41 protein-coding genes (1 of these 41 running past the window's edge) are annotated in these 57,671 nt (G+C 41.6%); 27 read left to right on the top strand and 14 right to left on the bottom strand.

Annotated features, from left to right (window positions below; all coding sequences use genetic code 11):
- The 3 genes from PSE72_RS17165 to PSE72_RS17175 all read right to left on the bottom strand — a co-directional run.
- The coding region (locus PSE72_RS17165; protein WP_272691038.1) for an invasin domain 3-containing protein at positions 1-7,731 on the bottom strand (7,731 nt) is incomplete at its 3' end.
- 426 nt (positions 7,732-8,157) lie between these two features.
- The gene (locus PSE72_RS17170) at positions 8,158-10,326 is read right to left on the bottom strand and encodes an inverse autotransporter beta domain-containing protein (RefSeq protein ID WP_217007877.1); all 2,169 of its coding nucleotides are present in this window, start codon (positions 10,324-10,326) and stop codon (positions 8,158-8,160) included.
- Between the two features lie 194 nt (positions 10,327-10,520).
- Positions 10,521-12,803: an inverse autotransporter beta domain-containing protein gene (locus PSE72_RS17175; protein ID WP_115166501.1), complete on the bottom strand. Its 2,283-nt coding sequence runs from the start codon at positions 12,801-12,803 to the stop codon at positions 10,521-10,523.
- A gap of 235 nt (positions 12,804-13,038) precedes the next feature.
- Here PSE72_RS17175 and rnz point away from each other — a divergent pair, with 235 nt between their 5' ends.
- Positions 13,039-13,953, top strand: a complete 915-nt coding sequence (gene rnz, locus PSE72_RS17180; protein ID WP_115166502.1) for a ribonuclease Z — start codon at positions 13,039-13,041, stop codon at positions 13,951-13,953.
- A 42-nt stretch (positions 13,954-13,995) separates the two neighbouring features.
- Here rnz and deoR read toward each other — a convergent pair whose 3' ends face one another.
- A complete protein-coding gene (deoR, locus tag PSE72_RS17185; protein WP_198641994.1) occupies positions 13,996-14,775 on the bottom strand; it encodes a DNA-binding transcriptional repressor DeoR in 780 nt (259 codons plus the stop codon).
- A 55-nt stretch (positions 14,776-14,830) separates the two neighbouring features.
- Positions 14,831-15,499: a deoxyribose-phosphate aldolase gene (deoC, locus tag PSE72_RS17190; RefSeq protein WP_109912599.1), complete on the bottom strand. Its 669-nt coding sequence runs from the start codon at positions 15,497-15,499 to the stop codon at positions 14,831-14,833.
- Positions 15,500-15,667: 168 nt separating this feature from the next.
- Here deoC and rbsK point away from each other — a divergent pair, with 168 nt between their 5' ends.
- From rbsK to PSE72_RS17205, 3 genes are all read left to right on the top strand, one after another.
- Complete coding sequence (gene rbsK / locus PSE72_RS17195) at positions 15,668-16,597, top strand: ribokinase (RefSeq protein WP_004915011.1); 930 nt, start codon at positions 15,668-15,670, stop codon at positions 16,595-16,597.
- A gap of 108 nt (positions 16,598-16,705) precedes the next feature.
- Positions 16,706-18,013 (top strand): L-fucose:H+ symporter permease, encoded by a 1,308-nt coding sequence (fucP, locus tag PSE72_RS17200; protein ID WP_198641995.1) that lies wholly within the window; start codon positions 16,706-16,708, stop codon positions 18,011-18,013.
- 64 nt (positions 18,014-18,077) lie between these two features.
- The gene (locus tag PSE72_RS17205; RefSeq protein WP_198641996.1) at positions 18,078-19,094 is read left to right on the top strand and encodes an aldose 1-epimerase family protein; all 1,017 of its coding nucleotides are present in this window, start codon (positions 18,078-18,080) and stop codon (positions 19,092-19,094) included.
- A gap of 35 nt (positions 19,095-19,129) precedes the next feature.
- On the opposite strand, the gene PSE72_RS17210 is transcribed toward PSE72_RS17205, so the two are convergent.
- Positions 19,130-19,537: a DUF2750 domain-containing protein gene (locus tag PSE72_RS17210; RefSeq protein WP_115166504.1), complete on the bottom strand. Its 408-nt coding sequence runs from the start codon at positions 19,535-19,537 to the stop codon at positions 19,130-19,132.
- Between the two features lie 143 nt (positions 19,538-19,680).
- Between PSE72_RS17210 and PSE72_RS17215 the strand changes: the two genes are divergently transcribed.
- From PSE72_RS17215 to dusA, 7 genes are all read left to right on the top strand, one after another.
- Positions 19,681-20,700 carry a mechanosensitive ion channel family protein gene (locus PSE72_RS17215; RefSeq protein WP_115166505.1) on the top strand — a complete coding sequence of 340 codons (1,020 nt, stop codon included), beginning with the start codon at positions 19,681-19,683 and terminating at the stop codon, positions 20,698-20,700.
- Between the two features lie 272 nt (positions 20,701-20,972).
- Entirely contained in the window at positions 20,973-23,132 is a 2,160-nt protein-coding gene (locus PSE72_RS17220) for an ornithine decarboxylase (protein ID WP_115166506.1), read from the top strand.
- 98 nt (positions 23,133-23,230) lie between these two features.
- The gene (uriH, locus tag PSE72_RS17225; protein ID WP_115166507.1) at positions 23,231-24,166 is read left to right on the top strand and encodes a uridine-preferring nucleoside hydrolase UriH; all 936 of its coding nucleotides are present in this window, start codon (positions 23,231-23,233) and stop codon (positions 24,164-24,166) included.
- Positions 24,167-24,169: 3 nt separating this feature from the next.
- On the top strand, positions 24,170-24,643 hold the full coding sequence (locus tag PSE72_RS17230) for a DUF6882 domain-containing protein (protein ID WP_115166508.1): 474 nt from the start codon (positions 24,170-24,172) through the stop codon (positions 24,641-24,643).
- Between the two features lie 362 nt (positions 24,644-25,005).
- Entirely contained in the window at positions 25,006-25,215 is a 210-nt protein-coding gene (locus PSE72_RS17235) for a YdgH/BhsA/McbA-like domain containing protein (protein WP_109912594.1), read from the top strand.
- A 137-nt stretch (positions 25,216-25,352) separates the two neighbouring features.
- Positions 25,353-25,979 (top strand): isochorismate family cysteine hydrolase YcaC, encoded by a 627-nt coding sequence (gene ycaC / locus PSE72_RS17240; protein WP_004914979.1) that lies wholly within the window; start codon positions 25,353-25,355, stop codon positions 25,977-25,979.
- Positions 25,980-26,191: 212 nt separating this feature from the next.
- Positions 26,192-27,193 carry a tRNA dihydrouridine(20/20a) synthase DusA gene (gene dusA, locus PSE72_RS17245; protein WP_109912593.1) on the top strand — a complete coding sequence of 334 codons (1,002 nt, stop codon included), beginning with the start codon at positions 26,192-26,194 and terminating at the stop codon, positions 27,191-27,193.
- A 55-nt stretch (positions 27,194-27,248) separates the two neighbouring features.
- On the opposite strand, the gene PSE72_RS17250 is transcribed toward dusA, so the two are convergent.
- On the bottom strand, positions 27,249-28,232 hold the full coding sequence (locus PSE72_RS17250) for a quinone oxidoreductase (protein ID WP_115166558.1): 984 nt from the start codon (positions 28,230-28,232) through the stop codon (positions 27,249-27,251).
- A gap of 212 nt (positions 28,233-28,444) precedes the next feature.
- Between PSE72_RS17250 and dnaB the strand changes: the two genes are divergently transcribed.
- The 3 genes from dnaB to PSE72_RS17265 all read left to right on the top strand — a co-directional run bounded on the left by dnaB (position 28,445) and on the right by PSE72_RS17265 (position 32,493).
- Entirely contained in the window at positions 28,445-29,857 is a 1,413-nt protein-coding gene (gene dnaB, locus PSE72_RS17255; RefSeq protein ID WP_004260904.1) for a replicative DNA helicase, read from the top strand.
- Between the two features lie 252 nt (positions 29,858-30,109).
- Entirely contained in the window at positions 30,110-31,192 is a 1,083-nt protein-coding gene (gene alr / locus PSE72_RS17260) for an alanine racemase (protein WP_115166559.1), read from the top strand.
- Positions 31,193-31,296: 104 nt separating this feature from the next.
- Positions 31,297-32,493, top strand: coding sequence for an amino acid aminotransferase (locus PSE72_RS17265; protein ID WP_115166560.1), 1,197 nt, complete (start codon positions 31,297-31,299; stop codon positions 32,491-32,493).
- 79 nt (positions 32,494-32,572) lie between these two features.
- Here the strand turns inward: PSE72_RS17265 and uvrA are convergent, their stop codons facing one another.
- Entirely contained in the window at positions 32,573-35,407 is a 2,835-nt protein-coding gene (uvrA, locus tag PSE72_RS17270) for an excinuclease ABC subunit UvrA (protein WP_109912590.1), read from the bottom strand.
- Between the two features lie 592 nt (positions 35,408-35,999).
- On the opposite strand from uvrA, the gene PSE72_RS17275 reads away from it, so the two are divergent.
- Positions 36,000-36,521, top strand: a complete 522-nt coding sequence (locus PSE72_RS17275) for a single-stranded DNA-binding protein (RefSeq protein WP_109912589.1) — start codon at positions 36,000-36,002, stop codon at positions 36,519-36,521.
- A gap of 275 nt (positions 36,522-36,796) precedes the next feature.
- Here PSE72_RS17275 and PSE72_RS17280 read toward each other — a convergent pair whose 3' ends face one another.
- Both PSE72_RS17280 and PSE72_RS17285 read right to left on the bottom strand, forming a co-directional pair.
- Positions 36,797-37,204: a helix-turn-helix domain-containing protein gene (locus tag PSE72_RS17280; protein WP_117163030.1), complete on the bottom strand. Its 408-nt coding sequence runs from the start codon at positions 37,202-37,204 to the stop codon at positions 36,797-36,799.
- Between the two features lie 239 nt (positions 37,205-37,443).
- Positions 37,444-38,616: an MFS transporter gene (locus PSE72_RS17285; RefSeq protein ID WP_217007886.1), complete on the bottom strand. Its 1,173-nt coding sequence runs from the start codon at positions 38,614-38,616 to the stop codon at positions 37,444-37,446.
- A gap of 333 nt (positions 38,617-38,949) precedes the next feature.
- On the opposite strand from PSE72_RS17285, the gene ivbL reads away from it, so the two are divergent.
- The 4 genes from ivbL to PSE72_RS17305 all read left to right on the top strand — a co-directional run bounded on the left by ivbL (position 38,950) and on the right by PSE72_RS17305 (position 41,983).
- Positions 38,950-39,039, top strand: a complete 90-nt coding sequence (ivbL, locus tag PSE72_RS17290; protein WP_109912586.1) for an ilvB operon leader peptide IvbL — start codon at positions 38,950-38,952, stop codon at positions 39,037-39,039.
- Positions 39,040-39,142: 103 nt separating this feature from the next.
- The gene (gene ilvB, locus PSE72_RS17295; protein WP_198642012.1) at positions 39,143-40,840 is read left to right on the top strand and encodes an acetolactate synthase large subunit; all 1,698 of its coding nucleotides are present in this window, start codon (positions 39,143-39,145) and stop codon (positions 40,838-40,840) included.
- A 2-nt stretch (positions 40,841-40,842) separates the two neighbouring features.
- Entirely contained in the window at positions 40,843-41,127 is a 285-nt protein-coding gene (gene ilvN, locus PSE72_RS17300) for an acetolactate synthase small subunit (protein WP_004914949.1), read from the top strand.
- Positions 41,128-41,320: 193 nt separating this feature from the next.
- The gene (locus PSE72_RS17305) at positions 41,321-41,983 is read left to right on the top strand and encodes a hypothetical protein (protein WP_115166561.1); all 663 of its coding nucleotides are present in this window, start codon (positions 41,321-41,323) and stop codon (positions 41,981-41,983) included.
- Here the strand turns inward: PSE72_RS17305 and PSE72_RS17310 are convergent.
- Positions 41,980-42,537, bottom strand: a complete 558-nt coding sequence (locus tag PSE72_RS17310) for a helix-turn-helix domain-containing protein (RefSeq protein ID WP_115166562.1) — start codon at positions 42,535-42,537, stop codon at positions 41,980-41,982. The two genes, PSE72_RS17305 and PSE72_RS17310, sit on opposite strands and share 4 nt — an antisense overlap.
- A gap of 211 nt (positions 42,538-42,748) precedes the next feature.
- On the opposite strand from PSE72_RS17310, the gene PSE72_RS17315 reads away from it, so the two are divergent.
- Both PSE72_RS17315 and PSE72_RS17320 read left to right on the top strand, forming a co-directional pair.
- Positions 42,749-43,501 (top strand): sulfite exporter TauE/SafE family protein, encoded by a 753-nt coding sequence (locus PSE72_RS17315; RefSeq protein WP_115166563.1) that lies wholly within the window; start codon positions 42,749-42,751, stop codon positions 43,499-43,501.
- Between the two features lie 94 nt (positions 43,502-43,595).
- Positions 43,596-44,879, top strand: coding sequence for an MFS transporter (locus PSE72_RS17320; protein ID WP_115168245.1), 1,284 nt, complete (start codon positions 43,596-43,598; stop codon positions 44,877-44,879).
- A 47-nt stretch (positions 44,880-44,926) separates the two neighbouring features.
- Here PSE72_RS17320 and PSE72_RS17325 read toward each other — a convergent pair whose 3' ends face one another.
- Positions 44,927-46,615 (bottom strand): hypothetical protein, encoded by a 1,689-nt coding sequence (locus PSE72_RS17325; RefSeq protein ID WP_115166564.1) that lies wholly within the window; start codon positions 46,613-46,615, stop codon positions 44,927-44,929.
- A gap of 617 nt (positions 46,616-47,232) precedes the next feature.
- On the opposite strand from PSE72_RS17325, the gene PSE72_RS17330 reads away from it, so the two are divergent.
- The 3 genes from PSE72_RS17330 to PSE72_RS17340 all read left to right on the top strand — a co-directional run bounded on the left by PSE72_RS17330 (position 47,233) and on the right by PSE72_RS17340 (position 51,449).
- Positions 47,233-48,579: an NCS2 family permease gene (locus tag PSE72_RS17330; RefSeq protein ID WP_115166565.1), complete on the top strand. Its 1,347-nt coding sequence runs from the start codon at positions 47,233-47,235 to the stop codon at positions 48,577-48,579.
- A gap of 263 nt (positions 48,580-48,842) precedes the next feature.
- Positions 48,843-50,492, top strand: coding sequence for a Na+/H+ antiporter (locus tag PSE72_RS17335; protein WP_004914931.1), 1,650 nt, complete (start codon positions 48,843-48,845; stop codon positions 50,490-50,492).
- A gap of 57 nt (positions 50,493-50,549) precedes the next feature.
- Positions 50,550-51,449: a carboxylate/amino acid/amine transporter gene (locus tag PSE72_RS17340; protein ID WP_117163035.1), complete on the top strand. Its 900-nt coding sequence runs from the start codon at positions 50,550-50,552 to the stop codon at positions 51,447-51,449.
- Here the strand turns inward: PSE72_RS17340 and metR are convergent.
- Positions 51,334-52,290 carry an HTH-type transcriptional regulator MetR gene (metR, locus tag PSE72_RS17345; RefSeq protein WP_109912580.1) on the bottom strand — a complete coding sequence of 319 codons (957 nt, stop codon included), beginning with the start codon at positions 52,288-52,290 and terminating at the stop codon, positions 51,334-51,336. The two genes, PSE72_RS17340 and metR, sit on opposite strands and share 116 nt — an antisense overlap.
- A gap of 108 nt (positions 52,291-52,398) precedes the next feature.
- Here metR and metE point away from each other — a divergent pair, with 108 nt between their 5' ends.
- Complete coding sequence (metE, locus tag PSE72_RS17350) at positions 52,399-54,672, top strand: 5-methyltetrahydropteroyltriglutamate--homocysteine S-methyltransferase (RefSeq protein ID WP_109912579.1); 2,274 nt, start codon at positions 52,399-52,401, stop codon at positions 54,670-54,672.
- 214 nt (positions 54,673-54,886) lie between these two features.
- Here the strand turns inward: metE and PSE72_RS17355 are convergent, their stop codons facing one another.
- Positions 54,887-55,276, bottom strand: coding sequence for a YidB family protein (locus PSE72_RS17355; protein WP_004914918.1), 390 nt, complete (start codon positions 55,274-55,276; stop codon positions 54,887-54,889).
- 382 nt (positions 55,277-55,658) lie between these two features.
- On the opposite strand from PSE72_RS17355, the gene ltnD reads away from it, so the two are divergent.
- Together ltnD and otnK are read left to right on the top strand one after the other, a co-directional pair.
- Complete coding sequence (ltnD, locus tag PSE72_RS17360) at positions 55,659-56,567, top strand: L-threonate dehydrogenase (protein ID WP_004914916.1); 909 nt, start codon at positions 55,659-55,661, stop codon at positions 56,565-56,567.
- A protein-coding gene (gene otnK, locus PSE72_RS17365) for a 3-oxo-tetronate kinase (RefSeq protein WP_115166566.1) crosses the window boundary here: on the top strand, positions 56,564-57,671 show its 5' portion. 170 nt of this gene lie beyond the right edge of the window; the window shows 1,108 of its 1,278 coding nt (coding positions 1-1,108); its start codon is at positions 56,564-56,566; the stop codon falls past the right edge of the window. The genes ltnD and otnK overlap by 4 nt, the downstream gene beginning before the upstream one ends.

Below are 57,671 nucleotides of genomic sequence, written 5' to 3' on the forward strand. Positions count from 1 at the left end.
ATTAATGCCTGATTGTGGTTTGACATAAATGGTATCGGTTAGGCTCGATGTTTTATTTACCGTGATAAATAATTGATCTTTGCCCACTTGCGTTAAGACTAAGTTAGCTGTATGGGTTCCATCTTGTTGTGCGACCCAGCTGACATTTCCTTTTTGGTTATGAGTAAGGGATTGGGCTAAATCGACGCCAGTTAGTGAGTTTTCAAAGGCATCTTTTAACGTAGCGATTAGTTGTAAGGTGTCACCTGACTTTAACTCTTTGATGGGGGAAACAGTCAGTGTCGCGCGATCAATTACACCGCGAGAACCTGATTTACCACCATGATTAATCGCAATAGGCATTGGAGCATCCACGGTTAAGGTTGATCCTGTGGACTTAACGCCACCAATAGTGACGATGACTTCATGGTCTCCTGATTTTTGGCCCGAAAGGGTAGCGGTATACGTTCCTTTGTTGTTGGTTTCAGTGATCTTAAGCAACTGTTCAGCGCCATCGATAGAGACGACTGCGTTATTATCTATCCCTATAATAGGTTGGTTATTGGCATCAGTGAGTGCCAGTGTGATGGTACTTGTTTCACCAGCCGCAGGTTTAGTGATGCTTTTGATTTCAACCTGTTTAACTTGAGTCGTCCCTGTGGCATTGCCGACTTTAATGTTAAGTGGTGAGCTTGGATGGCGATTAATGGTAGCGACTAAGCTATCTTCTCCAATGTTAGTTAGTGGTAAAACAGCAGTATAGCGGCCATTTCGGTTGTCTGACCAACTGATGGTGTTAGCTTGCTTATTTTTTAATTGAATATGTGAAGCATTGATGCCTTCAAGGTAGTTACCAAAAGCATCTTTTAGCGTCACGGTTAATTGTAATGAATCACCGGATTTTAAATCGTTGGTTGATGATGAACTTAATTCAACGGTTTTTACTACTCCACGTTGATTTTCGCTACCACTGCCATCGTTATTTTTTGCAGTAATAATCGCCGGTTTTTTCACTTGCCAAGTTCGTGATGCGACTTGCTTGTTAGCACTGACTTCAACGGTATAATCTCCCATTTTTTCAGCGGGTAATGTGGCGGTGTAGACCCCTATGTTGGATACTGAATCTGTAAACTGTATTTTTTTAGGCTGGTTATTAACTTTAACACTAATGTGGTCGCCAATTGCGGTGACGGGGTGCTGATATTGATCAGTCACTTTCACCGTCATTGTTTGAGCTTCCCCCGCCTCACTTGCATAAATAGGTTCAAGTACTACACTAGCAATTTGTGTACTTTCTGATGTGTTACCAACGCTAATGTTTACATCTTGAGATTGCCCATTGATGCTCACTTTTACAGTATCGCTAGCGAGTTGGGTAAGCAATAAATTAGCGGTATAACTGCCATTTTGATTATCTTTCCACGTCACCTTGGTTTTTTGGGTGTGTGTCAGGGTAATATTGCTCGTATCAATTCCTTTTAAGCTATTCCCAAACGCATCTTTAGCGGTAACGGTGAGTTGCAAAATGTCACCAGATTTAAGCGCAGAAAGAGTTGAGGTTGTGAGGCTGATATTATTAACAACACCCCGTGTTCCCGCTTGGCCAACTGGGACTACAGTAATGGTGCTGGTTGTATTGACAACCCAACTCATTGATGCCGATTGCTTGCCTACTTTAGCTTCGACGGTATATTTTCCTGATAGCATCGCAGGAAGTGTACTTGTGTAGGTGCCTTTTACGTTTTTGTGCTCGGTAAAACGAATAGGAATGTCTTTACTGTCGATTTTGACTGTAATGGCATCAGCAATATTGGTAATGGCGTATTTACGTGAGCCAAAGCCATAGGCTTTTACGGTAATAGTTTGTTCAGTACCTGCACTCGTACTCGGAATTGCCTCTAGCTCGACTGCGGTCACATGTGCCACCTGCTCACTATTTGCGACATCAATGATAATCTCATCACTTGTTATTTTTTTATTAGCCTTAGCGACTAATTTATCCTTTCCGAGAGTATCGAGTATGAGATTTGAATGATAGGTGCCATCTAAATTATCTTTCCATGGTGCGTTTCCATTCTGACCAGAAGGTAAATCAATTAATGTTGTATCCATTCCCTTTAGCGTATTGCCAAATGCATCTTTCAACGTGGCGATTAGGGTCAAGGTATCGCCAACCTTCAGGCTGTGGCGTGGTGAGGTTTGAAATTCAATGCGATCAACGCTTCCTCGCTCATTGGGTTGTCCAGTCGGATTGGCGGTAATGGTAGATGCTTTACTTACATACCAGATCCTTGACTCAATTTTTTGGTTAACTGAAGCCTTAACAGTATAGGTGCCAGAGAGTCTCCCTGGTAAAATAGCGGTGTAGATCCCCGGGCCTTTTGTGGATTTCGTCAGTTGGAAAACCTCTTTTTGGCCTTCAATGATGAGATGGATTTCATTGGCTATTTCAGCTACTGGATGATGATTTGCATCCGTGATTTTTAGTGTAATAGTCTGAGTTTCACCGGCTTCGCTGGTGCTGATAGGGTCAAAGATAATATTGGCCGCTTTAGTGCTACTTGTCGCGTTATGTACTTGAATCTGTGCCTTAGGTGTTTTCTTACCACTAATAGAGGCAATTAAGTCATGGGCACCTGTTTGAGTTAAAGCCAACATCGTAGAGTAAGAACCGTCTCCGTTATCCTTCCGGACGAGTGTATCTGTTTTGTAACCGCTCAGGACGAGATTGCTGCTGTCTATCCCTGTTAATGTATTACCAAAGATATCGCTTAGCGTCACCGTTACGTCGAGGCTGTCCCCTGAGTGCAAGTTAGCCGTATTTGCCAAAGTCATATCAATTTTATCGATAACACCTCGTTCCCCTTGCAGGCCGCTGCCACTCAGGTTTATCGCTTTAATAGGCTTAGGCTTTTCGACAACCAAGACTTTCTTTTGGGATTCAAACTTATTTACCACTGCGATAATTTCGTAGTGACCTTGTTGCTGTGCAGGAAGGGTGATTTCATAAATTCCAGAAGTGACTTCTTTTGTTTGAAGGATGTGCTCTTTACCTGCAATTTTAATGGTGATATTCGTTTCACCGACGACAGGGTTAGCATGTTTATCCGTTAACGCGACAGTCAATGTGCTACGTGAACCCGCATCCGCGGTTTCTATTTTGGTGATCTTAACGTTATTGACATTATTTTTACCCGACGCATTACTGACTTGGATCGTTGTTGTCGGCGTTTTATGGCTGTTAATTGACGCGGTTAAATCTTTCGAGCCAATTTCCGTTAATGTGATGGTAGCCGTGTAAGAGCCATCGCGGTTATCCGTCCAAACTGGTTTGCCGTTAACTCCGTTGAGGGTGATAGCATTTAGCCCGATCAAGCCGTTATTAAAGGCATCGGTGATGGTCACAGTGATTTCAAGTGGATCGCCAGACTGTAAGTTGCTGGTATTGCCTGTTGTCATGGCAATACTATTAACCACGCCTTTTTCTCCCGGCTTACCTGTGTTATTGGGTTTAATTGGCGTTGGTGGGGTAACCACTAAAGTTGTATCAGTTGAGCCCTTACCATTCACACTCGCGCTAATGTTGTGATTTCCTGCTTGTAGTGCGGGTAGTGTCACTTCGTAAATACCGGGGTTACCTTCTTTGGCAGGACGTTTATGGGTTTGCCCATCAATATTGAGGGTAATTTCTGTTGCGCCAATCACGGGGTTGCCATGTTTATCGGTTAACGCGATAGTGACGGTACTGTTTGTGCCTGCTGCCGGTTTTTCTGTTTTGATGATGTTGACTTTATCAACATGGGATGCCCCTGTGGCATTATTGACCTGAACTTCGGTGTGTGGGCTGCGGCTACCATTGACGGAGGCAGTTAAATCATTGCTACCAACGTCGGTTAAGGTCAACGTGGTGGTGTAAGAGCCATCGCCATTATCTACCCAGTTTAAGGTATTCCCTTTGTGTTTACCGATATCGATATTATCGGTATTTAAACCCGCCAAACCGTTACCAAAGGCATCCGTTACTGTTACCGTGATTTCAAGAGGATTATCGGATTCAAAACGGTGAGTGTGATCAAGTGTGATCGTCACCTTATCAATAACACCTTTCTCACCTTGCTGGCCTGTGCCGTTTGAGTTATTCGGGGAAATCGGTTTTGGCTGCTCAACTAGTAAGCTTTCTTTGATTGATACAGTATTATTTACACTCGCATGGATATTATGTTTGCCCGCTTGCAGTGCTGGCAGCGTGATTTCATAGATACCCGGTTTCCCTTCTTTCGCGGGTAAAGTGTGTGGGTTGTTATCAATATTAACGATAATTTCAGTTTCACCGACTACTGGGTTGCCGTTGCTATCGGTTAATTGCACAGTCAGAGTGCTGTTTGAGCCTGCAGCAGGTTGCTCTGTTTTGATAATGGCAACTTTGCTGACTTTATCTTTCCCTGCGGCATTGCTAACTTGAATTTGTTTTTGTGGACTTGCAGTGCCATTGATGGAAACAGTGAGGTCATTATTACCGACTTCGGTGAGTGGCAAGGTGGTAGTGTAAGAGCCATCACCGTTGTCAACCCATGCCAACGTATCGCCTTCATGTTTACCAATGTCGATATTATTGGTGTTCAAGCCTGATAAGCCGTTATTAAAGGCATCGGTGACTGTGACGGTGATCTCGAGCTTATCGCCAGATTGCAGGCCGACTGTGTTACCTGTTTTGATCTCGATTTTATCGACAACGCCTTGTTCACCTTTTTGCCCTGTACCGTTTGGATTTTGGGGTTTAACAGGTTGTGGCTGCTCAACAATTAGCAACTCATTTGGTGATTCTTTCCCGTTAACAATAGCGGAAATATCATGGTTGCCCGTGAGTTGTCCAGCAATAATAGCTTCATAAATACCCGGAGAGATTTCTGTTACTGGCAAAGTGTGTGGCTGATCATTTATATTGACAGTAACTTCAGTTTCACCAACCACTGGGTTGCCATGTTTGTCGGTTAATTCGAGGGTAATGGTGCTATCTATACCTGCCGCTGGTTTTTCTGTTTTGATGATTTTGACTTTATCAACGTGAACAGTTCCGTTGGCGTTACTGACGAGAACGTCAGTTTTTGGGCTAATGGTGCCATTAATAGAAGCAGTTAAATTATTGGTACCCGTTTCCGTTAATGGCAAGGTCGTGGTGTAAGATCCATCGCCATTATCCTTCCATGTTAGCGTGTCGCCTTTGTGTTTGCCTATATCGATATTATTGGTATTTAATCCGGATAACCCATTGCCAAAGGTATCGGTGATGGTCACTGTAACATCAAGGGTATCCCCTGATTGTAAACCATGGGTTTTGTTTGGGGTGGCGACGATACTATCAATAACGCCTTTTTCCCCTTTTTGGCCTGTACCGTCCGTATTGTTTGGTGAAATGGTTTTTGGTTGCTCAACAATCAACGTCTCAGGGGGAGAGGTTTGCCCATCAACAGTGACGGTGATATTTGGTGTACCGCTATGCTGCCCTGGTAATTTCCCAGTATAAACTCCGCTACCAGGAAAGGTTTCACTAATTATTATTGGGGTAGGTTTACCATCGATATTGACTATTACAGTACCGTCAGCTCCCGATACGGCATTGCCATGTGTATCAGTTAATGAAATTTTGATGTTGCTGTCTGCGCCAGCAGCTGCTGGCGCAAGCTCCAATATAGTCACATGAGCTAATTGACCAAACACAAAATGAGTTTCTACCGTTACACTTTGTTCATTCAGTGTCGCTGTTATTTTAATAGGCCCTGCGACTTGGCTTTTTACCTCAACTTCAGTATTGCCTTGTTCATCGGTCGGGCTCAATTGTGTGGCATTGGCATTTATCGCGTCAAGTTGCAACATGGTACCTTGAATTGGGTGTGAGTGGTTGTCGGTGATATGGAATTGAATTTTATTTTTAGATTTTCCATCGGCAACCGCATTATCACTAAGAACATTGAAATGATTAATATGTGCTTGTTGCGTATCGGCAATAAAGAAAAAAGCGGTTTCAATTGGTATGCCGCCATTTGCAACGGCTTGAACTCGGTGTTCACCCGTGGTCAAAGAGGTGAATTGAACCGAAGCTTCTCCTTTTATATTGGTGATAACTTTATATTTTTGTTTATCCGTTGATTTAGCGGCCTGCATTTTTTTATACAGGTTCTTGAAAGCCATACTTGAAGATGTGGCTTTTTGAGTGACCAGCTTTAGTTCAGCTGGTAAGGTGAAGGTCACTGTTGAATCCGGTGCTACATTGCCTAAAACATCTCTGGCAGTAACTGTTAATGCATTGATATCTTGTCCATTAGCGAGAAAATTTCCTTTTTTAATGACCTCATTATGCTTAATCGATAGTACCCCTGAGTTGGTCACTTCAACGAAGGTTGAGGCTTGTGGTGTGATATTTCCCTTGCTATCAGATGCCGTTACCGTGAATCGGTAAAGGTTGTTTTTTTTCCTTTCCTGCTCAGTCATAGCGACTTTGTAGGAAGGGAGTTTGATCTTTGTCAGAGCGCCATCAAGGATGATTTCTCCTCCTGCCATTAAAAATTCGGGGGCATGAATGGTCAGTTTGTCTAACGAATATTTGGTATTGAGGGCATTGATTAAAGGTATTTCATCCCCAGTTTTCCCTTGGATAATCGCAGGTAGTGATAGAGTTATCAGCGTTTTCTTTTGGTATTCCAGTATGATGTTATTATTACGATTAACAAAATCATAGCGGCTACCTAATAGGCGACGAGAGTCACCAACCTTAGTCGGGTCAAGTTGCTCTGCGAGGCTCTTACCTAGTGCCCAAGTGAACTCTAATTTGGCATTAGTTTCACTTAATCCACCACTGATTTTATGTTCTGCACTCAAGGTCATCAGGGAGAACGGAGTCCAATTTACGCCAACCGTCGTGGCGAGCGGGTCTTTTTGGCGTTTATCTTTACCGAATAGGGCAACATCGTCGCCAAAATACTGCTCAAATTTAAGATTTCCGCCAATATTGGGGTAAGAAGGCAACCAGCCCTCAGCCTGTAAATCCCATCCATTAGCAGGGCGGGCATTGTAGTCATTATTTAATTCAGAAGCACTACGCCATTCTGATGCACGTAAATAGGTATTGGCGCTTAGTTTTAAGAAATCTTGTGCGTACTCGGCTCCGAAACCTAGGCGAGAGTGGTAGCGAGATAAGTCATGATCAAAAAAGGCATTGACGCCCATCATGCTCTTAGGTGTAAAGCGACGAACCCCAATACCATTATTGGTCTGTAGCCTGCCATCAGTGCGATGAATATTATGTTGGGTAAACAATAATAAATCGGTACTGTCATACCAAGGTACTAACCAATCTAATTGGGTATTTTTAATGGATAATTTTTTATCTACGTCAACACTGAATTTGGCATTACCGGTTTTAGATAACCAACGATTTATTTCATCTGTTGCTGCGTTTGTGACCTTACTGCGAGCGAAGTCCTGCGCCATATCTGCAAGATCTGCTGCTTTTTTCTTATCAGAGATAAAACGCGCGGCGCTTTGGCTATATTCAGCAATAAGCTTCTCTGTTTTATCATCATTGGTTAGTACTGGGTCACTCCCCAGAGTCGGTAGGTCATCAGGTGTGAGCATTTTTGCATAACTTGGCATAACCGGCATGATGGCCGAAGACCATATTGCAGTAAAGAGGACAAAGCCATTTGAGATTTTATGTCTCAGTATTTGCTTTATAGTCGACGTAGCGGAGTTCATTCAATTTATTCCTAGTTTTATTAACTTGGCTATTGTTGAATGCTTATACAGGTAAGAGCTTGTGAATTAGTTTGACTTAAACAGAAGCGAAATTTACAAGGTGGAAAATCGCAGTATGGGCGGCTTTTATTGATAACGCTGAAAAATAACCTCCTTGCCTATATAAAGGTGTTTTTTATCGGCTGGGAATAAATCTTACTTGAATAAAAACAATTAATTAGCTTATAAAAATACAAAATACTAACATTAGAATATGGCTTTTAAAGGTTTGTTAAAGTACAACATTTGGTGGGTATGATAGTAAATTTAGTCGCGATTCAATAAAGCAATAAGCTAGATTAATTGAATTAAAAATGCCCCTGTTAAGGGGCAAATTTTTTAACACTGAAAGAGCAGCTAGATTCAGTCTATTTTATACGGAAAGTATTATCCTATTTTTTGAAATAACTGCCTTAGCAAACTTAACGGCGTGCGTGTAGGACTGTTTTGCTCATTTACTGGGGATTTGAAAAGAGTTCCTGTGCTTGGCTCAATATTTATCGCAGATCCATTCCTTAGAAAGTTAACTTGTATTGTTCTACTATCGCCATTTAGGGTTGTAATGATATCCATAGAACCTTCAACTAAGCTACTAACTTCTAATTCCGTATTGCCATGTTCATCAGTCAGCTTAGCTGGTGAGATAATGCCATTTGGCGCTTCAAAATGAACAAGCGCGCCAGCAATGCTTTGTCGGCTGTTATTCACAATATGCAGTTTAATTTTGTTTTTACTGATCCCGTCTGCCATTACATTGTTTTGAATGATATCAATGCTACCAATAAATGATTGGTTAATATCGGGTTTAAAGTTATACATCTCATTTATTTCTGTACCATGCTCAGTCTTTGCTTTTATTGCATAACTTCCTGATATAAAAGAGGTGAACTGAATAGAAGCTTCACCTTTACTATTGGTAACGATGCTATACGGCTGTTCAGAAACGGATTTCGCCGCTTGGGCTTTCCACATAAAGTGATTTAGTAGGGAATCGTATCCTGTATTTTTTTGATCAATAGATTTAAGACCTGCAGGTAATATAAAGTTTACTTTCGCATTGGGTACAGGGTGGCCAAGAGCATCTTTAATTACTACGGCGAATGTATTTGCATCTTTACCATCAGCAACGGCATTGTTTCTTTTGGCGGTATTTGCATGGCTGATGGTGAGAGTGCCTGTGTTAGTCACTTCAATTAACGTTTCCGCTTGCGGGGAAACATTTCCGTTGGTGTCATAAGCCGTCACGGTTAAACGGTAAAGGTTGAGTTGTTGATTTTTAATGGTGTCGTTGGCAATTTTATATGACGGTAGTTTGACTGAACTTTCTATGCCATTAAGGTGGATTTCTCCTCCTGCTGCAACCAATTCAGGCGCTTCTATAACAACTTTGTCTAAAGGGTATTTAGTGGTTAAGTTGCGGATAATAGAGAGCTCTTCTCCTGTTATTCCTTGAATAACTTTCGGTAATGATAATGAAATTAAGGTTTTCTTTTGGTACTCCAACACAATATTGTTATTACGATTAACGAAACCATAGCGGTTGCTAGGAATATGGCGGGTAGCTTCTATCGCTGAAGCATCAAGATGTTGCGCTAAGCTTTTCCCTAACAACCAATTGAATGCAATTTTTGCACTTGTTTCATTTACGCCATTATTACCTACTTTATGTTCTGCATTTAGCGCGAGGAGGGGGAATGGAGACCAATTGATGCCGACAGTCGCCGCCATAGGGTCTTTCTGGCGCTCATTTTTACCAAATAAAGCCACGTCATCGCCATAATATTGCTCCAATTTTAGGCTCGCCCCTAAATTAGAATAAGTGGGCAACCAGCCTTCAAATTGAATATCCCAGCCGTTAGCAGGGCGCGCGTTATAATCATAAGCTAATTCGGATGCACTTCGCCAAGTCGATAGCCCCAAATAGCTGTTCACACTCATTCTGGCGTAATCTTGTGCATATTCTACACCAAACCCTAATCGTGAATGGTAATGGGATAAATCATGATCAAAAAAAGCATTCACCCCGACCATGCTATTTTGCTGGAAATGACGTAATCCAATACCTGTATTGGTTTGTAACCGACCATCAGTGCGATGAATGCTGTGCTGAGAAAATAGCAATAAATCTGGTTGGTCATACCAAGGTATTAACCAATCTAATTGGGTATTTTTAATTGATAATTTTTTATCAAGGTTAAGATTGAATCTAGCATTACCTGCTTTCGATAACCAATGTGTTATTTCATCAGTCGCGATATTTGCGGCTTTATGGCGTGCATAGTCTTGCGCCATCTCTGCCAAATTTTTGCTGTTTTTTTCTGTAGCAGCAAAATTTGCGGCATTTTGCCCATATTCTGCTAAAAAACGTTCAGTAGTATCTTCTGGTTGGCTTTCTTCAAATTGAATGGCATGACTACCGAGTGTCGGCAAATCGTCCAAATGAGGGATTTGGGCATAACTTGGTGCGACAGGCACAATAGCTATTGAGCACATAGCCGTAGAGAGTACCAAACGGTTCGGTAGCTTGGGTTTCAATTTTGACGAAGGGGCATTCATCGGACATATTCCTGATATCAATATTAACGTTACAATTGTCAGGGCTGATAGCAAGATGTGCTTGTGAATTTATTGGACTTAAAAGGAAGCGAAATTTTTACGGTGGACATTTTTGGAATGGTAGGTTTATTACTTGATGAATCCTATTTTTTTAGACTCCCTCCGAGCCGGAGGGAGTACGCTAAAGGGCGTGTTTAAGGCGTGACTAAAATAGTTATTGTCTGGCTTGGATGCCCATTGATTGAAGCTATAATGTCAAGGTTACCAGTGGCCGGTAATGTTAAGTAGGTAGAATAATCTCCATCACTGTCTTCATACCAGCCAAGGATATTAGTGTTATAGCGACCAAGGTCGATATTTTTAGGGTTTATCCCCTCAAGTGTGTTACCAAAGGCATCGCTGAGTGTGACTGTGATAAGTACGTCATCGCCTATTTTCACGTTATTCGTGGTACTTGTTGTGATTTCGACTTTATCAATAACGCCAAGTTGGCCATGAGGGCCGCTGCCATCAGAGTTAATCGCATTAATTGTCAGTGGTGGATTCACCGTGAACGTATGCTGAGGTGACGTTTTTCCATGTAAAGAAGCGCTAATGGTGTAATCCCCGGACATTTGGCCTGCAAGTAACCCGCTATACTCACCTAAATTAACCGAACTCTCTTCAATCTCGACAGGAACTTGTTTATTGCCAATATTGACCATGATGATCCCATCAGCGCCAGAAACTGGATTGTTATTTTCATCGATTAGCTTGAGTACAATAGCTGTCTCTTTACCTGCATAGGTCGATTGAGTATTTAAGATCTCAATTTTTTTCAAGCTTCCACTAATAAAATAGACAGCAACGGTTTCACTGTGGCCATTTACGGTAGCGGTAATCTCACTGATACCACTTGTCATACTGGTGAGTGGCATCTCAATAATTCCTTTTTGATTTGTCACCCCTTGAGCGCTAATTTTTCCACGAGTCGCACTAAAATTGACTGTTTCTCCTGATATGGGGTTACCCTTTGAGTCAGTGATATAGGCTGAAACCATATTGGCTGTTTTACCATCAGCCAATGCTGCTGTTTGAACGACTCTCAAACTTTGTATTTGTGCTTGGCTAGTCGTTGCAGTATTCGTGCTGGTCACATCAATCAGTGTTTCACTTGTCGGTGATGCATTACCGTGAATATCATAGGCAATACCACTTAAGCGATAACGATTCAATTTCTCACGTTCTGAAGGTGTTGATGCCGTTTTATAAGTGGGTAATTTTACGGTAGCATTTTGACCCGATGAGCTAATAACACCACCGGCAGCGAATAATTCAGGTGCATTCCAGACAATTTTTTTCAGTGGGTGTTGGGTTATCATCGATTGTACGAGCGGTAGCTCTTGTCCAGCTTTACCTTGAATTTTTGCCACGAGCTTCAATTGAATTTCAGTTTTCTTTTGATAATCAAGAATAATATTGTTATTGCGATTGACGAAATCAAGGCGGTTACCCGAAACACGTCGTGATTCACCGACTTTAGAAGGGTCAATTTGCTCAATAAAATTCTTATCAAATACCCAGTTAAATTGCACTTTGGCACTGGTATCTTGTAATCCGCTACTTATTTTGTGATCGGCGCTAAAGGTAACAAGAGTGAAAGGGGTCCAATTCATACCGATAGTCGCGGCAGCAGGGTCTTCTTGAAGTTTATTTTTTCCCATTAAGGCAACATTATGGCCGACATACTGTTCAAACTTAAGGCTACCTCCCAGTTGCGGATAATCCGGTAGCCATCCTTGTGCTTGTACATCCCACCCACGAGCAGGACGCGCATCATAAGCGCGAGTTAGCTCAGATGAGCTGCGCCATGACGAAACGGGAAAATAGGTATTAGCGCTGAGTTTTAAGTAATCTTGCCAGTATTCAGCTCCAACGCCTAACCGGGAATGATAATGTGAAAGGTCATGATCAAAGAATGCATTGACACCCACGGTGCTATGCTCGTTGAAATGACGCAAACCAATCCCATTATTGCTTTGCAACCGGCCATCTGTATTGTGAATACTGTGCTGGGTAAATAACAACATATTAGCTTGTTGATACCAAGGGATCAGCCAATCAAAATGACTGTTTTTAAGCGATAGTTGCTTATCAAAATTTAGACTGACTTTCACATTACCCGCTTTTGAGAGCCAATGGGTAATTTCCTCTATTGCTGCGTTAGCTGCTTGATTACTGATATAATTTTGTGCCATTTGTGAGATTTCATGGCTATTTTTTTGTTCTACAAGCCATGTTGCGGCTGTTTTACTGTATTGCGCTAAGTTGCGTTCGCCATCGTTACTTTCTAGTTTTGGGATAGGACTACCTAAAATAGGGAGTTCATCCGGTGTTAGCATTTTTGCATCGCTGGGTAATGTTGACATAATAGTTAATGGCCATGCTGCCATCAATAAGGCAACAGGGGCAGGAAATTTCTTTTTAGAGCAAAGCATTAAATATATTCCTAGATTAGATATTCACTTTTAGTATTGTGGAATATGCGGTGTAAAAAACACTTGGGAATTAATTGGACTAATACAGAAAAGGGATTTGTATATTGGAAGAAATTAGGAATAGTCGATTTTTATTTATAATTGGAACATATTGAATAATAGACGAATAAAATAAAGAAATTTTCAATTGGAAAAAATCTTACCATAATAAAAACAAAAGATTAGATGAGGTATTATGGAATTAACATTTCTAGGAACTAGTGCTGGTGTGCCGACAAAAGAGCGTAATGTCACTAGTATGATATTAAATTTAGTCGGCATCCGAAAAAGCTACTGGTTATTTGATTGTGGTGAAGGGACACAGCATCGCGTTTTAAATAGCCCATTTAAAACGCCAAAAATTGAGAAAATTTTTATTACTCATTTACATGGAGACCATATTTTTGGTTTACCCGGTTTGTTATGCAGCCGTTCAATGGGAGGAGCGACAGAACCATTGACTGTTTATGGACCAAAAGGGTTAAAACAGGTTATTGAAACGGTACTCACCGTGAGCATGTCTTATATGACATATCCACTGGAAATAGTTGAAATTGAAGCTGGGTCGTTATTTGATGATGGAGAGCTGATTGTGACGGCTTATGCTCTTGACCATCGTGTCGAGTGCTATGGTTATCGTATTGAGGAGCACCCGAAAAGTGGCGCACTAGATGCAGTGAAATTAGCTAATGACAATATTCCTCGTGGCCCTTGGATGCAAGCGCTTAAAGCGGGGGAAACGATAGTTCTTGATGATGGACGAACAGTGAATGGAGCTGATTACCTCGGTGAACCGATCCCCGGAAAGATTATTGCGATTTTTGGCGATACGCAACCGACAGAGCAAGCGCTGGAACTTGCGAGAAATGCCGATGTGATGATCCATGAAACGACCCTAGAAGCGGAGTTTGCACAAAAAGCCAATGAAAGAGGGCACTCGACGACGGTACAGGCGGCTGAGCTAGCTCGTGCGGCAGGGGTTAAACGGTTTATTGCCACTCACTTGAGTGGTCGTTATACGAGTGAGGATATCCCAAAGTTACTCGCGGAATGCCAAGCTGTATTCCCCGCGAGCGAAATCGCAGAAGACTATTTGACAGTGAAGATCTAATGTAAGCGGGCAAGATATTGTCCGCTTAATCTATTGATGATTTTAATAAATTACTTTCACAAAGCCATTACGACAATATGTCTCATATTCATCAGAAAGTTGCCTATTTGTGACTATCACATCAAATTGTGATAATTCCCCCATATTGGCGGTCGCGACTTCATCAAACAGGTTATAAGGGGCGAGTAAAATCTTACGGATAGATTTTTCCATCGCTTTTTTTTTCATGGGTAAATCATCAAGATTATAGCAAGTTACGCCAAAATTCCCATGCACACCAGCTGCTGAAATAAAGGCTTTTTTCGGGTTGATTGAGTCAAGTAATGAAGGGAGTGATGGGTTGTAAAAAGAATCACTTTTAGGGCGATATTCCCCGCCACATAATAGCGCAGTGGCATTTTTTTTCTGGCTAAGGGCGAGGAAAACGTTATGTGAGTAACAAATACCGGTGAAATTAATTTCTTCTGGGATGAGTGAAATCAAGGTGGCCATTTCAATGCCATTATCAAAGAAGATCACATCATCTTCTGTCACCATGCTAGCGGCAAGGTTTGGGATATATAATTCTTCCGTTTGATCGGGGGTGAAAATGTCGGCTTGTGCTTCTTGGGTCAGTAAATTAGCAGGTTGGGTAACAGAAACTATGTAGCCACCGAGGAGTGACATGGGGATGGGGCCTTCCGCATCTGCGCTCAGGTCTCGACGAATAGTCATCTCTGAAACTTCGAGTATTCTAGCAGCTTCTTTAAGATGAATGCGTCCTGAACGTTTTAAACATTCACTTAAGCGGCGAAGGCGTTCTTTTTGTTTAGTTTCTATCACCCTACAATCCTTTTTCAATACACAAAATTGGCGCGGTTAGACCGCGCCCCATCACTTAATAGTCACTTGGTTTGGTATTATTGCCTGTGACAATGGCAACGCTTGCACTTGCACCGACACGGTTTGCACCCGCTTCAATCATTTTAATTGCGGTTTCACGGTCACGCACACCACCGGAGGCTTTTACACCGACTTCATCGCCAACCACTTTACGCATCAGTGCCACGTGGTGTTCTGTTGCGCCCATTGTACTGAAACCTGTTGAAGTTTTCACAAAACCGACTTTAATTGTGCGGCAAATTTCACAAACTTGAGTAATTTCTTCATCAGTTAACAGGCAATTTTCTAAAATAACTTTTAATGTTGCTTTACCACAGGCAGCAAATACCGCTTCAATGTCTTTGCGAACAAAGTCTAAGTCGCCACTTTTGAGCATACCAATGTTGATAACCATATCCACTTCATCAGCACCACGACGCACGGCTTCAGCTGCCTCAAATGCTTTCGCTTCCGTTAAGCAAGCGCCTAATGGAAAGCCTACCACACAGCAAACTTTAACGTCGCTGTTTTTTAAAAGCTCGCTGGCTAAAGGAACATAACCTGTGTTTACGCACACCGATGCAAAATGGTGTTCTGCCGCTTCGGCACATAATGTTTTAATATCACTAACAGTGGCATTAGCAGCAAGTAAAGTGTGATCAATATATTTTGCTAAGTCTTGCATTTTCAACTTTCCTATATAAATGTGGGATAGACAACAAAGAATGAGGAAATGTGGTAGATATAACACTTGATCATTCGTTATTCGAGATCCTAATCACAAATGATATTTTTGCAACATGATAATGTTAATATCATATCATTATGTGATTTATTTAACACGAGGGACATTATGGATATAGCAGTTATTGGTTCAAACATGGTTGATTTGATCACTTACATCGATCAAATGCCAAAAGAAGGCGAAACGTTAGAAGCGCCAGCTTTCAAAATTGGTTGCGGTGGTAAAGGTGCGAACCAAGCGGTTGCTGCTGCGAAGTTAAATTCAAAAGTGATCATGTTAACCAAAGTCGGCGATGATATTTTTGCAGATAATACGATCCGTAATCTTGAGTCTTACGGTATTAATACTCGTTATGTGGAAAAAGTACCTTGTACCTCAAGTGGCGTCGCACCTATTTTTGTTAATCAAAATTCATCAAATAGTATTTTGATCGTAAAAGGGGCGAATAAATTTTTATCACCTGAAGATATCGATCGTGCAGCGGAAGATCTGAAAAAATGTAAATTGATCGTTCTGCAATTAGAAGTCCAGCTTGAAACGGTTTATCACGCGATTTCATTTGGTAATAAGCATGGGATCCCAGTGTTACTGAACCCAGCACCAGCACAACGTACGCTCGATCTCGATTTTGCCTGCCGATGTGATTTCTTTGTCCCTAATGAAACGGAACTTGAAATTTTAACCAATATGCCAGTCGACACGATGGATAACATTCGTCGTGCTGCGCAGTCTTTATTGGATAAAGGGTTAAAAAACGTCATCGTAACATTAGGGGAAAAAGGGGCGTTATGGATGACTCGCGACAGCGAGTTACATATACCCGCAATTAAAGTGAATGCGATTGACACCAGTGGTGCAGGGGATGCCTTTATCGGCTGCTTCTCGCATTACTATGTCCATACGGGGAATATTGAAGAAGCACTGAAAAAAGCCGTTCTGTTTTCGGCTTTCAGTGTGACAGGGAAAGGAACTCAATCTTCTTATCCAAGTGTTGAACAATTTAATGAATTTGTGCAAATCAACACCGCTAATGAATAGCTAAATAATAATAGTCCAACGTAGCTATATACCCTTTGAATAATTAAGTGGTCATCAGAGCCACATAGCCACTCATCGGGTATAAATTATAAAAATATAAGGGTTACTATGAACATTAAGAATATCACTCAGTTACCGGATGGCTACCTGAGTAAGACACCTCTATTCCAATTTATCCTACTATCGTGCCTGTTCCCATTGTGGGGATGTGCCGCAGCATTAAATGATATTTTAATCACACAGTTTAAAAGTGTCTTTGAACTCAGTAACTTCGCCTCGGCTTTAGTACAAAGTGCATTCTATGGTGGTTATTTCTTAATCGCTATTCCGGCGTCGTTAGTGATCAAAAAAACCAGTTATAAATATGCCATTATGGTGGGGCTGATCCTGTATATTGCGGGTTGCAGTATGTTCTTCCCAGCATCTCATATGGCGACTTACACCATGTTCTTGGCGGCTATTTTCGCCATTGCGATAGGTTTAAGCTTCCTCGAAACTGCCGCGAATACCTACAGTTCAATGATAGGCCCGAAACAATACGCCACATTGCGTTTAAATATTAGCCAAACCTTCTACCCAATTGGTGCCGCAGGCGGGATCTTACTGGGCAAGTATCTGGTATTTTCCGAAGGGGATAGCTTACAAAACCAAATGGCGGGAATGAATGCGGAGCAAATCCATGAATTCCGTTTAGCCATGTTGGAAAATACCCTCGAACCTTATCGTTACATGATTATGGTATTGGTTGTGGTAATGATCTTATTCCTTATTACTAAGTTTCCTAAATGTAAAGTGGCAGAAACGCAAGATCATAAGCGTCCTACTGCATTAGAAACCTTAAAATATTTAGCGAAAAATAGTCGCTTTAGAAAAGGAATTATTGCCCAGTTTTTATATGTCGGAATGCAAGTGGCAGTGTGGTCATTCACCATTCGTCTCGCATTAGAAATGGGGGATATTAACGAACGCGATGCCTCGAATTTCATGGTGTATAGCTTCGCTTGTTTCTTTATTGGTAAGTTTATTGCCAATATTTTAATGACCCGCTTTAATGCAGAAAAAGTTCTAATTATCTACTCGGTGATTGGTGCGCTGTTCCTAATTTATGTTGCATTTATTCCGAGTTTTACAGCGGTCTATGCAGCGGTGATGGTCAGTATTCTGTTTGGACCTTGTTGGGCAACCATTTATGCGGGCACTTTGGATACCGTGGATAATGAGCATACTGAAATGGCCGGGGCGGTTATTGTGATGGCAATTGTCGGTGCTGCAGTTGTCCCTGCGGTTCAAGGCTATGTCGCAGACATGTTGCACTCATTACAACTTTCATTCCTTGTTTCCATGCTGTGCTTCGTGTATGTCGGTATTTACTTTGTGGGTGAACGCCGCTTTAAAGCGAAACAAGCCACGAAATAGTTCCTCAAATTGGGTAGTGTAAGCTGCCCAATTCCATTTATCTCATTAAACCGTGAGTATGAAAATGAATACATTGATACCTCTTCACAAAAGCTTATTTACGGAAAACCCGACGCTTATTTTAAAAAATAACCAATTTACTGCCACGGCATTTCGTTACCAAACTGGCGTGGAAGGGCTACGAATTGAAAATCAGCAAGGATATTTAACGATTTTACCTTTTTTAGGGCAAATGATTTGGGATGCGGAATTTTGTGGCCAAAATCTGAAAATGGAAAATATGTTTTCAGCGCCAAAACCGGTTCCAACAGTAGTTGAAACCTACGGTTGCTTTGCATTCCATTCAGGCCTAATTAGTAATGGTTGCCCATCGCCAGAAGATTCACATCCATTACATGGAGAAATGCCTTGTGCATCAATGGATAGCGCTTGGCTGGAACTGACAGGCGCAAGTTTGAAAGTTGTCGGCGAATATGAGTATGTGATGGGTTTTGGTCACCATTATCGTGCGATACCGTCAGTGCAATTAAATGCGGGCAGTGCATTATTTGATATTCATATGTCAGTCACCAATTTAGCATCGGTTCCTATGCCTCTCCAATATATGTGCCATATGAATTATGCTTACGTGGAGAATGCAACGCTAACACAAAATATTCCTGAAAAAGCGATTAAATTGCGTGAATCAATACCAGGGCATGTACAGCCAACTGAAAAATGGCTGGCATTTAATGAAGCGTTGAAATCTGGCAAAGTCTCATTAAATCAGCTTAATCAGCCACAAATGTGTGACCCTGAAATTGTGTTTTTTATGGATGATCTTAGCCAATATACCGCAACGCCTGAGTTTAGGATGATTTCACCCGCAGGAGATACGTTTGTAACGCGTTTTAAATCTAACCAGCTAAATTATGCAACTCGTTGGATTTTGTACAATGGTGACCAAAAAGTTGGCGCATTTGTACTCCCTGCAACTTGTCGTCCTGAAGGCTTTTTAGCCGCGAAAAATAACCAAACACTGATTTGGTTAGAGGCGGGGCAAACTCGTGAATTTACTGTGACTACTGGTGTTGAAAAGTAGTTTTTTGCCTTAGAAAGGCAGCACATTGCTGCCTTTTACTCGTATTGTTGGCATTCTTCTGCTAAATCGGCGAGAAGTGCCGCCGCATCATAAACTAATGTTTTTTTTCCATCAGGTTGCATCATCAAAGCAACCTTAATATTTGCTTCATGCATATCAGGCAAAATTTCTGTCATCAGGTGTTCAAGGGTAAATAGCATTGGCGTAAAATTCGCCCATTCACCCGTTAAACACAATTCAACATACGCTTTGGCAGGCCATAGGGGCAGAAAAAGACATTTTTCATCATTCCATGCGGTAACGAGGTTTTCCCCATCACCGAGGCTCCACACTTGCTCCCAGTCAGCAATTTTACCAACAAAGTAGTTATACTGTTGGTATGGCCTAAGCGCATGGACATTGTTTATTTCTTTCTCATTAGGGGAAAATAGGTTGTTATTCATTATTGGATAATCTAAAAAGTAACTGATAATTATTGGGAAAATTATCTTTATAATTGTTATCTTAATAACAAGATAACGTAACATCATACACAGTAAAACGCATAAAAATAATATCTATCAGGTAAATTTTAGGGCGGTTAGAAATGATAGAAGCATTACTTGAAAAGTACGCCATTGGGATGACATTGATTGCGGTGTGTCTTGCCGTCTATTTAGCTTTTGAGGTTTTTCATCAGCGGCGTAAACACAAACATAAACATAAAAGCATCCTGATCCATGTTATTCAAACCATTGTGCTTTGTGGCATTGTGATCGTGGCGGCACAATATGTGGACATGGCGGCAACTGATTTTGACCTCACTTTTATCTCAACCTCATTGGTTAATTTTGTTACGATCGCATTGATTGCATTGATTTTAATGCGAAAACTGTTCCAGCTAGCGAACCGGTTAGAAAAAGCACAAATTAAAAAAGGCAGTGACCCTACCTCGGCACGTATCGTTGCACGTGTATTTAAAACCGCGATATTTGTCGTTATGGTGTTGCTGTTTGGTGAGCACTTTGGCATGAGCCTTTCTGGGCTAATGGCGTTCGGCGGGATTGGTGGCATTGCTATCGGTATGGCCGGTAAAGATATCTTGAGTAACTTTTTCTCTGGGTTAATGCTCTATTTTGATCGGCCCTTCAACATTGGTGATTGGGTCAGTTCACCGGACAGAAATATTGAAGGGACGGTAGTTGAAATCGGCTGGCGGATCACCAAAATCATTACGTTTGACCACCGTCCACTCTATATTCCCAACTCGGTTTTTTCTTCTATTAGTGTGGAAAACCCAGGGCGTATGACTAACCGGCGCATCAAAACAGAAATTGGTTTACGTTACGAAGATTCAGACAAAATTGGGGCGATTGTTGACGATATCCGCACAATGTTGCAACAAGATGCGAATATCGATACCAGTCAAACCTTATTAGTTTATTTCGATGCTTTTGCCGACTCTTCGTTAAATATTATGGTGTATTGCTTTACTAAAACAACAGTTTGGGCTGAATGGTTAGCAGCGCAACAAGCGGTGTATTTGAAGATCATTGAGATAGTTAAACGCCACAATGCGGACTTTGCATTCCCATCACAAACATTGTACGTGGAAAAAAACAACTAACATCCCATTCAGGATAAATTGACCGATTAAACCATGGCTATTGCCCTATATATTGGTCAATTTATCTTTTTATTTACTTTATTTTAATGTTAAATTTCAAAGTGTAGGTGGGAGTGAGTCAAAATTTTTCTGCTATTAACCAGTGGCTTATAGAAAATATTCGACTTACTAAATCTCCCCGTTTTTTGCCGCCGTGCTAATCATTTCAATTCCCTGATCTATCAAGTATATTGTCCGCCTCTTTTCCTCAGCTAACTAAGAGCCAGACTGCTATGAACAAAATCAATGTGGCATGTAGCCAGGGGGTCGCAATCTATTTCACTAATCAATTTCAGTGGATAGATATTCGCGATGCACAGTTAAACAATATTGCCGCTGTCGTGTTATCTGAACAAGATGCCAACCAAGGGCTGTGGGAAAGAGTCGTTGAGAGCCAGCTGAGTATTCCGCTGTTTATCATCAGTGATAAACAGCTGCCAACCGATGAAAACTTGCCCCCGTATTTAACGGCGCTATTAGCACCCGCCCCCGCTGCTCGTGAAGAAAATAGTCGGCAATTGCTCGATGCTGCTAACCAGTATCTTGAGCAGTTATTACCGCCATTTTTTGCCCGAATGATGGATTATGCTGCGGGTCATAATGTCACTTTTGCCTGTCCGGGGCACCAAGGCGGGCAATTTTTCCGTCGCCACCCTACGGGGGAGCAATTTTACCAATTTTATGGTGAAAACCTATTTCGTACCGATTTATGTAATGCGGATGTGGCAATGGGGGATTTGCTGATCCATGAAGGGGCAGCCAAGGAAGCCCAAAAATTTGCCGCTAAAGTCTTCAATGCGGATAAAACCTATTTTGTGTTAAATGGCACGTCATCCTCCAATAAAGTGGTGTTAAATGCACTGCTAACACCGGGTGACTTAGTGCTGTTTGACCGCAATAACCACAAGTCGAACCATCATGGTGCGTTGATCCAAGCGGGCGCCACTCCTGTTTACCTTGAAACCGCTCGAAATCCGTTTGGCTTTATTGGCGGTATTGATGCCCATTGTTTTGACGAAAGCTATTTGCGCGGGCTCATCCAAGAAGTGATGCCGGAAAAAGCCCAAGCTGCTCGCCCGTTTCGTTTAGCGGTGATCCAGCTCGGCACTTATGATGGTACTGTGTATAATGCGAGGCAAGTTGTTGATAAAATAGGTCATTTATGTGATTACATTTTATTTGATTCCGCATGGGTGGGGTATGAGCAATTTATTCCCATGATGCGCCAGTGCTCGCCATTGCTACTTGAATTAAATGAGAACGACCCCGGGATCATGGTCACTCAGTCGGTTCATAAACAACTGGCTGGTTTTTCTCAAGCGTCACAAATCCATAAAAAAGATAATCATATCAAGGGGCAAGAGCGTTTTGTTTCACACAAAAAGCTCAATAATGCGTTTATGATGCACGCGTCAACCAGCCCGTTTTATCCCTTATTTGCCTCTTTAGATGTCAATGCACGTATTCACCAAGGTGATGCAGGCAAAATGATGTGGATGGACTGTGTGAAAGTGGGGATTGAGGTAAGAAAATCGATATTTCAGCACTGCCGCTATTTTAAGCCTTTTGTGCCTGAAATCGTAGATAGCAAGTTATGGCATGAATATCCTACGGAGCAAATCGCGGCTGAGCAGCGCTTCTTTAACTTTATACCGCAAGAACGTTGGCATGCATTTGAGGGTTATGCACAGGACCAATACTTCGTTGACCCCTGCAAATTGATGCTAACGACTCCGGGTATTGATGTTGAAAGTGGAGAATATGAATCTTTCGGTGTTCCTGCAACGATTCTGGCTCACTTTTTACGTGAACATGGTGTGATCCCTGAAAAATGTGACTTAAATTCAATTCTGTTTTTATTAACCCCAGCAGAAACACATGAAAAACTGGAACTGCTAGTATCTCATTTAGTCCGCTTCGAACAGTTATTGGATGAAGATGCGTTATTAGAGGATGTATTGCCTTCTGTTTATCTGCGTTATCAAGAACATTATCAAGGTTATACATTACGCCGTTTATGCCAAGAAATGCACCAGCTCAGCGTTAATGACAATATTAAACAGCTGCAAAAAGAGATGTTCCGTAAAGCTCACTTCCCTGAAGTGAAAATGGCACCTCAGCAGGCACATTTAGAATTTATTCGTGGTAACTGTGAATTATTGCCATTGGATGAATTAGAAGGCCGTATTGCTGTTGAAGGGGCATTACCGTACCCTCCAGGCGTATTGTGCGTTGTGCCTGGGGAAGTATGGTCAGGGCCAGTACTGCGCTATTTCAAGGCACTAGAAACTGGTATTAATGCATTACCGGGTTTTGCGCCGGAGTTACAAGGTGTTTATATTTCAAAAAATGAAGGTGAGAAAAAACGAGTCTATGCGCATGTTTTAAAATAAATTTCTGAATATTCAGATATTAAGCATAGATTTTACCTTGCTAGCTCGTTAAATTGGGGTCAGTGCCATTTCTGACTCCAATTTTAATAAGGTAAGGTATGAGCAAAAAAATAATCCTCGATTGTGATCCCGGCCATGATGACGCTATCGCGTTATTACTGGCTTATGGTAACCCTGACATTGAATTATTGGCGGTAACAACCGTTGCTGGCAATCAAACCCTCGAAAAAGTGACTCATAATGCACTGGCTATCGCTGAAATAGCGAAAATTACGGGTATTCCCTTTGCTGCTGGCTCGGTACGTCCTTTAGTTCGGGAAATTGAAGTTGCGCCTGACATTCATGGGGATTCAGGGCTTGATGGGCCTGTACTACCGACACCAACATTGCAGCTTGATGAGCGACATGCCGTTTCACTGATTATCGAAACCATTATGTCTCACCCGCCTAAAACAGTAACTTTAGTGCCTACTGGCGCATTAACCAATATTGCGCTTGCTGCTCGTCTTGAACCGCGCATTGTCGAGCGAGTTAAAGAAGTGGTGCTGATGGGTGGGGGCTATCATGTTGGGAATTGGAGTGCGGTAGCTGAATTTAATATCAAAATTGACCCAGAAGCGGCTCATATTGTTTTCAATGAGAAATGGCCGTTAACCATGGTGGGCTTAGACCTTACCCATCAAGCGTTAGCAACTCCTGATGTGGTGAATGAAATTGCTGCGATTGGCAGTGATTGTTCGCAGTTTGTCGTCGAACTACTGGATTTCTTTGGGAAAATGTACAAGCAGGCCCAAGGCTTCGATGCGCCGCCAGTACATGACCCTTGTGCGGTTGCTTATGTTATTGACCCTAGCGTAATGACCACACAAAAAGTCCCAGTGAATATTGAACTGACCGGAACGCACACGTTAGGCATGACAGTGGCTGATTTCCGCCATCCGGCTCCTGAAAATTACCATACTCAAGTTGCCGTTAAATTAGACCATCATAAATTCTGGCAGTTAATTATCAAGGCATTAAAAAATATTGGGTAATCAATGGATAATGAAATAGAACAAATGCCTTATGAGGCATTAATTGAACGTAGCATGAATGCGTTACAGGCCAAAAACCAATTTCATTGTGATACATGGAAATTAGATGAAGCAGATTGGTCAGTAAACCAAGACGAAGGAACCATTATATTTCATGCACCTGATAATCTTATGGCAACAGCGCCGGTGCAAATTGTTGGTACATATGACCAAAGCCAAGGTAGTTGGATGTGGAGTTGGGCAAACAGTTCTATCGACAACGCTTTAACGCAAGATGCAATCGCGGTGAAAGCTTATGGCGAGCGGAAAGACAACACATTATTAACCGCCCGCATTAGTCAAATCGAAGAGTATGATGCATGGCAATTAACGGCATTAACCTGCGAACTCAATAGTCAACAAGGGGTATACCGTGGAATTGCGGGGCATACTTTGATCTTTATGACATTTGGTGAGGTTTCTCTTCAGCAAATTTAGGTTGTATCGGTGCCTTATCTCCTCTCGATAAGGCATTTTAGCACCGTTATTCCATTAGCCTGTCCGTTATGCTTAGTTTCTTTTTCAATGTGGAACTTGCTATCAGCTGCAACTCCAGAATTGGCTGAGCAAATTATTGAATTGTTGAATAGCTAACTCATCATCGATGGTTGGATCGATGTATTTCGCCACTTAGCCATCAATAAATCTTTTTCTTATTCCTCTTATATTCATATTGTTCAATTTAATTGAATTAGATGAGCGATATTATTAGCTTTAACCTAAATGTCATTACCCGTAAGATACCTTCATCGCAGACAACAAGGGTTGTCTCATCGAATACTAAGTGAAGGAATTAGACTATGAACATGTTAAAAACTTTGATGACAGCTTCTGTATTATCTTTCGTTGCATTTGGTGCATCAGCAGCAACAATCACTGCAACAGGTGATACGCTGGCTTCAACAGAAGCAAAAATTGCAGCTAAAGCTAAAGCAGCCGGTGCAGACAGCTATACAATTACCAGCGCTCGTATGGGGAATTTTGTCACAATGAGTGCTGAAACCAAATAACAAATTGTGTGAATTCATCTTATTGAAATATTTTTGATGAAAAGTGGTGTTTTAGGATCAGTAAGTAGATTAAATGCCACTTTTATTTTATCTGAACCAATATAGAGTACTTTTCTAATCATTGAGGAGTCGTTGATATGAGCTTTAAATATAACCGCCTAGATAAAGATAATGCAGCTGTATTACTTGTTGACCATCAAACGGGTTTGTTATCGCTAGTTCGTGACCAAGATCCGGACAAATTCAAAAATAGCGTGTTAGCGCTAGCCGATCTGGCAAAGTATTTTAACTTACCAACTATTTTGACGACATCTTTTGAAGATGGTCCTAATGGCCCATTAGTTCCTGAATTAAAAGAAACCTTTCCAGATGCGCCTTACATTGCCCGTCCAGGTCAAATCAACGCGTGGGATAACGAAGAGTTCGTCAAAGCGGTTAAAGCCACAGGTAAAAAACAGCTAATCATTGCCGGTGTTGTGACAGAAGTGTGTGTGGCATTTCCTGCACTATCTGCACTGGAAGAAGGCTATGAAGTTTTTGTTATTACTGATGCCTCAGGTACATTTAACCCAATAACACGTGATGCCGCATGGGATAGAATGTCAAAAGCAGGGGCTCAACTGATGAGCTGGTTTGGTGCTGCTTGTGAATTACACCGTGATTGGCGTAATGATGTGGAAGGTTTAGGAACGTTGTTCTCAAACCATATCCCTGATTACCGTAACTTAATGACTAGCTATGCACTGCTTTCTGCGAAAAAATAGTGCGTGACTGAGTATTAAAATGACATAATTGGTTTATAAATCCTCGGTATGACATTGCTCATATCGGGGGTTATTTCGTTAATTTAACCAAGTCCAGCCACTCGTTTTCGTCATCATCGCACTTAGTTCGCTCTATGTTATAATAGCCTATTGTTTTTGCTTGGCTCCTTGCTTTTGGAGCTATCCATTTGATTTTAATACACAAGAACACCATGCATCAAAATACCTCAAAACAAGGCTATACCAACCTAAACCGATTTTCCGTTGCCCCTATGCTCGATTGGACAGATCGCCATTGCCGTTATTTTCATCGCTTATTAAGCAAAAACACCTTGCTGTATACCGAAATGGTCACAACAGGGGCGATTATTTACGGAAAAGGGGACTATCTTGCTTTTAGTGAGGAAGAGCATCCTGTTGCGTTACAGCTTGGTGGTAGCGATCCTGCCGCATTAGCGCAATGTGCCAAATTGGCACAAGAGCGTGGTTATGATGAAATTAACCTAAATGTAGGTTGCCCATCAGATCGCGTACAAAATGGGCGTTTTGGTGCTTGTTTAATGGGAGATGCGCAGCTTGTTGCTGATTGTGTGAAAGCCATGCAAGACGTGGTTTCTATTCCTGTAACCGTAAAAACTCGTATTGGTATTGATGAGCAAGACAGCTACGCGTTTTTATGTGATTTTATTGAAACTGTTTCTGATAAAGGCGGCTGTGAAATGTTTATTATCCATGCACGTAAAGCATGGTTGTCCGGCCTTAGCCCAAAAGAAAATCGCGAAATCCCACCACTTGATTACCCGCGAGTTTATCAATTAAAACGTGATTTTCCTCATTTGACCATGGCGATTAATGGTGGAGTCAAAACGCTGGAAGAAGCAAAAGAGCATCTTCAACACCTAGATGGCGTCATGGTGGGGCGCGAAGCCTATCAAAACCCGTCTATTTTAACGGCGGTTGATAACCAATTGTTTGGTGAGCACTTTCCTGTCACTAATGGTGTTGACGCTGTTAGAGCGATGTACCCTTACATCGAAAAAGAGTTATCGAAAGGCGCTTATTTAGGCCATATGACCCGCCATATGTTAGGGATTTTCCAAGGTATCCCCGGCGCACGTCAGTGGCGTCGTCATTTAAGTGAAAATGCGCATAAAAAAGGGGCTGACTTAGTCGTTGTTGAGCAAGCTCTCGAGTTTGTGACGCGTGGCGAATAGCTATCATGTGGGGAAAAAAGCGCCATTTGGCGCTTTTTGCATATTGAGTCGCTTATTATGGAACCAATAAACTCGAACCTTGGGTTTTTCTTGATTCGATAGTGAGGTGAGCTTTTTGTGCATCTTTTAAAGCAAAAATTTGTGATTGCGGCACATCTACATTCACTTTTCCGCTTAAAATCATATCAAATAAGGCATTACTAGCTTGGTCTAGCTCAGCACGGTTAGTCACATAGACACCCAGTGATGGGCGAGTGACGTATAATCCGCCTTTTTGGTTTAAAATCCCTAAATTTACACCGGTGACAGGGCCTGATGCATTACCAAAACTCACCATTAATCCGCGACGTTTGAGTGAGTCTAAAGAAGCAAGCCATGTAGATTGACCGACAGAGTCATACGCCACATTCACTTTCTCGCCATGAGTGATTTCTTTCACGCGAGCTGCAATGTCTTCTGTTTGGTAATTGATGACTTCCCATGCTCCGGCATCTTTGGCTCTTAACGCTTTATCTGCAGAACCCACCGTGCCTATCATCTTAGCGCCTAGCGCGTTTGCCCATTGGCAAGCTATCAACCCAACGCCACCTGCAGCGGCGTGGAACAGAAAGACTTCGTCACGTTTCAGTTGATATGTCTGATGGAATAAATAATAAACCGTCATGCCTTTTAATGAGCTGGCTGCGGCTTGTTCAAAGGTAATACCATCAGGAAGGTGTGCCACGGCACTTTCAGGGACATTATGGACTTCGCTATAAGCACCTAGAGGGCCTTGCGCATAAACGACACGGTCACCGGGCTTGAAACCTGTGACATGGGCACCAGTTTTCACAACAACACCTGCCGCCTCTGTACCAAGGCCACTTGGTAGCTTAGCAACAGGGTATAAACCGCTGCGAACATAGGTGTCGATAAAGTTAATCCCGATAGCACGGTTTTCTATTTGAATTTCATTATCTGCTGGGTTTGCTGGGGAATAATCTACTAAGTTAAGTACGTCAGCGCCGCCATGTTGCGCGAATTCAATACGTTTTGCCATGACAATCTCCAATAAGGACTATTCATTTTAATTACAATAACAATCGTTTTATCATAACGCCATGTTTCAATCAGAAGAATTATAGGTTTGTGCTTTCAGTGATGTATTTTATCTTGTGATTACTTTGCGCAAAGACGCAAAGAAAACCACAAAAAAATAAGATTGGCGTATACTAAGCGCAGATCGTTAATTATAGACTTGGATATTAATGTATGGCTAAAAAACCCTCATCAAATTTCAAAACGGATGCCCCACGAGACCACCAAATGGAAGGGTTAAAACTTCCACCACATTCTCTCGAAGCGGAGCAGTCTGTTTTAGGGGGGTTAATGTTAGATAACGAGCGCTGGGATACCGTTTCTGAACGTGTGACTCACGCTGATTTCTTTAGCCGACCCCATCGCACCATTTTCTCACAAATGCAATTTTTGCTTGAGCAAGGCAAACCCATTGACCTTATAACGTTATCGGAATCACTAGAACAACAGGGTGAATTGGATAGCGTGGGTGGCTTTGCTTATTTGGCTGAGCTATCTAAAAATACGCCAAGTGCGGCGAATATTAATGCTTATGCAGACATCGTCCGCGAACGTGCGATTGTTCGCGATATGATTTCAGTCGCTAATGAAATTGCAGATGCAGGTTATGATCCACAAGGGCGAAGCAGTGAAGATCTCCTCGATTTAGCCGAAACCAAAGTATTCCAAATCGCCGAGTCAAGAGCGAATAAAGACGAAGGGCCAAAAGGTATTGAAGCCATTTTGTCTGAAACTGTTGAAAAAATTGAGCAACTTTACCAACAACCGCACGACGGCGTTACTGGGGTTTCAACAGGTTACCAAGACCTCGATAAAAAAACCGCAGGTTTACAAGGTTCTGATTTAATTATTGTGGCCGCGCGTCCATCGATGGGGAAAACCACTTTTGCGATGAACTTGTGCGAAAATGCGGCGATGACAGAAGAAAAACCGGTACTTATCTTCAGCTTAGAGATGCCCGGCAACCAAATTATGATGCGTATGTTGGCGTCACTATCTCGTGTCGACCAAACTCGCATTCGTACTGGGCAACTTGATGATGAGGATTGGGCGCGAATTTCAAGTACGATGGGCATTTTGATGGAAAAACGCAACATGTACATCGATGATTCGTCAGGTTTGACTCCCACAGAGGTACGTTCACGTGCGCGTCGTATTTATCGTGAGCATGGTGGGTTAAGTTTGATCATGATTGACTACCTTCAATTGATGCGAGTTCCTGCTCTTTCTGATAACCGAACGTTAGAAATTGCTGAAATTTCACGCTCACTCAAAGCGTTAGCAAAAGAGCTTAATGTTCCCGTAGTGGCGTTGTCACAGTTAAACCGTAGTCTTGAGCAGCGTGCAGATAAACGCCCTGTTAACTCGGATTTGCGTGAATCAGGGTCTATCGAGCAGGATGCGGACTTAATCATGTTTATCTACCGTGATGAAGTTTATCACGATAACAGCGAACTCAAAGGCGTTGCGGAAATCATTCTCGGTAAGCAACGTAACGGGCCGATTGGTACAGTACGGTTGACGTTTAATGGGCAGTGGTCGCGGTTTGATAATTACGCGGGGCCTGCGTATAACGACGAAGACTAAATACTCGTCATATTTTACACGGTCGCGGTGTTGGCTGCACTCAGCTACGCGAGTCACATACTTATGTATGCTCCCCGCGATATCTTCGCTTGCCGCCTAGCGATATTGCAAACTATTTAGAGTATTAAAGCTAAACGACCAAGATCGAATGGAAATTGGTTTTTTTTAGCGTATAACAAATAGAGAACATATTGAGCTGCCAATGTGCAGCTTAATTTTTAGCGGCTTTATAGAAAAAAGAACGAGGAAACAATGAAAGCGGCAACCGCATTGATAAACCGCCGCGCTCTGCGACACAACTTGCAACGGGTGAAAGAAATTGCACCAAATAGCCGAATGATTGCAGTTGTTAAAGCAAACGCTTATGGTCATGGATTAGTAGGGGTTGGTCAGGCAGTAGAAGAGCTGGTGGATGGTTTTGGTGTGGCAAGACTCAATGAGGCGCTACTTTTACGACAGCACGGCGTGATAAAACCGATTGTTTTACTAGAAGGTTTTTTTGAGCAGTCTGACTTGCTGTTGATGGCAGAGCACCAGATTGACACCGTGATCCATTGTATTGAACAGCTTGAAATGTTAGAAGCCACCAAATTACCTTATCCTCTTAAAGTTTGGATGAAACTGGATACAGGCATGCACCGCCTTGGTGTACTGCCGAAAGATGCCGAAGACTTTTATCAACGTTTACAACGCTGCCAACAAGTTCAGCTTCCTATTAATATTGTTAGCCATTTTTGCCAAGCAGATGCCCCTCATTTACCGACAACTGAAAAACAAATTACTTGTTTTAAACAGTTTATTGCTGGTAAAGAGGGGGAAAAATCCATTGCCGCCTCCGCCGGAATTTTGCTGTGGCCAGAAGCTCACTATGACTGGGTTCGCCCAGGGATCATGATGTATGGTGCATCCCCACAAGAAGGGAAAAGCGCAAAAGATTTCGGTTTATTTCCTGTGATGACATTAAAATCAACATTAATTGCGGTTAGGGAGCATTCGGCAGGGCAATGTGTGGGTTACGGTGAAACATGGTGCAGTGATAAAGATACGCGGCTTGGTGTTGTTGCCATCGGCTATGGAGATGGTTATCCACGTAACGTTCCTTCAGGCACACCGGTGTTAATTAATGGGCGAAAAGTGCCTATTGTTGGGCGAATTTCCATGGATATGACCGTGGTGGATTTGGGACTAAATGCGGAAGATAAAGTGGGTGACGACGTTATTTTATGGGGAAATCAACTGCCAGTTGAAGAAATTGCCGCGCAAACAGGCATTATAAACTATGAGTTACTGACGAAGTTAACCTCTAGAGTTGCAATGGAATATGTAGACGAATAGTCAGCAAAGGGTTATTTTCAGATAACAACGTAAAAAAATGGCGCTAAATATGGCAAATCATCGCTTGGTTTATTTAGCGTAAAACAATGATTAGGAGATGTCCTGTGTTCGAACATGTTGATGCTTATCCGGGCGACCCAATTCTGTCGTTAATGGATGAATTTAATAAAGACACTCGTGAAAATAAAATTAATTTGAGTATCGGTCTTTACTATGATGGTGAAGGAAAAACCCCTGAACTGGCAACAGTCGGTACGGCAAAAGCGGCGTTAAATAAACTGCCAGCAAGCGCATCACTGTATTTGCCTATGGAAGGTTTGAAAGATTACCGTACTGAATTACAAAAATTAGTCTTTGGTGAGGATTGCCCGCTAATTGCACAGGAACGTATCGCTACTGTCCAAACTATTGGTGGTTCTGGTGCGTTAAAAATTGGTGCCGATTTTTTACATCAATATTATCCCGATTCCGAAGTGTGGTGCAGTGACCCAACTTGGGAAAACCATGCCTCTATTTTTTCAGGCGCGGGGACAAAAGTGCATTACTACCCGTATTTTGATGAAAAAACCAAAGGCGTTAAATTTGATGAAATGCTAGCAACATTCAAAAAATTACCAGCAAATAGCATCATCCTAATGCACCCGTGTTGCCATAACCCAACAGGCTCCGACCTTACTCCTGCACAATGGGATGAAGTCACTAAGGTGGCATTAGAACACAAACTGATCCCATTCTTAGACATTGCTTATCAAGGTTTTGCCGAAGGCATTAATGAAGATGCTTATGCTATCCGAGCGATGGTCAAAGCCGGTTTACCCGTGTTTGTCAGTAATTCATTTTCTAAAATTTTTGGTATCTACGGTGAACGTGCGGGTGGCCTGTCGGTGATCTGTGAAAACCAAGATGAACGTGACCGTGTGTTAGGTCAGCTAAAAGCGGGTGTTCGCCGTTTATATTCTAGCCCACCATCTAATGGCGCAAAAATTGTTGCTGCGGTATTAACCAATAGCGCTGAAAAAGCTAAATGGTTAGCGGAAGTGGAAGAGATGCGTTTACGTATTTTAGACATGCGTACGGTACTGGTTAATGAGCTGAAAAAGGCACTACCAAACCAAAATTTCGACCACTTATTAAAGCAACGCGGTATGTTCAGCTACACGGGTTTTTCTAAAGAGCAAGTGGCTCGCCTGAAAGACGAGTTTGCGGTTTACTTGGTTGGAACTGGCCGCGTTTGTATGGCAGGTGTTAATCGTCATAATGTTAAACGTATTGTGGAAGCATTTGCCGCCGTTAGCCAATAATTTTTAGCTATCGTAATAATTATCAGGGAGCAAAATGCTCCCTGATGGTCTTTCTACTTATTTTTAATGGCCTTTCGACTTAATAGCCGCGTTCTAAAATCGTTTTCAAGAACCTTGCAGTGTGCGATTTTTCACACTCAGCCACTTCTTCTGGTGTACCAGCAATTAAAATTTCACCGCCACCACTACCACCTTCTGGGCCTAAATCGACAATCCAGTCCGCTGTCTTAATGACATCAAGGTTGTGTTCAATCACCACAATGGTATTTCCTTGGTCACGAAGCTGATGTAAAACGACTAAAAGTTGTTGGATATCAGCGAAATGCAGGCCTGTTGTTGGCTCATCCAAAATATAGATAGTTTGCCCTGTTCCGCGTTTAGACAGCTCTTTGGCTAATTTCACACGCTGTGCTTCACCACCTGAGAGTGTTGTCGCTGATTGGCCGAGACGGATGTAGGATAAACCAACGTCCATCAAAGTTTGTAGCTTGCGGGCAAGTGCAGGTACGGCATCAAAGAATTCACGAGACTCTTCGATAGTCATATCCAAAACTTCATGGATATTTTTACCTTTATATTTAATCTCTAATGTTTCTCGGTTATAGCGTTTACCTTTACATTGGTCACAAGGGACATACACATCAGGTAAGAAGTGCATTTCAACCTTGATGACTCCATCACCTTGGCAAGCCTCACAACGGCCACCTTTTACGTTAAAGCTAAAACGTCCTGGGTTATAACCTCGAGTCCGAGATTCAGGTACACCAGCAAATAGCTCACGCACAGGTGTAAATACACCAGTATAGGTGGCAGGGTTCGAGCGTGGTGTCCGGCCTATTGGGCTCTGGTCAATATCAATGACTTTGTCAAAGTGCTCTAAGCCCTCTACATCCAAATAAGGGGCTGGCGTGATGGTGGTTGCGCCATTTAATTGACGTTGAGCAATAGGGAATAGCGTGTCGTTTATCAGTGTTGATTTACCCGAGCCAGACACACCAGTAATACAGGTAAATAACCCGACTGGGATTTTTAATGTCACATTTTTCAGGTTGTTGCCTTTTGCCCCAAACACGGTCAGCATTTTATCTTTATTAATTGGAACGCGTTTTTGCGGGATGTCAATTCTGCGCTCACCACTTAAAAATTTACCCGTGAGTGAATCTGGGTTTGCGACAATATCTTCCAATGTTCCTTGGGCAACAATTTGCCCGCCATGCACCCCAGCACCAGGGCCGATATCAATCACATGGTCTGCGGCGCGGATCGCGTCTTCGTCATGTTCAACCACGATCACGGTATTTCCTAGATCGCGTAGGTGGATCAAGGTTTCAAGTAAGCGGTCATTATCACGTTGGTGTAAGCCAATTGAAGGTTCATCAAGGACATACATCACACCCACTAAACCTGCACCAATTTGGCTTGCTAAACGAATGCGTTGTGCTTCACCACCGGACAAGGTGTCGGCAGAACGTGAAAGAGTCAGATAATTAAGCCCAACATTGACGAGAAACTTCAGGCGATCGCCAATTTCTTTTAAGACTTTTTCTGCGATTTGAGCACGCTGACCAGTGAGTTTTAGGTTTTGAAAAAATTCCATTGCGTGGCCAATGCTGTAATCTGCGATTTCCGGCAACGTTGTATTTTCAACAAAGACAAAGCGCGCTTCTTTACGTAAGCGCGTTCCATGGCAAGAGACACATGGACGGTTACTGATGTATTTCGCTAACTCTTCACGGACAGCTGTTGATTCCGTTTCTTTATAGCGGCGCTCCATATTATTGAGTACGCCTTCAAAAGGGTGTCGGCGTACAGTGATATCGCCACGGTCATTACGGTATTTAAACTCAATCGTTTCTTTGCCTGAACCATATAAAATAATTTTTTGGATAGCTGGGCTCAGGGTGTCGTAAGGCGCTTCCACATCAAATTTATAATGCTCAGCTAATGACATTAGCATTTGGAAATAGTAAAAGTTACGGCGATCCCAACCGCGAATTGCGCCACCGGCAAGTGAGATTTCGGTATTTTGGATGACTCTTTCGGGATCAAAAAACTGCTGAACACCTAAGCCATCACAGCTTGGGCAGGCCCCAGCAGGGTTGTTAAAAGAAAATAGGCGAGGTTCAAGTTCTACCATACTGTAGCCGCAAACGGAGCAGGCAAAATTCGCAGAAAAAACCAGTTCTTCTGCGTTTGCGTCATCCATATCAGCGACAATTGCAGTACCACCAGATAGTTCTAGCGCGGTTTCAAAAGATTCGGCTAAACGCTGAGCAATATCATCACGAATTTTGAAACGGTCAACAATGACTTCAATCGTATGTTTTTTCTGTAATTCGAGCTTTGGTGGATCGGAGAGATCGCAAACTTCCCCATCAATTCGGGCGCGGATATAGCCTTGGCTGGCCAAGTTATCGAGTAGCTTAACATGCTCCCCTTTACGTTCTTTAACGACAGGAGCAAGTAGCATCATTCGGCGATCGGTGGGTTGAGCCAAAACATTATCGACCATCTGGCTAACAGTTTGAGCTGCAAGCGGTATGTCGTGATCAGGGCAGCGAGGTTCACCAACACGGGCAAATAATAATCGCAGATAGTCATGAATTTCTGTGATGGTTCCGACCGTCGAACGAGGGTTATGTGAAGTGGATTTTTGTTCAATCGAAATAGCAGGGGATAACCCTTCAATATGATCGACATCCGGTTTTTCCATTAAAGAAAGAAACTGGCGGGCATAAGCAGATAAAGATTCAACATAACGGCGCTGACCCTCTGCATACAGGGTATCAAAAGCTAAAGATGATTTCCCTGAACCAGATAACCCAGTAATAACAATGAGTTTGTCGCGAGGGATGACGAGATTGATGTTTTTCAGATTATGCGTACGTGCGCCGCGGACTTCGATATTATCCATTTACCACTTCCCGGATGATTTGATATTGAACAATCGCAAGAGACTATTATCACATATTTATGGCTGAATGGATATACAGTATTTCCTATTCGTCATATTTCAAACCGTGGCGTTGTTGGCTTCTCTCAGCTACGCAGGTCACATACTTTTGTATGCTCCCCGCGATACCTTCGCTTGCCGCCTAGCCACAGCTTGAACTATTTAGAATAGGTTCTGCTCGTCATATTTCAAACCGTGGCGTTGTTGGCTTCTCTCAGCTACGCAGGTCACATACTTTTGTATGCTCCCTACGATATCTTCGCTTGCCGCCTAGCCACAGCTTGAACTATTTAGAGTAAGATTTTAATTGTGAAACAGAAAAACAGAAAAACAGAAAAACAGAAAAACAGCGATCTGAATTTATCGAAAAGATAGATGCGGTGTGCATTATTTTGTGTCTATACTGACAAAAGCACTATGAAATTTCACTAAAAGCTGGAAAGCGTTTCGCAAATTAACAAGCTCAATTTCAAATATTGGTGCAAATCAGCTCTGTCGTGGTAAACTTCACGGCTAATCCAGAGATTAAAATTCAATGCATCAGGAGTAATAAATGGCCAGCAGAGGCGTAAATAAAGTAATTCTTATCGGTAACCTAGGACAAGATCCAGAAATCCGTTATATGCCTAACGGCGGAGCTGTGGCAAACCTGACTCTGGCAACTTCTGAAAGTTGGCGTGACAAGCAAACCGGTGAGATGCGTGAAAAAACCGAATGGCACCGAGTCGTTATTTTCGGCAAACTTGCTGAGGTAGCAGGTGAATACCTAAAAAAAGGTTCACAAGTCTATATCGAAGGTTCTCTGCAAACACGTAAATGGCAAGATCAAAGTGGTCAAGATCGTTATACGACAGAAGTTGTTGTGAATATCGGTGGCTCAATGCAAATGTTAGGTGGCCGTGGCGGTGATGCACCATCACAAGGTCAAGGCGGTCAAGGTGGTTGGGGCCAACCACAGCAGCCTCAAGCGGCACAACAATTCAGTGGTGGTGGAGCGCCAGCCGCACGCCCATCAGCACCTGCACCACAAACCAATGAACCACCAATGGATTTTGATGACGATATTCCGTTCTAATTCTTACTGATTAGAATGTATAAATAAAATAAAGGCTTCCTTGTGAAGTCTTTATTTTTTAATAAATATAAATGCTAATAATATATATCTAGAAAATATTATTTTTTATTGGAATGATAAAACAAATACAGAACCGAAACATTAAGAGTTTATTAATTCTAAATTAAGAATTTCTTAAATAAATAAAAAAAGCCCCAGCAATTAAATTACATGGGGCTTTGTATTGGTAGTGTTATAAAAAAAAGAAATATAAATTTTATTTTCATATTAGCGTATCAAGCTACTTTAGGTTCCAGTAGTAATGGATCATTTTGGCTTTCACCGGACAGGCGGTAGATTGACGGTGACGTACCTAAATAAGCTCTAAATCGCTTTGCAAAAGATTGCTGGGAGTCAAATTGGTATTTTAATGCAATATCAATAACTTGAAGTTCAGTGGAGCATAGATCTTTAGCAGCTTCACAGATTCTCCTTCGGCGAATATATTCACCTAAAGGCATACCAACAACTTTTCTAAATACTCTTTGTAAATGCCATTTTGTATATCCTGATTTTAGTGCAATATCATCAAGTAATAGACGACTGGTTAAGTTCATTTCAATCCAAACTAATATTTCATTAACAACTGTAGATTGAAATTCTGTGTACTTCCCATTATAGGGGACAGGGATTTCTTTATACATAATATCTTCCTATTAGTTACTTTTTAATCTTATCCCTCATTCAGTCAATAGCCAATAAATAAATAGTAAACGAAGTTGAATTCAGTTTGTTAATTGGCAAAACAGACAAAATACCGATTTTTAATTAGTTTATAGCCAGTAGAGTTTATCTTAAGGAGATATATTCATCATATCGATTAACAATAGATGAAATTATTACGCTCTCTGAATATAAAACCATCGCACAGTGATATCACTTTTCATTGGTGTTTGGGGATATATTTTTTTAGCTTCCAAAAACTAATTAAAATTGTAGCGGAAATGATTACAGATAGAATATTCATCGCTTGCCATCCGAGAGTGAAGAAAAGAACGCCTGCTCCTAAACTGCCTATTCCACCGAAAAAATAGATAAGAAAATCAGTCATGCCTTGTACTTTAGCTCGCTCATGCATTTTATATGTATGGGGCAGTAGGTTGGTGGTACTGATTAAAAGCAAATTCCAAGCAACACCCACAAATATACCCGCCAACAAATAATTGTAAAAATGGTTACCTAGCAGGTTCATAGTTGCTGATAAAATTAACAGTACGATACCGCAGGAAATAATGCGTTTTGCCCCTAAAAGATGGATTAATGTTCCAGTGAAGAATGACGGTGCAAACATACCTAATACATGGAATTGAAATACAATCGCAATAGAGGAAAAGGCGAAGTCATGTTGTTTCATAGATAACGGTATCGAGGCAAAAGTAAAAACTACAATGGCATACCCAGCGGCACTGACAATAGCGATTAATTTTAAAATAGGTTGTGAATACAATGCACTGTAGTTGCGTTTGACTAACGCTTCATCCGATGGCGTTTTCACTATTTTCTTTAAAGGCACAACGAGTAATAGAATAAATGCGATCACATAAATGGCGGCTAACGTGATGAACGGCCCTGCAAACGGGTATTCTGTAAAAAAGCGTTGGGTGGTAATGGCTAATGTTGGCCCGATTAAGGCCGCAGCAATGCCTCCACTCATAACAAGGCCAATAGCTTTTGCTCGTAAAGAAATTGGTGCCTCTTCAATTGCAGCAAAACGGAATTGTTGTGCAGTACCAATAGCAATCCCAGTGAAAAACAACCCGATGGAAAAATACACTAAATGACTTTCTATCACACCAAGAATAGAGAAGCCTGCACCGATTAACCCACCGATATTACCAATAATAAAGCCCACCCTTCTCGAATATTTTTGCATTAAAAATGCGATCGGAATAGTTGCTAAGATTAAGCCAACGTACTGACTTACCAGTGGAATAGTTGCATAAGTTGGGTTGGTAGCCAATTTTTCGCCAATAACTACTGCTACAGAAAGGACAATCGCATTTCCTGTGATAAATAATGCAAGTGTGATAGTTAACCACCAAACGGATTTTGGCATATATCCCTCTGTCTATTAAGTAAAAATCAATTGGTTATATTTCTTACATTGAGGGAATAATCCCTCTGAATGCAGCAAAGGATACAACTTAAAGTTGACTTTAAGTCAAGGTCTGCGATGGTATTTTAAGTAGTGATTAATGCTATATTTTTTTGTTTTAATGGATAATATTGCTGCTGGTGCGAGATGTGATGAGTGTCGCAATTACTATTCCTTTGGGATAAAACAAGAAAAAATGATTGTCATGCTGGGAAATTTATGTTCTTTTAATAAAAGAAACTGAAAAACAATAATCAATAAATTAGACAGACTAAACAGGAAGAACCCGTGAACATGACGACTAATCACTTAAACCTACTACTAACCGCGCCACGTGCCGCGGTGGTCGTGCGTGTGGTGGTGGTCGTGGGCTTAGCGCCGTAACGGGTACAAATCAACGCAGATTTAGAAACCCCGCCGGCGCAAACCGAGCGGGGTTTTTTATCACCTCTCGCTCGGATCCGCAGGCTAGCAAAGGATAATTATGATGAGCGAATCGGGCACCACAGCACCACATAAAACCCGCTTTACGGGCGCAGAATTAATTGTATATTTACTGGAAAAACACGGTATTACCATCGTTTCTGGCATTCCAGGTGGAGCGGCTTTACCCTTTTATGATGCATTAGGTCAAAGCCAGAAAATCCGCCATATATTGGCTCGCCATGAGCAAGGTGCAGGTTTTATTGCTCAGGGAATTGCACGTACCACGGGGAAAGCCGCGGTTTGTATCTCTTCAAGTGGTCCTGGGGCAACAAACTTAGTGACCGCTATCGCTGATGCAAAACTGGATTCTATCCCGCTGGTTTGTATTACGGCTCAAGTTTCTTCGTCAATGATTGGCACAGATGCTTTCCAAGAGGTTGATACCTATGGTATTTCGATTCCAGTCACCAAACATAATTATTTGGTCCGTAATATCAATGAATTGCCACAAGTGATTTGTGATGCTTTTCGTATTGCAGAGTCAGGCCGCCCTGGGCCTGTTTGGATTGATATTCCAAAAGATGTGCAAACTGCCACTATTGAACTAACTGAAATACCAGAAGTATTACCGAAAGATAAAGCACCCGCATTTGATGTGGAAAAAGTTCTGCAAGCGGCTGAAATGATTAATAAGGCGAAACGTCCAGTACTGTATTTTGGTGGTGGGGTAATTAGTTCTGATTCGACAGAAACAGCAATCGCTTTTGCGGAAAAGGCTTCATTACCGACAACCATGACGTTAATGGCACTTGGCACTATTCCAATGCGCCATCCATTATATTTAGGAATGTTAGGTATGCACGCTGCCGCAAGTACTAATATGATCATGGAAGAATCGGATCTATTGATTGTGATTGGTGCACGGTTTGATGATAGGGCGATAGGTAAAGCAGAGAAGTTTTGCCCTAACGCGAAAATCATCCATGTGGATATTGATAAAGCAGAAATCAGCAAAATTAAGCGTCCAGATATCGCTATTCATGCAGATGCAGGGCAAATATTGGAATTATTATTGCCTTTAGTAGAACGCAATGAGCGCACAGATTGGATGGCGCAAGTGAATCAATTAAAAGAGCAATATCCATTGAATTTTAGCGAGGCTGATAACCCGCTGAACCATTATGGTTTAGTGCTGTCTACGGCACGTGCGGCTGGTGAAGAGGCGATTGTGACAACGGATGTTGGGCAGCACCAAATGTGGGCGGCTCAAGCATACCCTCTGTCTCGCCCACGTCAATGGCTGACATCAGGCGGGTTAGGTACCATGGGCTTTGGGCTACCTGCTGCCATTGGTGCAGCGCTGGCAAAACCCGAAAAAACCATTGTGTGTTTTTCCGGTGATGGCAGCTTGATGATGAATATTCAGGAATTGGCCACCGCAGCGGAACACCAATTGAATATCAAAATTATTTTAATGAATAACCAAGCGTTAGGGATGGTACATCAACAACAAGATTTATTTTTTGAAAACCGCATATTTGCTGCAGCTTATCCGTATCAAACCGATTTTATTAAGATTGCGGCAGGGTTTGGTTTGCAAACTTGCGATTTAAATAATGAAGCAGATCCAGAAATGGCATTAGAAGCGATAATGAATACCAAAGGTCCATGTTTGATCCATGCCTTGATTGATGTGAATCAGAAGGTATACCCAATGGTTCCACCAGGTGCAGCTAACATTGATATGATTGGAGCGTAATTATGGTATTTGAACATCATCCGATTGCTTTAGAGCTAATTGTTCGTAATCACCCAGGTGTAATGTCACATATTTGTGGTTTATTTGCACGCAGAGCATTTAATGTTGATGGCATTCTATGTATGCCGATTAAAGATAAAGATGAAAGCCGTATATGGCTATTAGTACAAAAAGATGAGCGTTTGCCGCAAATGATTAACCAAGTTGAAAAATTAGAAGATGTTCGGGAAGTACGCTTTAGTGATGATTTGCGTCTTTTCGAAACAATGCAAAATTATTTGCAGTAATTCTGAGGTAAATTTTATGACCTAATAGCCCATACCAACAGTATGGGCTATTTTCTTTTATGTTTAATCATAGCGATAATTAGGGTTTCCTAAACCGAACAAAGATGGTATAAATTCAGTTGCTGAATAATGATTTTTTGAATGCATTACAGGTTTGCATTTGGTAAATTGAATAATAAACAGGTATAAATTTATGCAAAATAACATCTATTTATTGAACACTTATCAATATGAAATTGAAACAACCATACTGGCACAAGGGAATAATGATGAAGGTCATTGGGTGGCTCTAAAAGACAATATTTTCCACCCACAAGGTGGTGGGCAACCCATGGATACAGCTTGGGTGAATGATATTACTGTTCGTATTAAGAAACAACAGGATGGTTTAATTGTAGGATACCTACCTGAAGGCGTTACTTTTAGTCAAGAAAATAATGTGGTTGCAAGGGTAGATAAGGAAAAACGTCAGCGTTACGCTGCGCTACATACCGCTGGCCATTTGTTGAATTGGGAATTGCGTCGCTTTGGCTGGCTGGCACAAAAAGGCCATCATTTTCCTGATGAATCTCGAGTAGAATTTAGCATGATGGAAGGGGATGTCACTCCTTTTGATAAACTTGATAGCCAATATATCGAAGATATTGTTAACCAAAGCATTCGCAGTGGGCGAGCCGTTGCAATAAAGCAAAAGGGGGATTTGCGGATCAGTTACATCGACCAAACTGAAGAAATGCCTTGTGGTGGAACGCATGTTTCTTCGCTAGATAATATTCAGCATTTTTCAATTAAGTCGATGAAATTTAAAAAGGGAACGTTGCGCGTTAGTTATGATGCACAACATGCCATAATTTAAACACTATCACTAAGATGAGAGTATGTCATGACGATGGTGGCTTGGAGATCCCCTTCCATGCATAGGTAACTGTGTGGGAAATCACCACTGAAAGCATAGAAATCCCCCGCCTCCAAAAGGATATTTTGGTCGTTATGTAACCGCAACATGAGTGAGCCAGAATTCACCATAATGTGCTCGTGAGTTCCACTCATATGGGCGGGGCTATTAATGATAGCGCCTCTTTTCATGGTTAATTGCCAGATTTCAGAGATATTTCCCATGCTAATGCGAAATTTAAACTGTTGTGAATACTCTTTTTCACTGGGAGTGGCTTTAAGCAAGTAGGGATAAGCTTCATGTTGCCGCGTAAACAAATCGCTGAGAGGAAAGCGTAGAGCAATGGCGATCGACTCTAATGTGTCGATGCGTGGGTTTGAATCACCAGATTCCAGTTTGGATAAAGCGGCTTTCGAAATCCCTGATAAACGAGATAGTTCGTTTAGCGAGAGATCCCTTGCTTGCCTAAGTAAACGAATTTTCTGCCCTATTTTTAAATTAATTTTTTTATCCACAATGTGTCTTTACCTGAATTTTAATTTATTGTGCTAGTTCTGTATCACTCAGAGAAGTAAATTATACACTCTTAGTTGTATATTGTATTTAAAGTGGCTATTTTGTTTTTTGATATAGATTTGAAATTTAAAACCCTACAAAAATAAAACTATTTTCTGTATTTGAAAAAATCTATAGTGAGGAAGTTAAAAAACTTCTGGAGTTAAGGTCATGCCGTTTGAATTGTTATCACCAGAAATGGCGATTTGTTTCTCGACATTGTTGTTTGCTTATTTGGTTTTTGGCATGGCGGGTTTTGGTTCTGCTCTTATTGCAACCCCTGTATTAGCCATGTATTTGCCGTTAAACATGATTGTTCCAATCCTTGCGTTAATAGATCTAACCGCTGCAGTTTTAAATTTACTTAAAGATGGTAAAAATGCGGATTATCAGGAAATTAAATGGATAATTCCATTAATGATAATCGGGAGTTTAGTTGGTGCTGCGATTTTATTAAAAACGCGTCCCGATATACTCGTATTATTACTTGGGTTATTTGTTGTCGGTTATGTCTTACATGCTTTTTTTTCTAAAAAATCAAAATCACCTTTTTCAAAAGCGTTGGTTGTCCCATTTAGTTTAGTGGGCGGTGTTTTTAGTGCTTTATTTGGCAGTGGTGGTTTTATCTATGCCATGTATTTATCTAGCCGAATTGAAGATAAACAGCGTTTTCGTGTCACTCAAATGACGTTAATTGGCTTTAGTACGCTGACTCGAGTGGTGATATTTTTAGTAATGGGTGTGTATCTCAATCTAGATATTTTATTGATTGCTTTAGCATTTTCCCCTGCCATGTTAATTGGTACGTGGGTTGGTCGGCATATAACATTAAAAATTTCACGTGAAAGTTTTTTAAAAGTTATTAACGTCATAATTTTATTATCAGGTATTGTGCTGCTTTATCGATATGTTTTCGTCCTTTAAGTATTTAGAATATTAAAAATAGTTTTATAAAGATAAATAGCAGAATATATGAGTCGTGTTACAATCACCACGAACATTATTAGTTTTACTAGTAATGATGCGGTTTTTTATTTTTCATAATAATCTATTTTATGGAGTTAAAATCTGTTCTTTTGCTAAAAAGAAACGGGTTAATTTCAACATGAGCTCTGATAATCAGCGTTTACAAAATTTTCGACGTTCCCCATCTTTTGCTATTTTTACCATTACAATGAGTATTGCTGTCATTGGTATCGTTATTGGGCTAAGTATTCCAATGGTGGCTCTTAGGCTAAATAATTATGGTTTCAATGAGTTGTATATTGGCATTATTTCTGCGGCTCCTGCATTAGGTATGTTTTTAATTGCCCCTATGGTTCAACGTATTGTGCGTTGGTCAGGTAAGCGAAAGGCAATGCTATTGGCAACCCTCGTTTCTGCCATTAGCTTATTGCCATTATTGAGTACGTTACCACTTTGGCTGTTATTTCCATTACGGTTAGTTACGGGTTTAGCGAGTGGCGTGATGATTTGCTTGGGAGAAACGTGGATTAATGAATTATCCCCTGAAAATAAGCGGGGTCGGATCTTAGCAATCTATACTACCGTGTTCACAGTAAGTCAGCTACTTGGGCCTTCATTTATTGCTTATTATGGTGTGGAAGATAAATCGCCTTTATTGATTTGTACGTTGATCCATTTCATCTCTGTAGTGCTATTTATTTTAATGGATCAAAAAGTTGGTGACCGTTTAGCTGAAAATGCCGCGCAATCTAATTTTTCAATTATTCAATTTGTAAAAATTGCACCGGGTATTTGTGGTGGAATTTTATTTTTTGCTTTTTTTGACGGAACCATTTTATCGATGTTCCCAATTTATGGTATGGGAATGGGGCATACAGAGGCGGTTGCTGCATTAATGATTAGCGCCATCCTTGCTGGAGATGCCATTATGCAGTTACCTTTTGGCTGGCTTGCAGACCATATGAATAGAGAAAAACTGTACCGAATTTGCGGTATTATCACACTCGCAGCTAGCTTATTATTACCCTTCCTTATTACTCAACCTTATCTGATTTGGGTTCTGTTATTTATCTTAGGAGCCACGGCAGGGGCAATTTATACGATTGCCTTGGTACAAATTGGCCAATATTTCAAAGGGAATGAATTGATCATCGCTAATGCAGCGGCAGCCATGCTATGGGGAATTGGTAATTTATCAGGGCCATTATTGGCGGGAGTGGCGACTTCAATCTCACCAGTGGGCTTACCGGTGCTATTGGTTCTGTCTGTGGCAGTATTTTTATGGTTCACACGAGAAAAATATAGCGCTCAAATGGTTGAACAAGTCAGCCCATAAAGCGCATTTGTGGTGCCCTACTTAAGCTAGAGAGCACCACAAATAGATTATTCAATAACTTTATACACAACAAGGTTTTCTCGGAATTCATCTGGCCGATGATTGTGCCAGAATAATTCCATGCCTTGCGGTGCAGGTTTGATTGTTTTCGAGAGTACAATTAACCAGCGGCATTGTTCAGGTTTTTCAAAGCGGTCTTGGCGTTGGTGTAATACGCCAGTGTAATAGTAGAGCATCGGTGCTTCAGATTCGCCAATATTATCAGAAGCCATACAATCGTTTTTTGTAAATTGGCCTGCTAAATGCTGGTTTAAATCGACAAAAACCCCTTCGAAACCTTTTGCGTAGTCTATCCAGCCCAAAAACAAAGTTAAAATTATCCCCCAAGCGGCACATAGACCTAATAACCAATTTTTCATCATGTGAAAAGCCGGTGAGATAAAGTTTGGAATAATTTTATTGCGTAAAAACCACACTAATGTAATCAACAGACCACTGATAAATGCAATGGAAGAAAAGGGCATTTGGTAGCTCATAGGAAGCCAGCGGCTAAATGGGGTTAGCCATTCGTGTTGATGGCCAATCAAGGCGATAAGATAGCAGACCCATAAAAAAAGAATGAGTACAGACCATAAAATAGCCGCAAAGCGAGCGATACCATTAAGAATTTTTTCAGGGAAACTGAGTAGTGTTTGGGTTCCTAATATGGCCATGGGGGCAACAAAAGGGAGTAAATATAGCGCGCGACCAGAAGCTGAAATCTGTAAAAAAATGATACCTAATAAAGGAAATAGCGCCAGCAGAAACTCATTTGAATTAAATAAACGTTTAATCGGGTGCCTTAGAAAATAAGCGACAGCCAGTAAACCAGAAGGAAAGGCAAATAAGGAAACTGCCGCTGGAATGCGAGTTAAATTAGCTTTTGCCCCTAATTTTTCAACCGAAAAACCAAAGAAGCGGCCGATATTGTTTTCCCAAAACCACACAAGAAATAAATCGGGATGCTGAAGATACAGTTGGATAGGCCAAGGCAAAATGGCGATAAGCGCGATTAACCCCGCCGTTAAACTGTGTAGCCAAAACCGCTTAGTTCGGCATTGAGTAAGAAAAATAGGTGATAAAAATAGGCAAATCCAGAGAACGCCAGGAATAAAAACGCCTTTTGACAACATGGTGACGATGGTCCCAAGAGATAACCAAAGTGCAGACATGCGCATTTTTTGTTGTTGTATCAGCCCCAATAACCCATATAAGCCAATAGTTGTTCCTGCCATTAGTGCAACATCGGTAAACATATCATGGCTATGTCTGATAATACCGGGAGCACAGGCATACAGTGCAAAAGCGACCCACATCCGAGTATCAGTGAAGTCTGTGGCTTGGAAAAAACGACGCGCCAAAAGGATAAAAAATGAAAAATTAATAACCGAAAAAATTAAGCTTGCACTACGGGCTGCATCATAAAGTGGCATCAAGCTTGATAATAAATGAGAGGTAATCGTAGCAACCCAATAATAAAGCGGGGGTTTTTCCATAAATGGTTCACCCGCATTTGTGGGAACTAACCATTTACCAGTTTCATACATAGTTTGAATAATACCAAAACTATAATTTTCATCTTGCTTCCAAGGGCTATGGCTATATATTCCTGGTAATAAATACAGAGCAAGAAAACTAATAAAAAGCAGTAAAATACTCCGCTGTAATATGATTAATGGTGCATTCTTATTTGACATTTTAATACGTTTTATGTGTTTTTTACTTGATTAAATTGAAACTATAACTGCGGTTGATAATAATTGAGCTTATATACTTAAATATATATTTACTCAGTGAATGATATTTTTTTAATGAAAAACAATAAGAAATGTATTTTTAGCCACATTTTTAACAGACGCATGTTACCACCAGTAAATAAGTTTTTAGCTATTGGTTTTGTAAGCAAATATTCTTGGATTGTATCAAAGAAATAACCTTCCACTTTAAACAGACATTATATGAAAGGTATTTAGCTATTTTTACGTAAAATAAATGTAACTAAAAAGAATCATTATTTGAAAATAATGTTCATTGCTTAAGAGACTATATATCTGGGAGGGGGGGGGGAAAGAACAAACGGGTAAGAAATGCTAAAAATGCTTGATCATTCCCCCTGTTTAGAATGATAATTGCTCTCCTCACGATACGTTTTATTCTATTTTAAAAACCAAACGATTGCGCAACTGTTTTTATTGGGATTTTTTCTCAGCCAGTTTGTTTTTTCTTAAAAACGTAATCGTTTACGTCAACGTATAAATTAGTCGTTAGCAGTATTTGAAAGTCGTCGTTTTCCATTAAACAGCAGAGGTATACCATGTCAGGCCAACAGGCTTCATCCAGTTGCAAATTGGATTCATTTTTCAAGATAACAGCGCGGGGCTCTTCAGTTCGCCGTGAAATCATTGCAGGATTAACCACATTCTTAGCGATGGTTTATTCTGTCATCGTTGTACCTGGCATGTTAGGGCAAGCAGGGTTCCCACCAACAGCGGTCTTTATTGCAACTTGCTTAGTGGCTGGTTTTGGTTCTTTATTGATGGGGTTATGGGCCAATCTACCGATGGCGATTGGTTGTGCTATTTCACTGACTGCATTTACCGCATTTAGTTTGGTCTTAGGGCAGCAAATTAGTATTCCTGTGGCATTGGGCGCTGTCTTTTTAATGGGGTGTTTGTTCACCCTCATTTCTGTGACAGGTATTCGTAGTTGGATTTTACGCAATATGCCAATGGGTATTGCACATGGCACAGGTATTGGTATCGGTTTATTTTTACTATTAATAGCTGCTAATGGGGTGGGTTTAGTGATCAAAAACCCAAATGCAGGTTTGCCTGTTGCTCTAGGTGAATTTACATCTTTCCCTGTATTAATGTCATTGGCTGGGTTAGCGGTCATTTTCGGTTTAGAAAAACGCCGCGTTCCGGGTGGCGTATTACTTGTTATTATTGCAATTTCAATTATTGGTTTAATTTTTGATCCTGCGGTTAAATATCAAGGCTTTTTCAAGTTGCCTTCATTGGGTGATGATGGGCTTTCATTAGTTTTCAATATGGATATCATGGGCGCATTACAGCCAATGGTATTGCCAAGCTTACTTGCATTAGTGATGACCGCTGTTTTTGATGCAACGGGGACTATTCGCGCGGTGGCGGGACAAGCCAATTTATTGGATAAAGACGGCCAAATTATTGATGGTGGTAAAGCGTTAACCGCAGACTCCGTGAGCAGTATCTTTGCGGGGGCGATTGGCGCATCTCCTGCTGCTGTGTATATTGAATCTGCAGCGGGTACTGCTGCTGGTGGTCGTACAGGCTTAACCGCAGTGGTTGTCGGCGTACTGTTTTTACTCATTCTCTTTTTATCGCCACTTTCTTATTTGGTGCCTGCCTATGCAACGGCGCCGGCATTGATGTATGTTGGGCTTTTAATGTTAAGTAATGTCTCTAAGCTTGATTTCGATGACTTTGTAGATTCAATGTCTGGTTTATTGTGTGCGGTATTCATTGTTCTGACTTGTAATATCGTCACGGGTATCATGTTGGGCTTTGCTGCTTTGGTTATCGGCCGTATTTGTGCAGGTGAATGGCGCAAATTGAATATTGGCACAGTCATTATTGCGGTACTTTTAGTGGCGTTTTACGCTTCAGGATTGGCAATCTAAAGTATATTATTTCAATAGGGTGGCTAATGTTGCCACCTTTTTAACTTATTGTATTAATTAATCGTAAAGTCTCAATTTTTTCCCCGAAAATGGATGGCTAAGGATAAAATAGAGAGAAGGCGGTTAATCAAGTGGATGTGCATGATTTCCACTGGTGAATGGCTGGGTTTTAATAATCATGGTCTGGACGGTGCTATCTCTTACTATGCGGCGGCAGGCAATATTTTAGGTTCTAGTCGCTAGGTTAATTCAGTAAGGGCAACATGGAAATTTTCTTTACTATTCTTATTTTGATTTTAGCTGTCTCTGTTTCAGGGGTTGCCGCTAAAATTCTTCCTATTCGTATTCCTCTTCCTCTCATTCAAATTGCTATTGGTGCGCTATTAGCATGGCCTCAATTCGGCCTACATGTCACCTTTGACCCAGAACTTTTTATGGTTCTGTTAATTCCACCTTTGTTGTTTGTTGATGGGTGGAAAACGCCAACACGCGAATTCTTTCAAAACGGTCGAGAAATTTTTATTTTAGTGTTGGTTCTTGTACTGGTTACAGTGATTGGGATTGGTTATTTAATTTACTGGCTGATGCCAGGTATTCCATTGATTGCAGCATTTGCTCTAGCGGCGGTGTTATCACCAACCGATGCCGTTGCCTTATCATCCATTGTCGGAAAGGGGCGTATCCCTAAACGAATGATGAGTGTGCTAGAAGGGGAGGCATTGATGAATGATGCCTCTGGTCTGGTAGCATTAAAATTTGCAGTAGCAATTGCCATGGGGACGATGGTATTTAGTGCCTCTGGCGTCACCATTGAATTTTTCAAGGTCGCGATTGGTGGGCTACTCGCGGGTATTATCGTGACTTGGTTATACAGTAAATCATTACGTCTAATGAGCCGTTGGAGCGGTGATGACCCAGCAACCCAAATTGTGTTTATGTTATTGCTACCATTTGCTTCATACATGATAGCGGAACATATTGGTTTTTCAGGTATTTTAGCCGCTGTTGCGGCCGGTATGACTATCACAAAGTCTGGGGTTATCCGTAACGCTCCATTAGCGATGAGACTACGCGCTGATAGCGTTTGGTCTATGCTTGAATTTGTCTTTAACGGGTTGGTTTTCATCATGTTAGGGCTTCAATTGCCCGGTATTTGGGAAACGTCTGTTATCCAAGCGGATCTCGACCCAAGCGTAGAAACTTGGATGCTATTTGCGGCAGTAGCCATTATCTATTTTGCTCTACTGCTATTGCGTTTCTGTTGGCTATGGCTGATGAAAAGGTTTAGCCGTTTATTCTTAAAGAAAAAACCACTGCAATTTGCTAACTATACCGTACGTGAGCTTTGGCTAGCCTCTTTTGCAGGGGTACGCGGTGCGATTACCTTAGCGGGTGTGCTTTCTATTCCGTTATTTTTAACCGATGGTTCACCATTCCCAGCGCGTTATCAGCTAGTATTTATTGCCGCAGGGGTTATCTTATTTTCCATTTTTGCAGGTGTGGTCGCTTTACCGCTTCTGCTACGTAATTTTACCGTGGGAGACAAAGAAGCCGATGCCAATGAAATTCGAATGGCAAAAGCCGCAATGGCAGAAGTGGCAATTGTTAGCTTAAATAAGATGCAGGAACGTTTATCTGCTGACGTTGATGAAAAACTCGATTCAGAAGATATCAGTGAAGTCGCTTCCCGTGTGACAGGTTATCTAAGACGACGTACGGCAGGGCAAGATGAAATTGATCATAATTTGCTGGTTGAAGACCTTGAACGACGTTTTCGTTTGACGGCATTACGTGCGGAGCGTGGTGAGCTTTATCACTTACGTGCAACCAAGAAAATCAGTAATGAAACGTTACAAACGCTGTTGGTTGATCTGGATTTATTAGAAGCCGTTTTGATCGAAAAAGAGCATTAAAACCAAAAAGCGAGTATTCTAGCCGACATTGTAAAGTTTGGGGCGAAATACAGCATTATGTGGTTACTTGTTATCACGACGCTGCTTTGGGCAGCGTCGTTTAGTCTTATCGGCGAATACCTTGCGGGCCAAGTAGATAGTTGGTTTTCAGTACTTGTAAGGGTGGCACTGGCTTCGCTAGTTTTTTTACCTTTCCTACGTTGGCGCCAGTTTAGCGCTAAAGTGATTGCACTTTATATGCTAGTGGGCGCTTGCCAACTTGGCATCATGTACCTATTTGTATTCCATGCTTATCAATACCTTACCGTTGCCGAATTTTTGCTTTTTACAGTATTAACACCACTATATGTCACGTTAATTTATGACTTACTAGAACGGCAAAAGTTGCGTAAAGGTTATTTGTTTAGCTCACTATTGGCGGTAATTGGCGCGGCAATTATTCGTTATGACCACTTGAGCGAATCTTTTTGGTTAGGTTTGCTTTTTGTGCAGCTAGCAAATATCTTTTTTGCGATTGGGCAGGTGGGGTATAAGCGTCTGATGGAGGTGCATCCAATCCCTCAACATCAGGCTTTCTCATGGTTTTACCTTGGTGCAACGTTAATTGCATTACTAGGGTGGTTGCTATTTGGTAATAAATCGATGATGCCGACAACAACTCTCCAGTGGGGTGTCTTACTGTGGTTGGGGATTGCAGCTTCAGGCATTGGCTACTTTATGTGGAACTATGGCGCAACCAAAGTGGATGCTGGAACCCTTGCTATTATGAATAACATGATGGTCCCAGCGGGGTTATTAGTTAATTTTGCTATCTGGCAACAACATCCGGATTGGCTGAGTTTTACCATAGGATCGAGCCTAATAGTTGCTTCTCTTTGGGTGCATAAGCGTTGGATCCTTTCGCGGCCTTCACATAAGACAAGTTCTCCACAGCGTGATCCGTCGTCGTCTCAGTAAACGCCTCAATAGCTGGCTGGCGCTGCTCTCCTTCACGGCAAGCGGCATACAGCCGGCTCCACAAACCGCTACCCAAGGTTTTGGTTTTGATCAACCCTTGTTTTTCAAATGAATCAACTGCCCAGTGAGGCAGTGCGGCAATGCCCATTTTAGCTGCGACCATTTGAATTAAAATTAATGTGTTATCAACATTTTTCACATTAGGTGACACGCCTGCAGGTTGCAGAAAATGGCGCCAAACATCGAAGCGATCCCGTTGTACCGGGTAGATAAACAACGTTTCATCCGCCAAATCATGGGGCTCAATATGCGGTCTTTTGGCTAGCGGATGGTCATTCGCCACAATCAGCTTCACTTCATAATCAAACATTGGCGTATAGTGGATGCCTTGATCTGGCAAAATGTCAGAGGTCATCACAATATCCAATTCCCTTGAAAGTAACTCAGGCTGTGGGTCGAACGTCACCCCAGATTTAAAATCGATGCTAACTTGAGGCCAAGTTTGTCTGAATTGCTGTAATGCAGGGGTCAACCACTGAATGCAGCTATGGCATTCAATAGCGATGCGTAACGCACAAACCCCAGGCTCATTACATACTCGAATGGCATCTTTTACTAATGGCAGAACTTGTTGTGCTAATTGTAATAAGACTTCTCCTTGTGGCGTAAAGCGCAATGGTTGGCTTTTACGAACAAATAACCGGAAACCTAATCGATGCTCTAAATCACTAAATTGGTGTGATAGAGCAGATTGTGTCTGGTGCAAGTGTGTTGCTGTTGCCGCTAATGAACCGTATTGGCTGAGCGCTTGCAATGTTTTTAGATGTTTTAATTCGATCATGAGAAACCTTCACGGTGACAATGAATAATTTGCGCTTGTGCTTTATACAGTACCTGTTGATTATGGATGTGTAAACATCTAGACGGCTAAATATTTTAAGGGGTCAATATGTCTGTTATAAATCATACACTTGGATTTCCACGTGTCGGTCTAAAAAGAGAGCTCAAGCGTGCACAAGAAGATTATTGGGCAGGTAAAATTGATCAGGCCACACTATTAGAAACCGGTTATCAGTTACGTGTGCGCCATTGGCAGCAACAAAAAAATGCGGGCGTTGAGCTATTACCTGTTGGTGATTTCGCTTGGTATGACCAAGTGCTGACAACCAGTTTGCTATTGGGCAATGTACCGCCACGCCATCAAAATGAAGATGGTTCGATTGATTTGGATACTTTATTTCGTGTTGCTCGCGGTCGCGCACCAACGGGCAAACCTGCTCCAGCAGGCGAGATGACGAAATGGTTTAATACTAACTACCACTACATCGTGCCTGAATTTCAAAAAGGGCAACAATTTTCGCTGTCTTGGACACAACTGTTTGATGAAGTCGATGAGGCATTAGCATTAGGCCATAATGTGAAACCGGTTATCATTGGTCCTATTACTTACCTTTGGTTAGGTAAAGTGAAAGGTGAACCGTTTGACCGCTTATCATTATTGAATGAAATATTACCTGTTTATCAGGAGATCCTGTCGCGCTTAGCAGAAAAAGGTCTTGAGTGGGTGCAAATTGATGAGCCTGCATTAGTGTTAGATTTACCAGAGCAATGGCAGCAAGCTTATCAGCAGGCTTACCAAGCGCTGTCAGGCCAAATAAAATTACTGTTAACCACCTATTTCGATGGCATTAGTCACCATGTAGACTTGATTAAGCAACTCCCTGTGCAAGGTCTACATGTTGATGTGGTTGCAGGCGCTGATGATATTGAAAAATTACACCAAATACTGCCAGCAGACTGGGTATTATCACTAGGAATTATTAATGGTCGTAACGTATGGAAGGCTGACTTAGGGGAAAAATTCTTACAGGTGAAGCCGTTCTTAGGCCAGCGTGATATATGGGTAGGAACGTCATGTTCATTACTACACAGCCCAATTGACTTAAATGATGAGACACGTTTAGATGCTGAGGTGAAAAGCTGGTTTGCTTTTGCTATCCAAAAATGTGAAGAACTTGCTCTGTTAACAAAAGCGTTAAATCAGCCAACAGACAGCCATATTGCTGAATTAGATACATACAGTGCACCTATTCGAGCGCGTAGAACATCAGCTCGTGTGAATAATGCATCAGTAGCTCAGCGTTTAGCAGCAATCAGCGAAGGGGATACAGAACGTTATAGCCCCTATCCACAGCGAGCAGCACGCCAACGTCAACGCTTTAACTTACCATTATGGCCGACAACCACGATTGGCTCATTTCCTCAAACAAGTGAAATCAGAACATTACGTTTAGACTTCAAAAAAGGGAATGTGGATAAAACCTACTATCGCACCAATATTAGTGAGCATATTAAGCAAGCCATTAAAGAACAAGAAATTTTAGATATCGATGTCCTTGTGCATGGTGAAGCTGAACGTAATGACATGGTGGAATACTTCGGTGAGCACTTTGATGGTTATGTATTTACCCAAAATGGTTGGGTGCAAAGTTATGGTTCGCGTTGTGTAAAACCCCCAGTGATCATTGGTGACATTAGTCGCCCAGAAGCGATTACAGTAGAGTGGGCAAAATATGCTCAGTCCTTAACGGAAAAACCGGTCAAAGGGATGTTAACCGGCCCAGTCACTATTCTATGTTGGTCATTCCCGCGTGAAGATGTGAGCCGTGAAACGATTGCGAAACAAATTGCGCTAGCCTTGCGTGATGAAGTCGACGACTTACAAAAAGCAGGTATCGGTATTATTCAAATCGATGAGCCTGCACTGCGTGAAGGGTTACCATTGCGTCGAGACGAGTGGGCGGCTTACCTCAAATGGGCGGTTGATGCTTTCAAACTCAGTGCTGCGATTGCGGATGACGACACACAAATTCACACCCATATGTGCTATTGCGAATTCAATGACATCATGGATTCCATTGCGGCATTGGATGCCGACGTGATCACGATTGAAACATCACGTTCAGATATGGATTTGTTAGATGCATTCGAAGATTTTGATTATCCAAATGAAATTGGTCCAGGAGTGTACGATATTCACTCACCAAATGTACCTAATGTGGAATGGATTGTTGCGCTATTAAGAAAGGCAGCGAAGCGTGTTCCGGTTGAGCGCTTATGGGTAAACCCAGATTGTGGCTTGAAAACTCGCGGCTGGCCAGAAACTCGCCAAGCATTAGCCAACATGGTTGAGGCAGCGAAACAGCTTAGAAATGAGCAGTAAAATGGCGACTAGTTAGTGTGTCAAAAAGGCAGGGAAACCTGCCTGAGGTTGTTGACAAAGCGGGATAAAAGCGTGGTTTTTCCCGCTTTGTGTTATCAGCCGAAAATCAATAAATTGATTTTCCTCGTTTATTTTCAAAACCTATTCGACTTGCCGCCAAACATAATATGTTTTCAGCAGTCTGAGGCAGGGAAACCTGCCTTTTTAGAAAATATTAACCAAATAATTTGGATTTCAGTAAGTTCATACCGATAGAAGCCAAATCGAGGTTTTCTGGAACTTCGCCATTTGGTGTGGCGCTGTCAACTAACTGAGGAAGATATTTAGCAATCATTTCTGAGGTTGCTTGAGGTTCTAAGCCTACCTGTTGAGCCAATTCTTGGATATTCGCATTTCCAAAAACTTGCATTAATTGGCTGGCATCGATAGGTAAATTATTCCCTTCACTGATCCACGAGGCAATAACACCACCTAAGCCTTGTTCATTAAATTTTTCGATAACACCTTGAAGGCCACCTTGATTCTCAACCCAGTTTATTACTGATTGAAACTGTTGCATTTTATCGCCTGCAACCATACCCATCATTTGCTCAAACAACCCCATGTTATCTCCTAGGCAATCTGCCAATTTATGCTCTCATTCATAGTATGGAGCATTATTCAAAAAATTGTAGTCGGCTATTTTCAGCAATTTAAGTTTTAGGTCAATAGAAATGATGCATTGAATATAGCCCAGTAAAAAAACCACGGTTTGGCATTTGTGAATTAAACGTGAATAAACATAATGTGCATCACATTTTTTATCACATTATCCTGTGAAAGTGTGTTTGAGGTGCGGTGCTTTTTATTTTGTTTTAATTCAACTGGTTATACTTTGTTTGTTGGTTTTTTATATTATCTCAAATGTGATGTTAGTCATGTGTTTGTGAATTTTATTGTGTGAAAATTCACAACAGTCACGAAGATTAACAACATCAGGGGTCATTATGGGAAATTTCGTTAATAAAATTGGCGTGATTGGCCTAGGTTCTATGGGGATGGGGATCGCACAATCTCTTATAAAAAATAACATTCCCACCTATGGATTTGATTTAAACCAAGATGCATGCAAAAGCCTATTTAATGCAGGAGCAATTGCAGTGGGGCAAAATGCAGCGGAATTTGCCCATGAAATTGATGCTTTGTTGCTGGTAGTGGTTAATGGTCGTCAAGTTGAAGCCATTTTGTTTTCGGGGGAACAGCCTTTAGTTGAACAATTACGCCCCGGCACAGTTATTGTGCTGCACAGTACCTTGGCTGCGGAACAAACTAAAAATATCGCTCAGCGACTTGCTGTATATCAATTACCCCTTGTAGATGCGCCTATTTCAGGTGGCTCAATTAAAGCCGCTGAAGGGAAGTTGACCATCATGGCTTCAGGTGAACCAGCTCTATTTGAGCAGCTTTCACCCGTATTTAACGCTATTTCTGAGCGCTTGTATCGAGTAGGGAATGAAGTTGGCTTAGGTTCAACCGTCAAAACGATTCACCAGTTATTAGCTGGGGTACACATTGCTGTTGCGGCAGAAAGTATGGCTTTAGCCGCCAAAGCGGGTATTGAGCTTGACGTGATGTACGACATTGTCACTCATGCAGCTGGAAATTCATGGATGTTTGAAAACCGTATGCAACATGTCTTAGACGGTGATTATACGCCAAAATCCTCAGTAGATATTTTTGTCAAAGACTTAGGGCTAGTGATGGAAACTGGAAAAGCACTAAATTTCCCATTACCACTTGCTTCAACAGCTCATCAAATGTTTATTTCAGCGAGCAATGAAGGCTTTGGTCAACAGGATGACAGCGCGGTGATTAAAACATTTAAAGGTATTACTTTACCGGAGAAAAAAGCATGACAGTGAAGTTAGGCGTAATAGCAGATGATTTTACCGGTGCGACAGATATTGCAGGCTTTATGGTGCAAAACGGTTGGAAGGTTGTTCAGTTATTGAATGAACCCAATGAGAGCACACCAGTACCACAAGATGTTGATGCGATAGTGATCAGTTTAAAAAGCCGCTCTTGTCCTGTCGATGAAGCCGTCAGTGCATCGACCAATGCATGTAATTGGCTGAAACACAAAGCGCATTGCCAGCAAATTTTCTTTAAATATTGTTCGACGTTTGATTCAACCGAAAAAGGCAATATTGGCCCCGTTACGGATGCATTAATGGCGCAACTGGGTACAAATTTAGCATTAGTTTGCCCCGCGCTACCCGTTAACGGTAGAACGGTGATTCATGGACATTTATTTGTGAATGGCCAGCTACTTAATGAAAGTGGCATGCAGCACCATCCTGTAACGCCAATGACCGACGCAAATTTATTGCGTGTGATGGAAAAACAATCAAAAGGTCAAGCCGGTCTAATCAAACTTGAAGATATTCAAAAAGGCAGTGAGGTTGTTAGCCAAAAACTGACCGAGTTAGCCCAACAAGGTGTGAGTTACGCGGTTGTTGATAGCTTAACAATGGATGATTTGCTCCCTATTGCACAAGCGGTTAAAGCGATGCCATTGTTGACAGGGGGTTCCGGTCTCGGTGCTGCACTGGCCAATGTGGATAGCCAATGTCCATGGGACGGTACAACGCAACGAGGTGAAAAGCCAACAGGTAAAAGCAGAAAAACAGTTATTTTATCGGGAAGTTGCTCGGTAATGACTAACAAACAAGTTCAGGCTTATCAGCAAGTTGCTCCTGCAAAAATGTTGGATGTGGGTGAGTGTTTAAATAACCCTGAGTATGCCAAAACATTGGCAGATTGGGTGCAAGCACAGCAACTAACGGGTTTGGCGCCAATGCTTTATGCCACTCAATCACCTGAATTACTGAAAAAAACACAAGAGAAATACGGTGCTGCGGAGTCGAGTTTCGCGGTCGAGAAGGTATTTGGTGAGGTCGTCGCGCTGTTGCAAGCGAAAGGATATGACACCTTTATTATTGCGGGTGGTGAAACCTCCG

This window comes from Providencia sp. PROV116, from assembly GCF_028482485.1.
Lineage (GTDB): Bacteria > Pseudomonadota > Gammaproteobacteria > Enterobacterales > Enterobacteriaceae > Providencia > Providencia rettgeri.

What these genes read in the sequence shown, in the direction of transcription:
- PSE72_RS17170 (WP_217007877.1), bottom strand. Translation starts at nt 10,326, where the DNA reads ATGAATGCCCCTTCGTCAAAATTGAAACCCAAGCTACCGAACCGTTTG.
- PSE72_RS17175 (WP_115166501.1), bottom strand. Translation starts at nt 12,803, where the DNA reads ATGCTTTGCTCTAAAAAGAAATTTCCTGCCCCTGTTGCCTTATTGATG.
- rnz (WP_115166502.1), top strand. Translation starts at nt 13,039, where the DNA reads ATGGAATTAACATTTCTAGGAACTAGTGCTGGTGTGCCGACAAAAGAG.
- deoC (WP_109912599.1), bottom strand. Translation starts at nt 15,499, where the DNA reads ATGCAAGACTTAGCAAAATATATTGATCACACTTTACTTGCTGCTAAT.
- rbsK (WP_004915011.1), top strand. Translation starts at nt 15,668, where the DNA reads ATGGATATAGCAGTTATTGGTTCAAACATGGTTGATTTGATCACTTAC.
- fucP (WP_198641995.1), top strand. Translation starts at nt 16,706, where the DNA reads ATGAACATTAAGAATATCACTCAGTTACCGGATGGCTACCTGAGTAAG.
- PSE72_RS17205 (WP_198641996.1), top strand. Translation starts at nt 18,078, where the DNA reads ATGAATACATTGATACCTCTTCACAAAAGCTTATTTACGGAAAACCCG.
- PSE72_RS17210 (WP_115166504.1), bottom strand. Translation starts at nt 19,537, where the DNA reads ATGAATAACAACCTATTTTCCCCTAATGAGAAAGAAATAAACAATGTC.
- PSE72_RS17215 (WP_115166505.1), top strand. Translation starts at nt 19,681, where the DNA reads ATGATAGAAGCATTACTTGAAAAGTACGCCATTGGGATGACATTGATT.
- PSE72_RS17220 (WP_115166506.1), top strand. Translation starts at nt 20,973, where the DNA reads ATGAACAAAATCAATGTGGCATGTAGCCAGGGGGTCGCAATCTATTTC.
- uriH (WP_115166507.1), top strand. Translation starts at nt 23,231, where the DNA reads ATGAGCAAAAAAATAATCCTCGATTGTGATCCCGGCCATGATGACGCT.
- PSE72_RS17230 (WP_115166508.1), top strand. Translation starts at nt 24,170, where the DNA reads ATGGATAATGAAATAGAACAAATGCCTTATGAGGCATTAATTGAACGT.
- PSE72_RS17235 (WP_109912594.1), top strand. Translation starts at nt 25,006, where the DNA reads ATGAACATGTTAAAAACTTTGATGACAGCTTCTGTATTATCTTTCGTT.
- ycaC (WP_004914979.1), top strand. Translation starts at nt 25,353, where the DNA reads ATGAGCTTTAAATATAACCGCCTAGATAAAGATAATGCAGCTGTATTA.
- dusA (WP_109912593.1), top strand. Translation starts at nt 26,192, where the DNA reads ATGCATCAAAATACCTCAAAACAAGGCTATACCAACCTAAACCGATTT.
- PSE72_RS17250 (WP_115166558.1), bottom strand. Translation starts at nt 28,232, where the DNA reads ATGGCAAAACGTATTGAATTCGCGCAACATGGCGGCGCTGACGTACTT.
- dnaB (WP_004260904.1), top strand. Translation starts at nt 28,445, where the DNA reads ATGGCTAAAAAACCCTCATCAAATTTCAAAACGGATGCCCCACGAGAC.
- alr (WP_115166559.1), top strand. Translation starts at nt 30,110, where the DNA reads ATGAAAGCGGCAACCGCATTGATAAACCGCCGCGCTCTGCGACACAAC.
- uvrA (WP_109912590.1), bottom strand. Translation starts at nt 35,407, where the DNA reads ATGGATAATATCGAAGTCCGCGGCGCACGTACGCATAATCTGAAAAAC.
- PSE72_RS17275 (WP_109912589.1), top strand. Translation starts at nt 36,000, where the DNA reads ATGGCCAGCAGAGGCGTAAATAAAGTAATTCTTATCGGTAACCTAGGA.
- PSE72_RS17280 (WP_117163030.1), bottom strand. Translation starts at nt 37,204, where the DNA reads ATGTATAAAGAAATCCCTGTCCCCTATAATGGGAAGTACACAGAATTT.
- PSE72_RS17285 (WP_217007886.1), bottom strand. Translation starts at nt 38,616, where the DNA reads ATGCCAAAATCCGTTTGGTGGTTAACTATCACACTTGCATTATTTATC.
- ivbL (WP_109912586.1), top strand. Translation starts at nt 38,950, where the DNA reads ATGACGACTAATCACTTAAACCTACTACTAACCGCGCCACGTGCCGCG.
- ilvB (WP_198642012.1), top strand. Translation starts at nt 39,143, where the DNA reads ATGAGCGAATCGGGCACCACAGCACCACATAAAACCCGCTTTACGGGC.
- ilvN (WP_004914949.1), top strand. Translation starts at nt 40,843, where the DNA reads ATGGTATTTGAACATCATCCGATTGCTTTAGAGCTAATTGTTCGTAAT.
- PSE72_RS17305 (WP_115166561.1), top strand. Translation starts at nt 41,321, where the DNA reads ATGCAAAATAACATCTATTTATTGAACACTTATCAATATGAAATTGAA.
- PSE72_RS17315 (WP_115166563.1), top strand. Translation starts at nt 42,749, where the DNA reads ATGCCGTTTGAATTGTTATCACCAGAAATGGCGATTTGTTTCTCGACA.
- PSE72_RS17320 (WP_115168245.1), top strand. Translation starts at nt 43,596, where the DNA reads ATGATGCGGTTTTTTATTTTTCATAATAATCTATTTTATGGAGTTAAA.
- PSE72_RS17325 (WP_115166564.1), bottom strand. Translation starts at nt 46,615, where the DNA reads ATGTCAAATAAGAATGCACCATTAATCATATTACAGCGGAGTATTTTA.
- PSE72_RS17330 (WP_115166565.1), top strand. Translation starts at nt 47,233, where the DNA reads ATGTCAGGCCAACAGGCTTCATCCAGTTGCAAATTGGATTCATTTTTC.
- PSE72_RS17335 (WP_004914931.1), top strand. Translation starts at nt 48,843, where the DNA reads ATGGAAATTTTCTTTACTATTCTTATTTTGATTTTAGCTGTCTCTGTT.
- PSE72_RS17340 (WP_117163035.1), top strand. Translation starts at nt 50,550, where the DNA reads ATGTGGTTACTTGTTATCACGACGCTGCTTTGGGCAGCGTCGTTTAGT.
- metR (WP_109912580.1), bottom strand. Translation starts at nt 52,290, where the DNA reads ATGATCGAATTAAAACATCTAAAAACATTGCAAGCGCTCAGCCAATAC.
- metE (WP_109912579.1), top strand. Translation starts at nt 52,399, where the DNA reads ATGTCTGTTATAAATCATACACTTGGATTTCCACGTGTCGGTCTAAAA.
- PSE72_RS17355 (WP_004914918.1), bottom strand. Translation starts at nt 55,276, where the DNA reads ATGGGGTTGTTTGAGCAAATGATGGGTATGGTTGCAGGCGATAAAATG.
- ltnD (WP_004914916.1), top strand. Translation starts at nt 55,659, where the DNA reads ATGGGAAATTTCGTTAATAAAATTGGCGTGATTGGCCTAGGTTCTATG.